Source organism: Neiella marina (genome assembly GCF_002165625.1).
In the GTDB taxonomy this organism is placed as follows: Bacteria; Pseudomonadota; Gammaproteobacteria; order Enterobacterales; family Neiellaceae; genus Neiella; species Neiella marina.
Genome location: NZ_NGNS01000007.1, coordinates 1 through 57671 on the forward strand (window position 1 = coordinate 1; position 57671 = coordinate 57671).

Annotated in this window: 46 protein-coding genes and 2 riboswitches (1 of these 48 running past the window's edge); of the genes, 31 read left to right on the forward strand and 15 right to left on the reverse strand. The window is 48.4% G+C overall.

The genetic code is table 11. The features are described from left to right. Positions 1 to 161: 161 nt before the first annotated feature. Entirely contained in the window at positions 162 to 602 is a 441-nt protein-coding gene (locus CBE68_RS07810; protein WP_087505524.1) for an Rrf2 family transcriptional regulator, read from the reverse strand. A gap of 212 nt (positions 603 to 814) precedes the next feature. On the opposite strand from CBE68_RS07810, the gene rnd reads away from it, so the two are divergent. The 5 genes from rnd to CBE68_RS07835 all read left to right on the forward strand — a co-directional run bounded on the left by rnd (position 815) and on the right by CBE68_RS07835 (position 4249). Beyond that, entirely contained in the window at positions 815 to 1942 is a 1128-nt protein-coding gene (gene rnd, locus CBE68_RS07815; protein WP_143824509.1) for a ribonuclease D, read from the forward strand. Positions 1943 to 2052: 110 nt separating this feature from the next. Continuing rightward, a complete protein-coding gene (locus CBE68_RS07820) occupies positions 2053 to 2331 on the forward strand; it encodes a YcgL domain-containing protein (protein ID WP_087505526.1) in 279 nt (92 codons plus the stop codon). Between the two features lie 11 nt (positions 2332 to 2342). Then, the gene (locus CBE68_RS07825; RefSeq protein WP_087505527.1) at positions 2343 to 3341 is read left to right on the forward strand and encodes a lytic murein transglycosylase; all 999 of its coding nucleotides are present in this window, start codon (positions 2343 to 2345) and stop codon (positions 3339 to 3341) included. Positions 3342 to 3366: 25 nt separating this feature from the next. Beyond that, positions 3367 to 3822: a YcgN family cysteine cluster protein gene (locus CBE68_RS07830; protein WP_087505528.1), complete on the forward strand. Its 456-nt coding sequence runs from the start codon at positions 3367 to 3369 to the stop codon at positions 3820 to 3822. A gap of 52 nt (positions 3823 to 3874) precedes the next feature. Then, positions 3875 to 4249 carry a hypothetical protein gene (locus CBE68_RS07835; protein ID WP_143824510.1) on the forward strand — a complete coding sequence of 125 codons (375 nt, stop codon included), beginning with the start codon at positions 3875 to 3877 and terminating at the stop codon, positions 4247 to 4249. 17 nt (positions 4250 to 4266) lie between these two features. Here the strand turns inward: CBE68_RS07835 and dsbB are convergent, their stop codons facing one another. Then, positions 4267 to 4788: a disulfide bond formation protein DsbB gene (gene dsbB, locus CBE68_RS07840; protein WP_087505530.1), complete on the reverse strand. Its 522-nt coding sequence runs from the start codon at positions 4786 to 4788 to the stop codon at positions 4267 to 4269. 207 nt (positions 4789 to 4995) lie between these two features. On the opposite strand from dsbB, the gene dusC reads away from it, so the two are divergent. Then, entirely contained in the window at positions 4996 to 5964 is a 969-nt protein-coding gene (gene dusC, locus CBE68_RS07845; protein WP_087505531.1) for a tRNA dihydrouridine(16) synthase DusC, read from the forward strand. Positions 5965 to 6078: 114 nt separating this feature from the next. Further along, entirely contained in the window at positions 6079 to 8037 is a 1959-nt protein-coding gene (locus tag CBE68_RS07850) for an OPT family oligopeptide transporter (RefSeq protein ID WP_087505532.1), read from the forward strand. 79 nt (positions 8038 to 8116) lie between these two features. Here CBE68_RS07850 and CBE68_RS07855 read toward each other — a convergent pair whose 3' ends face one another. From CBE68_RS07855 to CBE68_RS07880, 6 genes are all read right to left on the reverse strand, one after another. Next, positions 8117 to 8596 carry a CYTH domain-containing protein gene (locus CBE68_RS07855; protein WP_087505533.1) on the reverse strand — a complete coding sequence of 160 codons (480 nt, stop codon included), beginning with the start codon at positions 8594 to 8596 and terminating at the stop codon, positions 8117 to 8119. A gap of 13 nt (positions 8597 to 8609) precedes the next feature. Continuing rightward, entirely contained in the window at positions 8610 to 9353 is a 744-nt protein-coding gene (locus tag CBE68_RS07860; RefSeq protein WP_087505534.1) for a ParA family protein, read from the reverse strand. Positions 9354 to 9356: 3 nt separating this feature from the next. After that, positions 9357 to 10913: a CHAD domain-containing protein gene (locus tag CBE68_RS07865; RefSeq protein WP_087505535.1), complete on the reverse strand. Its 1557-nt coding sequence runs from the start codon at positions 10911 to 10913 to the stop codon at positions 9357 to 9359. Further along, positions 10910 to 11080 carry a ribbon-helix-helix protein, CopG family gene (locus tag CBE68_RS07870; protein WP_087505536.1) on the reverse strand — a complete coding sequence of 57 codons (171 nt, stop codon included), beginning with the start codon at positions 11078 to 11080 and terminating at the stop codon, positions 10910 to 10912. Before CBE68_RS07870 ends, CBE68_RS07865 begins: the two co-directional genes overlap by 4 nt. 108 nt (positions 11081 to 11188) lie before the next feature. Next, positions 11189 to 12169 carry an ABC transporter substrate-binding protein gene (locus CBE68_RS07875; RefSeq protein ID WP_143824511.1) on the reverse strand — a complete coding sequence of 327 codons (981 nt, stop codon included), beginning with the start codon at positions 12167 to 12169 and terminating at the stop codon, positions 11189 to 11191. Positions 12170 to 12312: 143 nt separating this feature from the next. After that, the gene (locus CBE68_RS07880) at positions 12313 to 12807 is read right to left on the reverse strand and encodes an FKBP-type peptidyl-prolyl cis-trans isomerase (protein ID WP_087505538.1); all 495 of its coding nucleotides are present in this window, start codon (positions 12805 to 12807) and stop codon (positions 12313 to 12315) included. Positions 12808 to 13258: 451 nt separating this feature from the next. Here CBE68_RS07880 and CBE68_RS07885 point away from each other — a divergent pair, with 451 nt between their 5' ends. Further along, entirely contained in the window at positions 13259 to 13804 is a 546-nt protein-coding gene (locus tag CBE68_RS07885; protein ID WP_087505539.1) for an HNH endonuclease, read from the forward strand. 77 nt (positions 13805 to 13881) lie between these two features. Here CBE68_RS07885 and CBE68_RS07890 read toward each other — a convergent pair whose 3' ends face one another. From CBE68_RS07890 to bioA, 4 genes are all read right to left on the reverse strand, one after another. Then, positions 13882 to 15369: a glutamate synthase subunit beta gene (locus tag CBE68_RS07890; protein ID WP_087505540.1), complete on the reverse strand. Its 1488-nt coding sequence runs from the start codon at positions 15367 to 15369 to the stop codon at positions 13882 to 13884. 13 nt (positions 15370 to 15382) lie between these two features. Next, positions 15383 to 19981, reverse strand: coding sequence for a glutamate synthase large subunit (gene gltB / locus CBE68_RS07895; protein WP_087505541.1), 4599 nt, complete (start codon positions 19979 to 19981; stop codon positions 15383 to 15385). A 540-nt stretch (positions 19982 to 20521) separates the two neighbouring features. Next, the gene (locus CBE68_RS07900; protein WP_087505542.1) at positions 20522 to 20962 is read right to left on the reverse strand and encodes a SusF/SusE family outer membrane protein; all 441 of its coding nucleotides are present in this window, start codon (positions 20960 to 20962) and stop codon (positions 20522 to 20524) included. Positions 20963 to 21108: 146 nt separating this feature from the next. Beyond that, on the reverse strand, positions 21109 to 22410 hold the full coding sequence (bioA, locus tag CBE68_RS07905; protein WP_087505653.1) for an adenosylmethionine--8-amino-7-oxononanoate transaminase: 1302 nt from the start codon (positions 22408 to 22410) through the stop codon (positions 21109 to 21111). Between the two features lie 107 nt (positions 22411 to 22517). Between bioA and bioB the strand changes: the two genes are divergently transcribed. The 5 genes from bioB (at position 22518) to CBE68_RS07930 (ending at position 30047) form a co-directional block, all read left to right on the forward strand. Then, positions 22518 to 23576 carry a biotin synthase BioB gene (bioB, locus tag CBE68_RS07910; RefSeq protein WP_087505543.1) on the forward strand — a complete coding sequence of 353 codons (1059 nt, stop codon included), beginning with the start codon at positions 22518 to 22520 and terminating at the stop codon, positions 23574 to 23576. Next, positions 23576 to 24748 (forward strand): aminotransferase class I/II-fold pyridoxal phosphate-dependent enzyme, encoded by a 1173-nt coding sequence (locus tag CBE68_RS07915; RefSeq protein ID WP_087505544.1) that lies wholly within the window; start codon positions 23576 to 23578, stop codon positions 24746 to 24748. The genes bioB and CBE68_RS07915 overlap by 1 nt, the downstream gene beginning before the upstream one ends. Further along, entirely contained in the window at positions 24745 to 25515 is a 771-nt protein-coding gene (gene bioC, locus CBE68_RS07920) for a malonyl-ACP O-methyltransferase BioC (RefSeq protein WP_087505545.1), read from the forward strand. The genes CBE68_RS07915 and bioC overlap by 4 nt, the downstream gene beginning before the upstream one ends. Then, the gene (bioD, locus tag CBE68_RS07925) at positions 25512 to 26198 is read left to right on the forward strand and encodes a dethiobiotin synthase (protein ID WP_087505546.1); all 687 of its coding nucleotides are present in this window, start codon (positions 25512 to 25514) and stop codon (positions 26196 to 26198) included. The genes bioC and bioD overlap by 4 nt, the downstream gene beginning before the upstream one ends. 816 nt (positions 26199 to 27014) lie before the next feature. Beyond that, the gene (locus tag CBE68_RS07930; RefSeq protein WP_087505547.1) at positions 27015 to 30047 is read left to right on the forward strand and encodes a TonB-dependent receptor; all 3033 of its coding nucleotides are present in this window, start codon (positions 27015 to 27017) and stop codon (positions 30045 to 30047) included. Positions 30048 to 30147: 100 nt separating this feature from the next. On the opposite strand, the gene pepE is transcribed toward CBE68_RS07930, so the two are convergent. Continuing rightward, the gene (pepE, locus tag CBE68_RS07935; RefSeq protein WP_087505548.1) at positions 30148 to 30858 is read right to left on the reverse strand and encodes a dipeptidase PepE; all 711 of its coding nucleotides are present in this window, start codon (positions 30856 to 30858) and stop codon (positions 30148 to 30150) included. 153 nt (positions 30859 to 31011) lie between these two features. Between pepE and htpX the strand changes: the two genes are divergently transcribed. The 7 genes from htpX (at position 31012) to CBE68_RS07965 (ending at position 36967) form a co-directional block, all read left to right on the forward strand. Then, on the forward strand, positions 31012 to 31890 hold the full coding sequence (gene htpX / locus CBE68_RS07940; RefSeq protein ID WP_087505549.1) for a protease HtpX: 879 nt from the start codon (positions 31012 to 31014) through the stop codon (positions 31888 to 31890). A gap of 74 nt (positions 31891 to 31964) precedes the next feature. Further along, positions 31965 to 32453 carry a low molecular weight protein-tyrosine-phosphatase gene (locus CBE68_RS07945; RefSeq protein ID WP_087505550.1) on the forward strand — a complete coding sequence of 163 codons (489 nt, stop codon included), beginning with the start codon at positions 31965 to 31967 and terminating at the stop codon, positions 32451 to 32453. A 40-nt stretch (positions 32454 to 32493) separates the two neighbouring features. Continuing rightward, positions 32494 to 32676: riboswitch (cobalamin riboswitch) on the forward strand. Continuing rightward, the gene (locus CBE68_RS18715) at positions 32634 to 32843 is read left to right on the forward strand and encodes a hypothetical protein (protein ID WP_158100534.1); all 210 of its coding nucleotides are present in this window, start codon (positions 32634 to 32636) and stop codon (positions 32841 to 32843) included. (Overlaps the previous riboswitch by 43 nt.) A gap of 29 nt (positions 32844 to 32872) precedes the next feature. Further along, positions 32873 to 33724, forward strand: coding sequence for a cobalamin-binding protein (locus CBE68_RS07950; RefSeq protein ID WP_158100535.1), 852 nt, complete (start codon positions 32873 to 32875; stop codon positions 33722 to 33724). Between the two features lie 15 nt (positions 33725 to 33739). Then, positions 33740 to 33912: riboswitch (cobalamin riboswitch) on the forward strand. A gap of 31 nt (positions 33913 to 33943) precedes the next feature. Beyond that, positions 33944 to 35788, forward strand: coding sequence for a TonB-dependent receptor domain-containing protein (locus CBE68_RS07955; RefSeq protein WP_158100536.1), 1845 nt, complete (start codon positions 33944 to 33946; stop codon positions 35786 to 35788). 217 nt (positions 35789 to 36005) lie between these two features. After that, entirely contained in the window at positions 36006 to 36419 is a 414-nt protein-coding gene (locus tag CBE68_RS07960; RefSeq protein WP_087505553.1) for a hypothetical protein, read from the forward strand. A 164-nt stretch (positions 36420 to 36583) separates the two neighbouring features. Next, a complete protein-coding gene (locus tag CBE68_RS07965; protein ID WP_087505554.1) occupies positions 36584 to 36967 on the forward strand; it encodes an STAS/SEC14 domain-containing protein in 384 nt (127 codons plus the stop codon). Here the strand turns inward: CBE68_RS07965 and CBE68_RS07970 are convergent. Further along, the gene (locus CBE68_RS07970; RefSeq protein WP_087505555.1) at positions 36964 to 38628 is read right to left on the reverse strand and encodes a SulP family inorganic anion transporter; all 1665 of its coding nucleotides are present in this window, start codon (positions 38626 to 38628) and stop codon (positions 36964 to 36966) included. The two genes, CBE68_RS07965 and CBE68_RS07970, sit on opposite strands and share 4 nt — an antisense overlap. Positions 38629 to 38800: 172 nt before the next feature. Then, positions 38801 to 41773 carry a ribonuclease E gene (gene rne, locus CBE68_RS07975; protein WP_087505556.1) on the reverse strand — a complete coding sequence of 991 codons (2973 nt, stop codon included), beginning with the start codon at positions 41771 to 41773 and terminating at the stop codon, positions 38801 to 38803. 465 nt (positions 41774 to 42238) lie between these two features. Between rne and rluC the strand changes: the two genes are divergently transcribed. From rluC to CBE68_RS08030, 11 genes are all read left to right on the forward strand, one after another. Beyond that, positions 42239 to 43189 (forward strand): 23S rRNA pseudouridine(955/2504/2580) synthase RluC, encoded by a 951-nt coding sequence (gene rluC, locus CBE68_RS07980; RefSeq protein WP_087505557.1) that lies wholly within the window; start codon positions 42239 to 42241, stop codon positions 43187 to 43189. 148 nt (positions 43190 to 43337) lie between these two features. Further along, positions 43338 to 43826, forward strand: a complete 489-nt coding sequence (locus tag CBE68_RS07985) for a GAF domain-containing protein (protein WP_087505654.1) — start codon at positions 43338 to 43340, stop codon at positions 43824 to 43826. Positions 43827 to 43841: 15 nt separating this feature from the next. After that, positions 43842 to 44486 (forward strand): RNA chaperone ProQ, encoded by a 645-nt coding sequence (gene proQ / locus CBE68_RS07990; RefSeq protein WP_087505558.1) that lies wholly within the window; start codon positions 43842 to 43844, stop codon positions 44484 to 44486. Positions 44487 to 44528: 42 nt separating this feature from the next. Continuing rightward, positions 44529 to 46586 (forward strand): carboxy terminal-processing peptidase, encoded by a 2058-nt coding sequence (gene prc, locus CBE68_RS07995; protein ID WP_087505559.1) that lies wholly within the window; start codon positions 44529 to 44531, stop codon positions 46584 to 46586. Positions 46587 to 46670: 84 nt separating this feature from the next. Then, positions 46671 to 49277: an aminopeptidase N gene (pepN, locus tag CBE68_RS08000; RefSeq protein WP_087505560.1), complete on the forward strand. Its 2607-nt coding sequence runs from the start codon at positions 46671 to 46673 to the stop codon at positions 49275 to 49277. Further along, positions 49267 to 49494 carry a DUF2835 family protein gene (locus CBE68_RS08005; RefSeq protein WP_229744707.1) on the forward strand — a complete coding sequence of 76 codons (228 nt, stop codon included), beginning with the start codon at positions 49267 to 49269 and terminating at the stop codon, positions 49492 to 49494. The genes pepN and CBE68_RS08005 overlap by 11 nt, the downstream gene beginning before the upstream one ends. Positions 49495 to 49820: 326 nt before the next feature. Then, the gene (locus CBE68_RS08010; RefSeq protein WP_087505561.1) at positions 49821 to 51917 is read left to right on the forward strand and encodes a DUF1302 domain-containing protein; all 2097 of its coding nucleotides are present in this window, start codon (positions 49821 to 49823) and stop codon (positions 51915 to 51917) included. A gap of 19 nt (positions 51918 to 51936) precedes the next feature. Then, entirely contained in the window at positions 51937 to 53301 is a 1365-nt protein-coding gene (locus tag CBE68_RS08015) for a DUF1329 domain-containing protein (protein WP_087505562.1), read from the forward strand. A 61-nt stretch (positions 53302 to 53362) separates the two neighbouring features. Further along, entirely contained in the window at positions 53363 to 54361 is a 999-nt protein-coding gene (locus tag CBE68_RS08020; protein WP_087505563.1) for a WD40/YVTN/BNR-like repeat-containing protein, read from the forward strand. A 15-nt stretch (positions 54362 to 54376) separates the two neighbouring features. Beyond that, entirely contained in the window at positions 54377 to 56713 is a 2337-nt protein-coding gene (locus CBE68_RS08025; protein ID WP_087505656.1) for an efflux RND transporter permease subunit, read from the forward strand. Between the two features lie 212 nt (positions 56714 to 56925). Further along, a protein-coding gene (locus CBE68_RS08030; RefSeq protein WP_087505564.1) for an NAD-glutamate dehydrogenase crosses the window boundary here: on the forward strand, positions 56926 to 57671 show its 5' portion. Its footprint extends 4087 nt past the window's final position; the window shows 746 of its 4833 coding nt (coding positions 1-746); it begins with the start codon at positions 56926 to 56928; the stop codon falls past the right edge of the window.

A 57671-nucleotide genomic window follows, 5' to 3' on the forward strand; every position in this document is an offset into this window, starting at 1 on the left:
GATACTCCCCAAAAAGTAGTGTGGAGATCAGATCGAAGTTAACGGAAAAAGTTCAAAAAAATCCCCGCCAATTGCTTAGCGGGGATTTGTGTATAAGAGACAGCCTAGTTAAGGTGGCTTTTTACTGTCAACTAGCTGTTTAGTAGCTAATTAAAATCGCATCAACTGGCGCTTGCAAGCTCAATGATAGAGTGTTTGTGGGCATCGGGCCGGCTCAGCACTTCGCTGACGAACACTTTGTCCAACTCTGCTAAGAACGCCCGCTGCGCCTTAGCTAACAGACATTGTAGTTTGCATTGACCAGCAGCCGGGCACTCGGTGCCGGTGCAATCGATAGGGTTCAATCGCTTCTCGAAGTCGCGAATCACTTTGCCAACGGTCACTTCAGCCAAGTTACAGTTCAGTCGGATGCCACCTTGGCGGCCACGTACTGAGGTAATGTAGTTTAACTGTGATAATTGCTGGGTAACTTTAATTACATGGTTGCGCGGCATATTGAATTGCTCGCAAACCTCGTTGACCGAAACCAAGTGGTTGTCCGGTTGTAGTCCCAAATACATCAAAGTGCGTAAGGCATAGTCGGTAAAACTGGTAAGTTGCATAAATACCTTGCGTATATTGGCCAAAAGGCAAGTATGAGGTCAGTTATACCGCTAAACCCTGATCGACAGCAAGGATAGGTTATTATTCGGCTGTTTATTTGTTTCAAATGGTTACAGGATAGTGTGGTAACCGCTTTATACTGATTTTTGCTGGTACAATCGCCAGCACATTTGTAAGATCCCGCCACTTCAGACTCGCTCGGAGCTTTTCTTTGACTTACCAGGTTGTTAACTCGCAACAGCAGATGCTTGATATGATCGAGCAATGCCAGCAATCGTCCGCCCGTTACCTCGACACTGAATTCGTCCGTGAGCGTTCGTTGTTCCCGCAGTTTGGTTTGTTGCAGGTTTCCGATGGTGCAACAACGTGGTTACTTGATCCATTAGCCGTGGAGGATTTATCGCCGTTGTGGGCTTGGTTGCAACAACCAGCGCCTTTGACCATCTTTCATGCCTTTGGCGAGGATCTCGAGTTGCTCTGGCATGAAGGGCAGATCCAATTTGGCAACATCCTTGATACTCAAGTGGCCGCCTCGATGCTGGGGTGGGGTGCCGGTATGGGATTCGCTGCATTAGTTGAACGGGTTTGCCAGGTTGAATTGGATAAGTCGCACTCTAGAACCAATTGGCTGAAACGGCCACTGTCGGATGAGCAATTACAATATGCTGCCGATGATGTGCGCTATTTGATACCAGTGGCTCAAGCATTAATAGCTGAGTTGAAAGACAAAGGTCTATACGACGCCTGTTTAAGTGAATGCGCTCGCTTAGCTTTGCGCAAAGAGCGTGATTTGGCCAAGCGCTATTTGGATGTTAAGAATGGCTGGCAATTGACGCCTCAGCAACTGGCAGTGTTGCGTGAATTAGCTGCTTGGCGTTATCAACGAGCAGAAGCGAAAGATATGGCGTTAAGTTTTGTCATTAAAGATCTGGCATTGGTTGCATTAGCCAAGTATCAGCCTGATTCGATGACTCGCCTAAAGCAGCTCAAAGAGTTGTCGCCGATTGAAGTGCGAATTCATGGCAGCAAGTTGCTAAAACTAATTGCTGACGCCAAGCAAATTGATCAATGCGATTGGCCCGATCGCATTTACCGGGTCGTTGATATCCCGAGCTATAAATCACGCAGCAAATCCTTAATGACGCTGTGTCAGCAACTTGCTGATGACGCTGGCGTGCCTGTTGCTAGTTATGCTTCTAAGCGCCAGATTAACGAAGTGTTGATGTGGCAGTGGCAGGGCTGCGAAGAAAGTAACTTGCCAGTGCTGTTGCAAAGCTGGCGAGCGACCGTCGGTGCCGACGCTATTCGGCAGTGGTTACAAGATAACACAGCCAGTTAACGAGGTATGCCAGCCTAGTCTGGCAACAAACAGCTAACTTTCATTGCCCTACTAATTTGGTATAGTCCAACTCGTTTTGTTCAACACAGTTTATTCAAGGCCATTGTTTTATGCTGACAGCAATCTACAAGAGTCCCAAAAAGCAACAAACTTATCTGTATCTCACCAAGCGTGATGATTTTTCCAAAGTACCAGAAGCTTTGTTGGAGACGTTTGGTAAACCACAGTTTGCCTTGATGGTAAATCTGGCTGCTCAGTCAAAGCTGGCGATTGCTGATATCGACAGAGTAAAGCAACAATTGCTCGACACCGGCTACTACTTGCAACTGCCGCCGCCAGAGCCGAATCTGCTGGAACAACACCGCCAGTCGCTGGGTTTGGAAGACTAAGGGCATAGCCAATGAAGACAATCAAACAACTGATTCGCTGTGTGCTGTTGAGTGCTTGCTCCGTTATCGCCACTGTTGCGGTTGCAGATGACAAACCAAGCTTCGAACAATACCTGCAACAGGTAAAACAACAAGCCTTAGCGCAAGGCGTTTCGCCAGCAACTATTGACCAGGCATTCGCTGACGCTACGTTTATTCAGCGCACAGTCAAGCTCGACCGGAACCAACCAGAAAAGCGCGTCACGCTTGACACTTATTTACCGAAACGCGTGCCACAGTGGAAGATTGATAAAGCCCGTAAGTTGTATAAACAACATTATTCGCTGCTCAAAGAGATTGGCGACCAATATGGCGTACAACCGCGATTTATTGTGGCGTTGTGGGGTAACGAAACCAATTTTGGCACCTACACTGGCAACTTTGACATAGTCTCGGCGCTTGCAACCTTGGCTTATGATGGCCGCCGAGAGGAATTTTTCCGCAAAGAGCTTATCGCTGCGCTAACCATTCTCGATCAAGGCCATATTGAGCTAGCACAGTTTCAAGGTTCATGGGCTGGGGCGATGGGACAAACTCAGTTCATGCCAAGTTCATTTTTAGCTTTCGCGGTTGATCATGATGGTGATGGTCGCAAAGATATTTGGGGTACCCAAGCTGACGTATTTGCTTCGATTGCCAACTATCTGGCCCAATCCGGTTGGAACGATGATTTAACCTGGGGCCGACAAGTCAAACTACCTGCCGACTTTGACCCTGAGTTAGCTGGTTTAAAGATCAAAAAGTCGTTAGCTGAGTGGCAACAGCTTGGTGTGCGCCGTTACGATATGAGCAATCTACCTACTCGCGATATCAAAGCATCATTGGTACTGCCGGACGATGCTCAAGGGCGCGCTTATTTGGCTTATGGCAACTATGATGTGTTAATGAAGTGGAATCGCTCGTACTACTTTGTTACCTCGGTTGGCTATTTGTCTGACCGAATTGCTTACCCATCGGTGTTTGCTAAATAGCATTGGATTCCTGCAGGCTAGCTTAATGACCAAAGATAAAGCGTTTTGGCGCACTACCGCTTTAGAAGACATGTCGGACAGTCAATGGGAATCCTTGTGTGATGGCTGTGCCAAGTGCTGTTTGTCAAAACTGATCGATGATGAAACGGAAGAGCTGTATTACACCAATCTAGCGTGCGATTTACTCGACACTAAAAAATGCCGCTGTACCGATTACGAGCATCGATTCGCTCGGGTAACGGATTGTGTCAAGGTTAGCTTAAAACATCGGGAGAGCTTTGGTTGGCTGCCGCCGACATGCGCCTATCGGCGCCTCTCTGAAGGCAAAGATCTGCCTCAATGGCACCCATTATTGACCGGATCGAAAGCGGCCATGCACAAAGCAGGGCAGTCGGTGCGGGGCAAAGTCATTCATGAATCACTCGGCGGCGACCCAGAAGATCATATCGTCATTTGGCCGCTTGCCGATTGTTCGGATTAACTAACAACGAATAGAACTTAAGGACAATATTAAGGACAATATGATGCTATGGATGGCATTACTGGTTTTTTACGGTGGCTACACCCTGTTTGGCTTCAGTTGGAAAGGGTATCGAATCTACACCGGTCAGGACAAATTCAGCTGGCCCGTGTTGTGCGAAGAGTTGGCCTCGTTGTTGTTTATTGGTTTCGGCTTTATTGCTATGTACGATTTAGCAGTTGGCCAGCAAACGTTTAAACCGCTGGTTTGGCAAATCTGGCTACCCGCGGCCTTAGCTGCAGCTTTTCTACCATTGTTTGTAAATACTCCTAAAACCGAGTTTTCCAAACAGTTGATAGGGCAGAAAGGGCTTGCCATTGGCATGGTTGTGGCGGCATTGCTGTTTTCACCGGTTTATGTTGCCGCTTGGTTGATGGCAGGCTTCTAAGCCTGCCGTATTGATGTTTATGGTCTGCGAACAGTTATCAAACGGCTAGCAACGACAGCCAACCAAATCGCGATGTAAACTGAGAAGCAGACCACCAGCCATTGCGGCATGGTATAGCCAAGAAATTCCCACTGCACCTCATCACACATGCCACGCGGCATAAAGATCTCAGGTAACCAGTAATCAAGTGGTGCCCAACTAGGGAATTCCGGGTCCATGCCACAGCTATCAATAAATGGGTTATCGCTCGGAAACTGCAATTTGACATGAGAGATGGCAATACGAAGGCCTTCGATAGCGCTATACAACCATAGGCCGTAGCCTGCAACTCTGAGGTATATGGATTTCGGATTTAGCATGCCAATGATCCCGGCAAACATAATGCCGAACATAGCGACACGCTCGTGGATACATTTGACGCAAGGCTCGAGCAACATCACGTGTTGAAAATACAAAGCGACCAAATCGAGAACTAACGCCGACACTGCCAGTAACAACCAGGACCAACGTGTCTCTGCGAATTGAGATAATGCGCGCATTTGAACTACTTGTGGATTAAGACTGGCGCTGATTGTAGCGACTCATGAAACATTCGGGTAGCGCTTGCTGCGGTAAATTTGTAACGGATCAATTCATTATCAAGGGTTCAGTAGCGCTCGTCCTAGGACCGAGTTAACTTGCCTTTCACTCGCGGCGACATACAATGCAGCGCCGATTACTAGTAAAAGCCAAACTGTGACAAAAGCATGAGCCAAACAACCACCAATTCACCATCGCCCAGTGAAGTCGGCCAACTTATCTTGGCGCCGATGGAAGGTGTGATGGACCACTTGATGCGCGATTTGTTGACCGCACTGGGTGGCTATGATTTGTGCGTCACTGAATTTATTCGGGTTGTTGATCATGGTTTTCCAGAGCGGGTGTTTTATCGCTTTGCGCCGGAGTTGTATCAAGGTGGTGTCACCAGTAGTGGCACGCCGGTACGCATTCAGCTGCTGGGGCAAGAACCTGATGCCATGGCAGCAAACGCAGTCACCGCCGTTGAACTCGGATCGGCTGGCGTTGATCTGAACTTTGGTTGTCCGGCCAAAGCGGTCAACAAAAGCCGCGGTGGCGCATCGTTGCTGAAACAGCCTGAGCTAATTTATCGAGTGATCAAGGCTGTGCGAACCGCGGTACCACAACCCCATGCGGTCAGTGCCAAGATGCGCTTAGGTTGGGATGATACCTCGCTGTTGGATGAAACCATCGACGCCATCAATCAAGCTGGCGCATCATCCTTGGTTGTTCATGCTCGCACTAAAGTACAAGGCTACAAACCGCCAGCCCAATGGCATGAACTGAAGCAGATTTGTCAGCGCGCGAACATGCCAGTCATCGCCAATGGTGACATTGTTGACCACAACAGTGCTCAGCGCTGCATGGCCGCAAGTGCTTGTCAGCATTTAATGCTTGGCCGCGGTGCGTTGGCGTTGCCCAATCTGGCACAAGTGGTGCGCGGCATTGAAGCACCGATGAGCTGGTCACAAGTTCAAGCGCTACTGGTTCGTTATTCGCACTATGAAGTGGAAGGTGACAAGGGCTTGTATTATCCAAATCGAATTAAACAATGGCTCAGTTACTTGCGACAGCGATACCAACAAGCCGATGAACTGTTCAAACACATCCGCCGCTTAAAGCGTAGCGACGAGATTGTTGCCCAGCTCTGTCGTTAGCTCAGTGAAGTGGCGCTGAGAATGTTTTCAGTCTCGCGCTGTTCCGGTAGTATCAGGCCAAACTCTAAGGTCAACAGACCGTAAAAACCATAACTACTACCGACAGGATACACAGTGACAGAGAAAAAAGGCCTCGATGCCAAAGCTTACCGACCTCTGGAGGAGGGGGAGCAATACCAAAGCTATGTGCCAGCGCAGGAAACTGTGGCTGAATTCACCTTTAAAGCCGTCGGCTTAGGGATTCTGTTTGGCATTATCTTTGGCGCTGCCAATGCATACCTTGGGTTGCGAGCCGGACTCACCATTAGCACGTCGATCCCCGTTGCGGTGATGGCCGTGGCGGTGTTTAAAATTCTTGCCAAAGGCGGCGTCAAAAGCACCATTCTAGAGACTAACATTGCCCAGACCACAGGCTCAGCATCGAGCTCGGTAGCGAGCGGCGTTATATTTACTTTGCCCGCTTTGTTCATGTGGGGAGTCGCACCCGGTTTGCTGCAAATGACAGTGCTTGCCATGTGCGGTGGCTTGCTGGGGATTCTGTTTATGATCCCTCTGCGCAAATACTTGATTGAAAAGGAGCACGGTAAGTTGCCCTACCCAGAAGGGACAGCCTGTGCTGAAGTACTTGTTGCCAATGAGTTGGGTGGCAACAAAGCCAAATATATCTTTTGGGGCATGGGCGTTGCAGCGCTATTTAAGGCCCTCACTTCGTGGCTCAAGGTGATCCCATCACACGCGTCGTTCAATGTGCCATTTATTAAAAAGGCGTCCATTGGCATTGATTTGTCAGCTGCGCTATTTGGTGTGGGTTATATCCTTGGGCCTCGTATTGCTGCCATTATGGTGGGCGGCGGGTTGCTATCTGCGCTCATCATTATTCCTGGTATTGCCTATTGGGGCGACTCCTTGACTGCGCCTTTGTTCCCGGAAACGCAAATGCTGATTAAAGACATGTCAGCATCGCAAATTTGGACCCGCTACGTGCGCTACATTGGTGCCGGCGCGGTTGCCACCGCTGGTATTATTACCCTGATTCGCAGCATTCCGCTGATGCTCGAATCGTTCAAAGCCGGCGCTAGCCATTTAGGCGATGGCTCAGCCGCCAATGCAGAAGTACCTCGTACCCAGCGCGACTTACCGCTCAAATTTGTCGGCGTAGCGATATTGGTGATTGTTGCAGTGCTGACACTGTTCCCTGATGCCTTTGGTCAAATCGGCGAGGTGGGTACCCGCCTAGTCGCAGCATTGTGCGTGACTGTGTTTGCCTTCTTCTTCGTCACTGTGGCTTCGCGTATTGTTGGTTTGGTTGGCGTGACATCCAATCCGACGAGCGGCATGACGATTGCCGCGTTATTAGGTACAGCAACCATTTTCCTCGCCATGGGTTGGACTGATACCGCCGGTAAGGCGGCAACCCTCATTGTTGGTTGCGTGGTAGCCATTGCTGCATCGATTTCTGGTGATACATCACAAGACTTGAAAAGCGGCTACTTGCTTGGCGCTACGCCGAAGAAACAGCAAATGGCCGAACTGTTAGGGGTGTTAACGTCGGCCACTTTTGTTTGTTTGGCAGTGTTGCTGTTAGCGGAAACCTTTGGTTTTGGTTCCAGCGAACTACCGGCGCCGCAGGCAACACTGATGAAGTTGGTAATTGACGGTGTGCTGGACCAAAACCTACCTTGGACATTGGTGTTCATTGGTGCGGGTATCGCTATTGTTTGCGAATTGTTTAAGATCCCATCATTGCCCTTTGCCGTTGGTGTCTATTTGCCGGTAGCAACCATGACCCCAATTTTCATCGGTGGTCTAATTCGTCATTACTTCGAAAAGCGCACCAAGAACAAAGAGCAACTTGAAGAACGTCGCGAACGTGGCGTGTTGTTAGGCTCTGGGTTTGTTGGTGGTGAAGGATTGCTTGGTGTTGGTATTGCTGCAGTTGCGTTTGCTCAAAGCCGCAAACCTGAGGGTATTGGTACCGACTGGCTAGGCGGCGAGGTTACCGCAATGATCGTTGGTGCATGTGCGTTTGCCTGCTTGATTTATTGGTTCTTCAATAACATTCGCAAAGCCTAATTAGCGACGCTGAATTAATGCCAAAGGCAATGAAAGAGACCCGGCCAATTGCGCCGGGTTTTTTATTGTTGAACAGCGGTTAAAGCAGCGATGGAATCCCTTGGGTTGCTAGGGCTTTGTTTTTGTAACCCTTGATCAGGGTAACGTCATCGCCAAACCAATCAGGGACCTGAAAACCTTCTGCTTGCGCAACACTGGAAAATTCAACTTCAACCAATTGAAGCGGTGCCAATGAACCTTCAAATACATCGAGTTCAAATTGCAGCTGTTCGCTGATTTGGCCTTTCCACCGAACTTTTTCAATGCGCTGACCCAATGTGTTGGGCCACAACTGGTCAAATTGTTGCGCGCTGATAGAGATTTCATTCTCGCTTCGCACCAAACCGTCGCCCGATTTAAGGGTGAGGAAATAATTGTCACCTTTTTGCCGCAGTCGCAACTCGACCGAATCATCGGTCTGAGTGATGTACCCCTGACGGATGCGGACTTTGGTCGCTTGCTCAAGATCGGGCAACTGCTGGACCAGAAATTTACGTTCAACTTCTTGTTTCTCGGTCATGATGCATATCTCTCTAAATGCGTTGCTGTAACTCATCCCACATTGCGCAGTAGGCTTTTGCTGCTGGCCGGTTGCGGGCGAAGTCGAGTACTGGTGCGCGGTGAATACCCATTTTTTCTACATCGGTAGAGAAGGGTACGGAGGCTTTCAAAAACGATTTTTTGTATTTTTTACGCATACGTTCCATGGTTTCGGTATGTAGGTTTTTCTGACGTTGCACCATGGAGAAAAACGGGATTAATTTTTTCTTACCCAGTTTATGTCGATCGAAAAACTGCAATAGCTGTTCGTAAGTTCGCTCGGTCAGAGTCGTCGGTATCACCGGGACGACAATATGATCGGCTGATTTGAACACGCTTTCTGATAACGTCGAAATGTTAGGTGGGCAGTCGAGCAATACCACATCATATTCATTTTTAACTGCTTTTAATGCCTTTTTCAGGCGTGAGCGACTGTTCTTCATTCGCGACAGAAAAATATCAAAATCACGATAGGTCATATTGGCAGGCAAAATATCCAATAGCTCAAAATCACTGCCTCGGATTGATTTGGTAAATTTATCGACGTCTTTGAAAAAGGCATCATGCTGAAGTTTTTTTGACGGCTTGACGCGATAATAGAATCCAGAGGCGCCTTGCGGATCGAGGTCGCATAGTAAGGTTCTTTTTCCGGCCAGCGCCAAGGCATGAGCCAGGTTGACCGACGTTGCGGTCTTACCAACACCGCCTTTGTTGCTGTAGCAGGCAATAATCTTCATTGGTTAATCCTTTTCCTTAAACAACTGACGGAATTCTTGGCGGGTCAAGTCACTGTCAAAGGCCGCGAAATTAGCCATCACTTTGGCACGTTCTTGATGTTGGCGTTGGTTTAATACCGAGGTCAAAGCGCCGACACTTTGCGCAATCATTAGATCTTGTTTGCGGCCTTTATTGGCATGATTGGCCAAGTAGGCTTGCAGGCTCTCTTGCTGGACGGAATAGTCGTTAAACAGTCCCAAATTGTCCTGCAATCCCTTGAGCGTTTTAATCAGCGCCTTGATTCGTTTTTGCGGGAACAGTGGCGTGAAAAATTCCATTAGATAACGCAGTTTCTTGCAGTGAATGCGCAGCTCATGGACGTCGTCATCTGGTGTGTTGGCGTCAATGCCTCGAGCAATGTTGCAAACCTTGCGATAACGCTTCCAAACTAATTGTTGGGCGTAAGCCTTAGCAGCTAAATGGGCGAGAGGGCCTTCTTGAGCATCAGGCTGCTCAATAAAGTGACTGGCAAGCGCTTCGAGCGATTGCTGATAGCTAGTGCTGGCAAAGCGTTTGCGTAGCATCAGTAATTGTTGTTGGCGTTCTTGCTCAAATTGGCCAAACATGATGTGAAGGCCTTCATGAAGGCTTTCGGGTATTAGTTGGAAGTAACTTTCTTTTTCAAGTAAATAGACATCCAAATCGCGCAATCGGCCGGTTGGCGCCATGTGTTCCGAGAAGGCTAGCTTGTATTCTTGGGTATGTTGCTCTGAATAGATGCCTTTGAACAAACTAATGACCGAACGGACCTTGCGAAGCGATACGCGGTAGTCATGTAAAAATTCTGAGTCATGATCGGCAACAATACCGGGTTCATTGACCCTCGCAATATCGATGTAAGTCCGAATGATTTGGTTGGCCACCGACAATGCGTCCTGCTCAGCACCAAAGCGCATGGTCGGCTTGCGATCATAACCGCTATCTTCGATACCAACAGCTTGGTAAATCTTAGCGGTGTCGATGGACTGTACCGCTTGAGTAAGCTTTGATTCAGTCAGTGCCCTCAGCAGCTCTAAGTGAGCTTTGTGGTAACCTCTGATCGGCTGTGTCGTAACGTAGGCCAACCAAAGCGGTTGTGGGTTTGATGCCGCGCCAAAGCCATCGATAACGATACGAGCAACGGTCTTGTCATTGTTATCCAACATCTTAATGACACCATGCATATGCAACGCTTTACCAACAGCCAATAAGCTACGCAGTGGAGAAACACAACTCAGTTGTGCTGTCACCGAACCACTATTCAAGTCGGCAACAAACCCGGGTCTGCTATCGACTGGTTGAGTTCGTTTGCCACAGTGTTCTCCAATAAGGTTCAGCTGCTTACCACTGACGTAAAGTAAACCGCGAGCCTGACGAACGGACTGATCAAAGCAATCAAACAGTTCAATCGGTTGTGATTGGTCGTCAATCATAGAGACCAACTGATACTTTTTCAGCTTCTTGCTCAGTGAATTAGTCAAGTCAGCAATTGCGCTGAGTTGCTCAACTTGGAATAACTGTGCGGAAGATTGATTCATCATTTCTTTTTCTTGTCGTCGTTGAGGTAGTTTTCAATCAGTTGCTCAACAATCTTTTGCACCGACGAATCCTCTTCGATGGCTTTTATCTTGAGCGCTTTGAGGGTTTTGCTGTCGAGCCTTAACGAGGTATTTTTTTTACCGTCTTTACTTTGCTTATCTTTCGCCATAAAAGTGACTTAATGAAATAATGACGTCATTACATCATGATGGATGGAGTGAATAAATTGATCAATATGTGAACAGTCGTTCTGTGAAACGGATCGGTTGTCGAACGATTAATTGAAGTTCGCTATCTCGGCTGTTTCTGCAGGCAAGGTAAGGCCAAAACGCTCGAGAGCAAGTTGATTGAAGTAGTACAAATCGGATTCGGTGATAATCAGTGGTTCGGTCGTTTTTTGCGCCAAGATGTCGAGCGCTGCTTGGCCAGCCATTTCGCCATGTTCGATACCACTGATAGTGATTGCGCCAACTGCACGCATTGGTGCTACTGCATAGCGAGCAGTACTAAATATCGGCAAGGTGCTGTTACGGCCGCTCCAATCTAATACCTCATCTTCTGGTACCACATTGCCACTGGCAACATCTCTTAGGGTGTACCAATTCTCCATGACAATTGCATCGTATTGCTTCGCAGCATTACGAATGGTGTATTGCCATTCTTGGTAGCTAGCGATGGGTTTGACTTCTGCTTGCAACGCTCCGAGACGCAATGTGGTGTTACCTCTTAGGGCGTTACCAATGTAGGCAGCGGTGGTCGTGCTGTCATCAAACATAACCAAAATACGCTGGTGTTTGAGCGGCACCATTTGGTGGATCAACCGAATCAGTGGGGTAAACAATCGTCGTTCTAACACCCCAACAACACCGGTGGGCAGCTGCACGTTATCAAAATACATGCGCGGGTTATCATTGACGCCATAAAGCACCAAAGGTGTGTTGGTCGCGACAACACGACGCGCGAGTAAACCAACGGCATTGTCATCGCCGAGCAGCACAATATCCGGCTTTTGGCTTACAAATGTCTGCCAGGCTTTGTCTGCCGCCGCCTGATGTTGCTCTTTGGGTAGTTGCTTGGTGTCGAGGTAAATAATTTCAACGCGGTGATTGTTGCCAAGCTTGGTCTTGATGCCAGTAATACACTCATTGCTCCATTCATTGTTGGCATCGTAACTGGCAATGACCAGCACATTTGCCGCCAACGTGGGGCTGGAGAGCACAACTAGTAATGTGGCGATGAACCAACGAATTTGATGCACAGTATTGCCTTTGTTAGTCCTTTTTAGGTCAATACGATTTAGATTAGTTGCTGGTTCAAGAATGCGACAAGGCATTGGCTTGAGGGCATTGTAAAAATGCCAAACCTGTTTGGTTTGGCATTATCTCAACTGCAGATATGAAGCTACTCGGTTGCTAAACACTCTGCGCCGAGTAACTCAACAGTAAAGGTCAACGCCATATTGGGGCCGATCACGCGCCCGCTACCTTTGGTGCCATAGGCAAGGTTTGGCGGAATATAAAATTCCCACTTTTCTCCCAATTTCATCATCGGCACGCCGATTTGCCAACCTTTGATCACGCCACCTAAAGAGAAGGTCGATGGCTCATCGCGAAGATAGCTGCTATCGAATACTTGATTATCAACCGATAAGCGGCCTTCATAGTGCACGGTCACTGGTTGTTGACTATCAATAGCACAACCGCCTGTTGATTCAATCACTTTGTATTGAAGGCCTTCAGGCGTTATCGCAACATCTGGCTGTTGTTGATTGTGCGACAACCATCGCTCAGACACTTTCAAGTTGCCTTGAATTTCTTCTTCAGATACGGGTTTGCTGCAGGCAGTAAGGGTGAGGGCTGCTGCTACTGGGACTATTTTAGCGATGACGTTTTTCATGATTTCTGATGGAGTGGTTTTGCTGTGTTTTGATGCCAGCAGGGTAGCTTATGTCGCATCACGGTGTCATTGGTTATCTTGGTATCCAGTTTGGCATTTTTAGCTCGAATTGGCTTTATCGACGTGCCGGTGCTGACCGGCGGCAGCTTAAGACCCTTTGCCGCCAAAAGGGCCTTAAGAACCCCAAACCATCCCGACGTTCTCGGCCTTCGGCCCTTCCTGTAAGGAATAAGTGCGTTGCTCGCGCTCGAAAGCGCCAGAGGTTGGAGGATTGGATGCCAATTTGGAGCACACTTTCTTTTGCTTAGCTTTTCTTTGTGTACGCAAAGAAAAGTAAGTCTCCGTCAGGGCGAAAAACTAAGTAATGATAGGCATAATGAAATTAATGTAGAAACAGTAGGTTATTATGCCTCATTATTTTTAACTTTATGCTTAGCAAGAGAAAGGATTCATGGCTGTCTACAACACCTCTTCAGACTCAGCAAATACTGCAGTAAGAGCATTTTTAACCAAAGTCGGTGAATACTATCTTGGTCATTCGTTCAACACAGGAAGCGGCAAAGGAAAAGCGATTTGGCTGAAGATTAGAGATGACGACTTTAATTCTTGCTGTGCATATTGCGGAGACAAATCTGAAAAACTGCAGATTGAACATGTGTTTATGTTTAATAGGGCTGAATACGGTTTACACCACCCTGGAAACATCGTTCCTTGCTGCAAAGCTTGCAACAAACGAGAAAGATTGCCGGATAAATCTTATGCCGATTGGCAACAGCACCTTCGGATAGTGTGTGAAGCAAGGGGAGAACAGGACAGGTTTGAAGAAAGGAAACAAAAAATACTGTGGAACTTTAAGCAGTATGACTATCCATCACTAAACCCCAACGAAAAGCACGCCATTAGGGTAATCGCGAATAGTTTATATGAAAACATCAAAACCGAATCTGACAAATCATTGATGCTATATAAACAATTAGACGAAGCCTTTGTGAAGTAGTAAGTCGCCAAAATCACACATAAAAAAGCCGCTCATCGAGCGGCTTTCCAATTCAGTTAACTGACAGTTAACTGTCATTAAGGCAAGTAGCTTTCACCCATCAAAAAGGCATCCACTTCACGTGCGGCGCGGCGGCCTTCATCGATGGCCCAAACAATCAGGCTTTGACCACGGCGGGCATCACCACAAGCGAATACACCTTCAACATTGGTGTTGAACTTGTCGTAGTCGGCTTTGGCATTGCTGCGGCCGTCTTGTTCAATGCTCAGTTGTTCTAGGATCTCTGCTTCAGGGCCAGTAAAGCCCATTGCCAGGAAGACTAAGTCAGCTTCCAGAACTTTTTCCGAGCCTGCCACTTCGTTTGGTACGAATTGGCCTGCATCGTTGGTGCCCCAAGTGATATCAACAGTGTGCACAGCTTTGACGTTGCCGTTTTCATCACCTTCAATCTTCTTGGTCATTACTTGGTAATGACGTGGGTCATCGCCTTGGATGGCAATGGCTTCTGATTGACCATAATCAACCAACAATGTCTTAGGCCACTCTGGCCAAGGGTTGCTGGCGGCGCGCTCATCAACAGGCTTCGGCATGATTTCAAGTTGAACGACATGCTTACACTTGTGGCGCAATGAGGTGCCAACACAGTCTGTACCGGTATCACCACCACCGATGATCACTACATTCTTGCCTTCGGCATTAATGAAGTCACCGTCTTTGTGCTGTGAATCCAGTAACGACTTGGTGTTTTTGCCGAGGAATTCCATGGCGAAGTGAACGCCGTTCAACTCGCGGCCTTCAACTGGCAAGTCACGTGGTTTAGTGGCGCCAGTAGCGAGAACAACTGCATCAAACTCGTCCTGCAACTGCTTGGCTGGAATGTCTTTGCCAATCTCAGTGTTGGTAACGAAGGTAATGCCTTCTTTTTTTAGAATATCGATGCGACGATCAATGATGTGCTTTTCCAACTTCATGTTTGGAATGCCGTACATCAACAAGCCACCAATGCGGTCTGCACGCTCATAGACAGTGACCAAGTGACCGGCTTTGTTGAGCTGAGCGGCAGCCGCCAAACCGGCAGGGCCAGAGCCGACAATCGCAATTTTCTTACCGGTGCGCGCTGCAGGAGGCTCGGCAACCACCCAGCCTTCTTCAAATGCACGCTCGATGATGGCGTATTCGTGATGCTTGATGGTTACCGGTGGCGCATTAATACCTAATACACAAGAGCCTTCACATGGAGCAGGGCAGACACGGCCGGTAAACTCTGGGAAGTTGTTGGTTTTGTGCAGGCGCTGGATCGCTTCTTTCCAACGGCCATGGTAAATCAAGTCGTTCCACTCGGGGATCAAGTTGTTCACCGGACAGCCAGCGACCTTAGGGGCAAAGCGGCTGTTACCGCTTTGACAGAAAGGCACACCACAGTCCATACAACGTGAGGCTTGCTGCTTGATGTCATCTTCGAGCATGTGCTCGTGAACTTCACACCAGTCAATCAAACGCTCAGCTGGATCGCGATCTGCAGGCAGAGCGCGGTCTACTTTCAAAAATCCAGTTGGATTACCCATTATTCGCTCCTCCTTACTTCGCTAAGTTAGCCATGTGCATATCAAATGCAGCAGCGGCGATGTCATTGTCAGTTTCATACTTGCCAGTTGCGCGAGCTTGTTTCATGTACTCTTGCATCTGCTTGTAATCGACCGGCATGACTTTAACGAATTTAGCGATAGCAGCATCCCAATCAGCCAATAGCTCGGCTGCGACTGCTGAACCAGTGTGCTGCTGGTGTTTTTCAATCAGCGCTTTGAGGCTAGCGATGTCATCAGCATCTTCGAGCTTTTCAAGTTGCACCATTTCCATGTTGCACTTGCTAGCGAAATCGCCGTTCACATCTAGAACATACGCTTCACCGCCACTCATACCCGCTGCGAAGTTACGGCCTGTTTCACCCAAGATAATGGCTTTACCGCCAGTCATGTATTCACAACCGTGGTCACCAACACCTTCAACAACAGCGGTTACGCCAGAGTTACGAACACAGAAACGCTCACCGGCGATACCGTTAATGAATGCTTCACCTGAGGTGCCGCCGAAGAAGGCAACGTTACCAATCAGGATGTTTTTGCGTGGCTCGAACGGAGAGACTTTTGGCGGGTATACCACCAACTCCGCGCCCGATAAGCCCTTACCGAAGTAGTCATTGGCATCGCCCTCAAGTTCAAAACGCACGCCGGCAGCGGCAAACGTACCAAAACTCTGACCGGCAGAGCCGTTGAATTTGACGCTAATGGTGTCGTATGGCAGACCTTCGGCGCCGTATTTCTTGCTGACTTCGTTAGAAATCATGGTACCCACAGAGCGGTCGGTGTTGATGATTGGCATTTCAATCTCAACACGTTCGCCATTCTCAAGTGCGGCTTGTGCTTGTTCGATGAGCTTGCGATCAACGATATCGTGGATCAGGTGTTTCTGCTCAGTGCTGTTGTATAGCGTTTCGCCTTCAGCGGCATCTTCTTTGTGCAGCAGAGGTTTTAGATCAACGTGCTTGAATTTCCAGTGATCAACATCTTGGCGGATATCCAGACACTGAGTCTGACCAACCATTTCGTCGATACTCTTGAAGCCAAGCTCGGCCATGATTTCACGCAGGCCTTGAACCATCATGGTGAAGAAGTTCACCACGTGTTCAACCTTACCGGCATAGCGCTCACGCAGCTCTTTATTCTGTGTGGCAATACCTACTGGGCAAGTGTTCAAGTGACACTTACGCATCATGGTACAACCTTCAACAATCAAGGCTGCGGTGGCAATACCCCATTCCTCGGCACCCAGGAGGGTAGCGACAGCAAGGTCACGTGGGGTCTTCATCTGACCATCGGCCTGAACTGTAATACGGCTACGCAGACGGTTCTTCACCAGTGTCTGATGAGTTTCTGCCAGACCCAGCTCCCATGGCAGACCTGCGTGCTTGATTGAGCTCAATGGCGATGCACCTGTACCACCGTCATAACCGGCAATCAGGACGACATCGGCATAACCTTTACAGACACCGGCTGCAATGGTGCCAACGCCAGCTTCAGATACCAACTTAACGTTGATACGAGCATCTCGGTTAGCGTTTTTCAAATCGTAGATCAGCTGAGCCAAATCTTCGATTGAGTAGATATCGTGGTGTGGCGGTGGTGAAATCAAACCAACGCCCGGAGTCGAACCACGGGTACGGCCAATCCAAGCATCAACCTTGTGACCTGGCAGCTGACCACCTTCACCAGGCTTGGCGCCCTGAGCCATCTTAATTTGGATTTCGTCAGCATTAGCCAAGTAGTGCGAGGTCACACCGAAGCGACCAGATGCAACCTGCTTAATGCGCGACTTCATGCTGTCGCCATTGTCCATTGGCTTAAAGCGAATTGGGTCTTCACCACCTTCACCTGAGTTGGACTTAGCGCCGATGCGGTTCATGGCGATTGCTAGGGTGGTGTGAGCTTCCCAAGAAATCGAACCAAATGACATGGCACCGGTAGCGAAACGCTTAAAAATGTTCTCTGCTGGCTCAACTTCGCTGATGTCGATTGCCGGACGATCCGACTTAATGTTCAGCAAGCCACGTAGCGTGAACGCTTCTGATGACTGATCATCAACTTCTTTGGCGTACTCTTTGAACTGCTCGTAGTTGTTATCAGCAGTTGAGTGTTGCAACAAGCGAATGGTCGTTGGGTTGAACAGGTGACGCTCACCATCGTGACGCCAAGCGTATTCACCGCCAGTTGCCAGTACATCGTCAATGGCGATGCGGTTTTTCGCTGGGTAGCCCTCGCGATGTGTTTTCAGTGCTTCAGCAGCAATTTCATCCAAGCCAATGCCTTCAATACGGCTGACAGTGCCGGTGAAGTATTGCTTGATGACCTTAGAGTTGACACCCAAGGCTTCGAAAATTTGTGCACCTTGGTATGATTGCAAGGTAGAAATACCCATCTTCGAGAAGATTTTCAGCAAGCCAGAACCAACCGCTTTGATGTACTTGGCAAGAACTTGAGAATCACTCAGTTCTGGATCAATCACACCTTCGCTGCGCATTTCATTCAAGGTTTCGATGGCTAAGTACGGGTTAACCGCAGAAGCACCGTAGCCAATCAAAGTGGCGAAGTGGTGCGTTTCACGTACGTCTGCAGCTTCAACAACAATATCCGCTTTAGCGCGCAGGCCATTCTTAATCAGGTAGTGGTGAACGGCAGCCGTAGCCAGCAGCGATGGGATCGCAGCGTGGTCTGTGTTGGCATTGCGGTCACTCAAAATCAAAATGCTGTAACCATCGTTGACTGCATCTTTGGCATAACGGCAAAGCTTATCGAGTGCTTTTTCCATTTCGCCCGCTTCACCAGAAGCGTTGAACAGCGCATCGAGAGTTTTCGCTTGCATGTGGTTGTGGTCAACATGCTTGAGCTTCATCAGCTGTTCGTTCGACAGAACAGGCTGTTTGATTTCAATCTTGTGGCAGTGCTCAGGTGTTTCAGACAGCAGGTTTTTGTTGGCACCTACGTAAGTGCGCAGTGACATTACCATCTCTTCACGAATCGGATCGATAGGTGGGTTGGTGACCTGTGCGAACAACTGCTTGAAGTAGTTTGATAGATGCTGTGGGCGATCAGACAGAACAGCCAATGGGTTATCGGCACCCATTGCACCCAAAGGTTCTTTGGCGGTGCTTACCATTTGCGCCAAGATCACGTTCAGATCTTCGTGGGTATAGCCCGCAGCTTTTTGGCGCATGCGCAGAGGCAACAGCGCAGGCTGCTGCTCAACAGTGCTTGGCGTTGGCAAATCGTCGAGAACAACTTTGTTGTCTTTGAGCCATTCGCCATAAGGCTGGCGAGAACAAATGTCGGCCTTTACTTCATCATCAGCAATGATGCGACCTTCTTTTAAGTCGGCAATGAAGATTTTACCTGGCTGGAGACGACCTTTTTTCACGACAGAGGCTGGGTCAACACATAAGGTGCCAGTTTCAGAACCCATCACGACCATGTCGTCTTTAGTGACTAAGTAACGCGATGGACGCAGGCCGTTACGGTCAAGAGTGGCGCCGATGACTTCACCGTCAGTGAAAGAAACCGAAGCAGGACCATCCCATGGCTCCATAATGCAGGCGTAGTACTCATAGAATGCGCGCTTAACTGCATCCATGTTTTCCTGAGTTTGCCAAGCTTCTGGTACCAGCATCATCATTACTTGTGCTAGCGGGCGGCCACTCATGACCAGCAGCTCAACTGTCATGTCGAGGTTAGCTGAGTCTGAGTTGTCTCGGTTACACACTGGATACAGCATCGCCAATTCTTCTTTTGAGAAGGCGACTGATTCAAACAACGCTTCGCGCGCTGCCATCCAGTTGACGTTACCTTTTACCGTGTTGATCTCACCGTTGTGTGACATAAAGCGGAACGGCTGAGCACGGCGCCAAGCAGGGAAGGTGTTGGTGGAGAAACGCGAATGGAACATTGCTAGGGCAGATGTTACTTCGTCGTTTTGCAAATCTAAGTAGTATTCGCGAACTTGCGCTGTGGTGAACTGACCTTTGTAGACAACAGTCTTGTTCGACAGCGACGCGATGTAGAACTCGTCTTTTTCACGAGCAATCGTCGAGTTAATCAAGTGAGCTGTGTATTTACGCAGAACAAACAGTTTACGTTGGAATTCTTTTTGGTTGAGCTCATTTGGCTTAATTAGGATAGCCTGCTCGATGCGAGGCTCTGTTTCTTTAGAAGCCTGACCCAAGCCAGAGTTGTCGCCTGGTACATGACGGTAACCGGCAACTTCAAGACCCAGTTTTTTGGCGCTGTCTTCAAACACGCTGCGGCATTGAGCGGCCATTTTTTGGTCTTGCGGGAAGAACATCATACCCACACCGTAGTCACCGAATGCTGGCAAGGTAATGCCTTGTTTGGCTACTTCTTTGACTAGGAAGTCGTGTGGAATTTGAATCAGAATACCGGCACCGTCACCAGAAGCAACGTCATAGCCAGTACCACCGCGGTGCTCCATGCAGGTCAGCATGGTCAACGCGTTTTCGATAATGTCGTGGGACTTTTGGCCCTTTAAGTTGGCAACAAAGCCGATGCCACAAGCATCGTGTTCAAAATCCGGGCGATAAAGGCCGTCAGATGAAACGTTATGTTGGGTCATATTGGTTCCCGTCTGTTATTTGCTCCAGCGCAATAGTGGAGCAGTTACTTTCCAAAATTCATCATGCTGGGCGCGCGCAAACGCTCTTGAGGTAGGCTCGGCCAGCAACATCAATGAATATTTATAAAATCCAATCTCAAATCACGGCTTATTTGTTTATTTCTAGCTGCCGTGTTCAATTCAGCCGCATATTATGCACATTTTTTACTTTAATGCTCGTGTTTAACGAACTAGATGTGAATATTTATGCGTTTTTTAGTGAGTAGCGTACAAGACCAGATTTTCACTGGGACGACAAGTAAAAAAACACCCTTAGTTGAGCTAGATCTAAGGTGCGGGCGAGATCACATTCGTTCAATCGCGCCAGATGTCGATTTACCTTGATGACACTGTGTTAACGTTTCAATGCATAAGATTGCAATTTAACCAGCTAAGCATTGATTTTGTGACGATTGCTGAAGTGGCTCGTTTAACGAGGTTTAGGTTGACGAAAAAGGCCGCCAAGTGGCGACCTTAGTAATTCAAACATGGGTTTTATTGCTATTTTGCTAGTTCGACCCAAACTTCACGCGGCTTTTTCGAGTCATCAATGTAGAAGTTGTAAGCACCGGTCTTCTCAACTTTGATAACGAAGTTTGAGTATGACGAATTGCAGTTTACTTGAACGGGCTTACCTAGCACGATCGTTTCGTCTTCACTCTTGTTGTAGCCGCAGTTTGAACCTGAAGACCAAAGATCATCGGCAAACTTAAAGCCGAGCGTGTCGCCTGCTGAAAGAGACACAGTTGCCATGTAGACGCTGTCTTTGTCCGTAGGCTGTACTTTATGCTTTGGATCGGCATTCCAGCCATTAAAATCACCGCGAACAAAGAAGTAGTCGCTGAGCGGTTTCGCTGCGCCACTGCCGCCGTCGCCAGTAGAAGAGCAACCAGAAATGAGTGCTGATGCAGCCAGAGCGGCCACCAGAATTTTTTTGTACATAGCCTTTTCCTTGTGGAATTGTTTGTTGTTTCAGACCGATACTTAGCCGTGTATCGGTACCTAGCCATGTGTTTTATAACAAAGGATTAGTTGCAGAAGGTTGACGGCCTGCGCATATTTGCAAGCCGATTGACCGTTGAATGCAATTAAACCGGTCCCACAGCCTGACAGATCGCCTTGGTCAGTGAATTGAGTTGTTGTTCATTGATAATGAACGGCGGCATGACATAAGCCAGTTTACCGAACGGTCGGATCCAGGCGCCATTTGCGATCACTCGCGACTGCAATGCGGCAACATCGATCGCTTGCTTCATTTCGATTACACCAATTGCGCCGAGCACCCTGACGTCGGCCACTTGGTCTGACTTGGCACACGGTGCTAAACCCCTTTTAAGCCCTTGCTCAATGTGCTTAACGCGCTGTTGCCAGGGGGATGCTAACAGTAGATCAATACTGGCGTTGGCAATGGCACAGGCCAGCGGATTCCCCATAAATGTCGGCCCGTGCATAAACACACCTGCGGCCGATTGGCACACTGTTTCGGCGACATCATCGGTGCAAAGTGTTGCCGCCAGTGACAAGGTGCCGCCGGTCAATGCTTTACCAAGGCACATAATATCTGGGCAAATCATGGCATGCTCGACGGCGAATAATTTACCGGTGCGACCGAAGCCAGTGGCAATTTCATCAGCAATCAGCAACACCTCGTGTTCATCACACAATTGGCGAATGAAGGTCAGATACTCAGGATTGTAAAAGCGCATGCCGCCAGCGCCTTGTACCACCGGCTCGATAATAAATGCCGCCAGGCTATCGGAATGCAGTTCAAAGGCCTGCGCCACTTCATGTTGCCAGCTGTTATCGAGCGGCATATCAAATCCTGCAGGCGGTGCCGGTAAGAACATTGCCTGCGGCAGTACGTCACGAAACAGGCTGTGCATGCCGTTGACTGGATCGCAGACTGACATGGCGCCAAAAGTGTCGCCATGGTAGCCATTGCGAACGGTGATAAACCGAGATTTTTGCGGTTTACGATTGCCGTGCCAATACTGTAACGCCATCTTCATCGCCACTTCGACACTGACAGAACCAGAGTCAGACAGAAAAACTCGCTGTAGCGGTTGCGACGTTAGCTCAATCAATTTACGACACAACTCAGTTGCGGGCTGGTGCGTGAGGCCACCGAACATGACATGGCTCATAGACTCGATTTGATTGCGAATTGCTTGGTTAATTTCTTTAACCTGATAACCGTGAATGGCGCTCCACCAGCTGGCCATGCCATCGATAAGACGCTTGCCGTTTGTCAATTCAATTTCGCAGCCCGCGGCGGATTTAACGGCATAGTTATCATTTATTGGATTTGCTGACGAATAGGGGTGCCAGACATGGTTTCGATCAAAGTTAGTATCGACCAACTTGTTATCTTGGTGTAATGATTTGCTCATAAATAAACCAGTAGTCAACATAATCAAATATGTTGTCGTTGACTGCGATAGGGTTGGCGCTAGACTAGCGGCCAGATAAGCGCTTTGCAAATAGAAAGGAAGGTTTCATGTCGTTTAATGATTCGCTCGGTTCTGTCCGCCACAACTGGACGCTGGATGAAGTTAACGCTTTGTTTCAAATGCCATTTAATGATTTGTTGTTTCAGGCTCAGGCTGTTCATCGACAACACTTCGATGCCAATGCTGTGCAAGTTAGTACCTTGTTATCAATTAAAACTGGCGCTTGCCCTGAAGATTGTAGCTATTGCCCACAAAGCGCCCGTTACAACACCGACCTCGAAACCCAAAAGCTCATGGAAGTGCAAGATGTGTTAGAAAAAGCTGCCGAGGCTAAACAGTCTGGTAGTGAGCGCTTTTGCATGGGAGCCGCTTGGCGCAACCCAAAAGATAGAGACATGCCTTACATCATTAAAATGATTGAGGGCGTTAAGGACATGGGTTTGGAAACCTGTATGACGTTAGGCATGCTGACTAAAGATCAAGCCCAAGCGTTGGCCGACGCAGGATTGGATTACTACAACCACAATCTCGATACCTCACCTGAATTTTACGGTGAAATCATTAGCACTCGTACCTATGAAGATCGCCTCAACACCTTAGACAATGTCCGTGCCGCTGGCATGAATGTTTGTTCAGGTGGCATCGTTGGATTGGGTGAAAATGCTAATGATCGCTCTGGCTTGTTGATGACATTGGCCAACCTCGACCAACACCCAGAGAGTGTGCCGATTAACATGTTGGTAAAAGTTGAGGGCACGCCGTTGGCAGATCAAGAAGACCTGGATCCATTTGAGTTTATTCGCACTATTGCGGTGGCGCGGATCATGATGCCCAAATCTTATGTCCGCTTGAGTGCCGGCCGAGAAGAGATGAACGACCAAATGCAAGCAATGTGTTTTCTTGCCGGCGCCAATAGTGTGTTTTATGGCTGTAAATTGCTAACCACAGACAACCCGGATGAAGATGCCGATCGGGCACTGTTCCGCCGCTTGGGTATCAATTCTGAAATGTCCAAAGGCTATAGCGATGAGGTAGAGCAGTACGCGATTGAGCAGGCGGTTAAAGACAAACAAACCCAAGGCATGTTCTACGACGCAACCACTTAATGAACAAATTAAGTCAACGTATCACTGCTGGTTTGCAGCACCAACGGCAACAAGGGCGTTGGCGTCAGCAAGTTGCTCGTACCTCAGGTCATGGCCGGCTGCTGAGTCATAGTAATGGCACGACACTGATTAATTTTGCCAGTAACGATTACCTGGGCCTAGCGAACGATGCGATTGTTCGGCAAGCCTTTGTGAAGGCAGCTGATCAGTATGGCGTCGGTAGCGGTGGTTCAGCCTTAATCACCGGCTATCATCAGTTGCATCAGCATTTATGCGAGCAACTTGCTGATATCACTGGCATGCAGCGAGTGATGTTGTTTGGCTCAGGATTTGCTGCCAACCAAGGTGTCATTACCGCTTTGATGAAGTCTGGCGACTTGTTGATTCAGGACAAACTGAATCATGCATCGCTGATTGATGCCGGACTTCATTGTCGGGCTGATAGTGTGCGGTATCGCCATAACGATTTGACCAGCGCTGAACAGCAACTTCAGCGCCAGGCTGAAGCCAAACTGCTGGTTACTGAATCAGTGTTTTCGATGGATGGTGATCAAGCACCATTGAATGAGTTGGCTCAACGAAGCCAGCGCCATGAAGCCATGTTTATGGTCGATGATGCCCACGGACTCGGTGTCATTGGTGATCAGGGCTTGGGGGCGACTAGCATTGAGCCAAATATTGATGTCTACATGGCGACCTTTGGCAAAGCCCTTGGCGTGGGTGGCGCGATGATAGCTGGCGATAAGGATATCATTGAGTATCTCACTCAGTTTTGTCGCCACTATGTTTACACCACGGCAATGCCACCAGCGATGGCTGCAGCTGCAAGTGCCGCATTAAACCGACTAACAAATGAACCTGAATTGGTGGCGACCCTAAAGCACCGGATCGGGCTGTTTAAAAAGCTCGCGCAGCAAGCTAATTTGCCGCTATTGCCATCAAATACGGCAATTCAACCGGTACTCTTGCCTGGCAATGACACTGTTGTGAGCACTGCCGAGTACATGCGCCAACGCGGCTTTGCTGTTGGCGCTATCCGCGCGCCAACAGTAAAAGCTGGGCAAGAACGGTTACGGCTGACTATTAGTGCGAGTCACACTGAACGCGATATTGAGAATTGTGTTGCGACCCTAAATGAAGAGATGGGGCGCATGCAGGAGCACATTGAATGACAGTAATTGAGGTTAAACCCTCCGTAGCACGACAGTTTTCTCGTGCCTCAAAACGCTACCATAAGGCCGCTACGGTGCAACAGCAAGTTGGTCGCAACTTGCTCGCTTACAACCCTGTACGCAAGGCTCAGGTTGCCATTGATCTCGGCTGTGGCCCGGGTAGTTTTGCGCCAGCATTGGCATCCGTTTCCGAGCAACTATTTGCCGTTGACCTGAGCCCTGCGATGTTGCAGCAGTGCCGTTTGGCGAGTGACAAAGTCGTTGCCGTGCAAGGTGATGCGCAGTACCTGCCATTTACCGACAGTTCGGTTGACTTGATTTTTAGCTCTCTGGCATTGCAGTGGGTTAGTGATTTGAATTCGGTGTTTGAAGAGGCGCAACGAGTACTTAAACCCGGCGGCAGCTTGGTATTCAGCTGTGTGATGGAGGGCTCTTTGTGGCAGTTGAAAAAGTCTTGGCTCAAAGTCGATGACTATGATCACGTCAATCGATTTGCCAGCGTTGCCAGCCTTGAGCAATCGGTTAGGCAAGCTAAGTTGCACAAAGCTATTGGCGTGGTTCGTCCCCACACCTTTTGGTATCCGGATATTAGAACCCTGTTTAGTTCCATTCGTGACGTTGGGGCCAACACCGTAATTGGCGCCAAGCGCAAGGGTTTGATTGGTCGCCACCTATGGCAGAAATTTCATGATGCTTATGAAAACTATCGGACCGATGAAGGGCTGCCACTGACCTATCAGATTTATTATGGGGTGGTTAGCAAATGACCACTATATTTGTCACGGCTACAGATACAGATGCTGGTAAAACAGCGATTACTAGTGCCATTCTCTATGGCCTTCAAGCGAATGGTAAGTCATGCCTTGGTTACAAACCTATTGCTGCCGGTGCGAACTATCATGATGGCGTATTGATTAACGATGATGCCGTCGCTTTGGCGACGAACAGTTCAGTCGAAGTTACCAGCAGCGACATCAATCCAGTATGCTTTGCGGCACCAATTGCCCCCCATATTGCCGCCCAACAAGATCAACAAAACATTGACTTGAAGGCGATAGACCAACACTTTTGCCAACTCAATGGCCAGCACCCTACTGACGTTCAATTGGTCGAAGGGGCAGGCGGTTGGCGGCTTCCGCTCAATCTCAGTGGCGATACCTTGGCTCAATGGCCATCGCAACGCGGTTGGCCTGTCATTTTAGTGGTCGGCCTTAAGTTGGGCTGCTTAAATCATGCGCTATTGACGGTTGAGGCGATCAGTCAAGACGACTGCCATATTGTTGGTTGGGTAGGTAACACCATTGATCCAACCATGTCGATGAGGGATGAAAACATCGCGTCGCTCAACACCTTGCTTCCTGCGCCTTGCTTAGGAATTGTTCCTTACCTCGACGAGCCATCGGCAAGTAACATTTGGCCATACATCGCTAAAGGCCTAATCAACCCCTAACCTGTAAGACCAATATAAGTGTTATAACTTGCCGCATAGCTTGTGCGTTAGATTGAATATTGGTCAGTCAGATGGGTAAGCACTTTGGAACTGGGGTTAATGTCACAAACTTACCATAAAATATATTTTGGTAAGTTGCGTTCGATTTTTTGTGAGCAATGCTGGATTTTTGCTTTCGTAAACCCTTCCCAAGCTACTTTGCAAAAGCCACTGTAAATTCATTTAAACCCAGTAAAAACAAAGATTAATGGTCACTCACTTTGTTCCGACTGATAGCTCGAACACGTCAAAATTCACCATGTATAAATTTGCTAACAACCAATGAAAAATATTAGCGATTGATAACAAAAATTTGCCAAACCAATGTGCAACTGTGTTTGGTCCTGCTGCTATTGAGGGGATTGATTGATGATGTTTGGTCATCCCAATTGGCTAGTTGTTGGCTTCTCGTTGTAAACGTTCGCTGCTTTCATTTTTCATTAAGCCCCTTGTTTTATCTGGGCATACGGGTTGTCAGGCCAAACCATTCTTAAACCCTACGTTAATTAATTAGAATTTCGAAGTATTTTTCGATTGTTTGTCCGTATTACCAATATTGGTAAGTCCAAATAGCTCTGTTATTATTTTGTTTTTCTGTTTGATTGGTTGTTTATGTGTTGTTACCGGTTGGTTGAACAGTTGATCGTGCTGTGAAACTATTTCCTCGATTTCTTCCAACAAGTTTTTTGGTTCGAAACAACACACTAACTTTTCAAAAAAGTGGCTTGGATGGATATCACACTACAAAACAAGAGCCACCTAACAAGGGGAAAAGGAATGCAATTTAAACTTTCAAAAATTGCAGCGTCGGTGATAACGGCATCGACAATTGGCTTTATGTCTACTGGCATTGCAGCAAACGCTGAAGAACAATCTGACGACGTCGAGATTATTCAGGTCCGTGGCATCTCTGGCAGTTTGGCCGAGTCTGCGCGCCAAAAGCGGTACTCTGATCAGATTGTTGACGCGGTTGTAGCCGAAGACATCGGTAAGCTTCCAGATAACAACATTGCTGAAGCGTTACAGCGTATTACCGGTGTATCAATTAAATCTGACTTTGGTGTCGGTGAGAACGTAACGATTCGTGGTATTGACGAAAACCGCGTTGAGTTAAATGGGCGCTCTACCTCGGGTAGTGGCCGTGGCGGTATCTCGCTTTCTGATTTTCCATCAAGCTTTTTGAAAACCGTATCGGTTGTTAAGTCGCCTACGGCTGACATGATTGAAGGTGCCTTAGGTGGTACGGTCAACATGCAAACGATTCGTCCTCTTGAACTGCAAGAGCCAATGGTAGCGATTACGGTCGATGCCGAGTATGCCGACAAAACTGAAAACTGGGCGCCTAAAGTTACCGCAGCTGCCGGTTCTAACTGGGACTTGGGTGACAATGGCCTGTTCGGTGCGAGTTTCGTTGTTTCATACCTCGACCGTGAAATTCGTCAGGACGAATTCCAAACCAAGATGAACTCCTACGACAGCATCGAAGGTTTTGATGAAGTCGGTAATGGTCCAAACGACACCTTTACTGTTCGCAGTGAAAACACGGTTCGGATGAAAGAAGAGTCTCGCGAGCGCACTGCATATGGTTTATCACTGCAATGGGCGCCACAATCTAACGAAGGCAACATCTACTTAGATTTGAGCTACTCAGAGCTTGAAGGTGGTCAGGAAGCGCACGACGTACTCGACGTGGTGACTAGCCCAGTTGCTAACGCAAATACATATCAAAGTGGCTCAGGTCAGTTGATGGAATACACGCTATTGAATGCGTTTGTTTTGAACAAGACCGAAAGCGACTTTGATGAAAACGAAAGCTACTCTCACGCGCTTGGCGGTGATTGGCAGCTGACTGATCAAATACGCATGTTCGGTGAAGTTGCGATTACAGGCTCAGAAGAGAACTCTGTTGATTCACAACTGAACTTGCGCCCTGTTGACCGCGAAGCCTATGAGGCTGCCTATGCAGATGACCCATTCGTTAGTCCTGGCAGCTACATGAATAGAATTGACGCGGACCTGAGCTTCAAGAGCGACAAACTGCCCGGTATCGTTTATAGCGACCCAACAGCAATGACTAGTGCTGACGGCCAAGCGATTCGTGAAATGTTCTACGACACGGCAAAAACGGAAAACGACGAGACAGCCGTTCGCTTTGACTTGGAATACGCTGAGCCGATGGGGGTAGATTGGATTTCTCAAGTGAAGACTGGTGTTCGAGTCACTAACCGTGAGTACGAATTCCAAACTGCTGAGCTTCAAAACGCCAATGGCAGTACTTTTAAGGATGCCTATAAGAAGGCCAAATATGTGGGTGGCGATAAAGATGGCCAATACGTAACACCTGCATTTATTGACGATCCAATTTTTGCTGATGCAATTCATGAAGTGACTTATAAAAATCAATTTGATCAAATTGATGGTTATGGTCCAAATTCTCTGACCGGTCCCTTCGCTGCTTACAAAGCAAACTTGCTGAGCAACGATCCAGAAGGTGCGTTCTCAAGAATGCAACAGTGGTTGGCAGGTACGACCTACGCGACGACAGGTTCCTTGGCTGACAACATGACTAACCTTGAAGATGAGTGGAAATTCATTGAAGAGGACACTCGCGCAGTTTACTTGCAGTTCCACTTGGACTTCGACGAAGTAACCGCCGTTCTTGGTGGTCGCTACGTGGAAACTGATCTGGATTCTACCATTATCCACGACTACTCAGATGAAGAGTTGGCCGTTCTCTTAGAACAAGACAAGAACCTTTCTGTTAAAGGTAACAAGCTTACTGGTACCAATGAGTACTCTGATTTCTTGCCTAGCTTGAACGTTAACTGGTCCATCGATGACGATACTATTGCTCGTTTTGCCGCAGCGAAAGTAATGCGCCGTGCTGATTTTGGTGACTTAAGCCCGGCGTTTGATATCGGTATGACTTTGATTGATGGCACTCAAGGCTCTTACGACCTCGATCCAAAACGTGTCACTCAATATGACTTGTCCGTTGAACACTATTTTGGTGAAGGTGGCATGGTTTCGGCTGCGGTGTTCTACAAAGACGTTGAATCGTTCACAGTACCCGTAAGTAATTGTGAAGCTAATTCTCGAACAATCAATGACCAATCTGTTGGTGAAGAGTGGCCGAACATCTGTATTCTCGATGAAGCAGGCCAAAGCCAAAGTGAAGTAAACACCCTACCTGGTGATACCGTTGGCGGCGAACAAATCGTTGAAGACCTGCGTAACCAAGGCTTGACTGGTATTACCATTAGCCGTGAAACCAACGGTGGTAGTGGTGAAGTTTATGGTGTCGAACTGGCCTATCAGCAAACCTTCGATTTCTTGCCTGGCCCTTGGGCTGGATTAGGTATTGTCACCAACTACACCTATGCAGACAGTGAACAGCCTAACAAGCTGCCATTGGAGAACATCTCTGAGCATGCGTTCAACTTCCAGTTGTACTGGGAGTGGGAAGGGTTCCAAACTCGTTTAGCTTATAACTGGCGTGACGAATTCATGGATGAAGAAGATTACGGCAAACGTACCTGGCAAGGTGGTAAGAAGGGTTATGGCTCAGACTTCAACAGAACTGACCCTGATGCTGACAACTATGACCCAACGGCTGGTAACGTCTACCGCGAAGCTCGTGGCCAGTGGGATTACTCTGCCAGCTACGACATTGACGAGACTTGGACTGTTGTCGGTAACGTCGTGAACTTGACTGGTGAGCCGCTGATCTACACCACGGCTCAGGGTCATGACTTCCGCAATACCGAAGCTGACCGCCGTTATACCCTTGGTGTCCGCGCCAAGTTCTAACTTGACGAGCACTTAGACTAGTAACAAGCGAGCCTTTATGGCTCGCTTTCTTGTTTGTCGTAACTTTACTTTTAGCGAAGGAATTTAGAGCACAACCTAACTAGGCAAGCGTAAAAGCACTGTTGGTTGCAATGGCAGTTTTTGCGCCGCCGACCGTTATCCAGTAACTTGTTGGCTCGCCAATGATTTGTGCCTGATTGCCGCTAACTAACAAACCGTTACCTTCTGGCATCGCCAGCACACGCTCAGTTGGATTCAGCGCCAAGTATTCTGTCAAGCGTTGCAAGCGGGTTTCACCGTTGTGTTCATCTGGTTTCCACTCGGTGTAGTGTGGATTGAGTTGGAATGGCACAAAATCGAGCGCTGCTAAACTTGGCGGTTCGATAATCGGCATGTCATTGGTGGTACGGATCGTGGGTCCGGCGATATTTGAACCAGCGCTCCAACCAACATACGGCATGCCCTCGTTAACGCGAATTTTCAAAGGCTCCATTAACTGCAATGCATACAAGCGCTCGAGTAAGCGAAAGGTATTGCCGCCGCCAACAAACACTGCATCGGCGTCAAAGATCGCTTGATCGGGTTTGTCATAGTCATCGATGTTGCGAATTTCGACAGCTAGCGGAGCCAGGGCTTGCTGTACCATGTCGGTGTAATCGCTATGTGTCACCGTCACGCCAGCATACGGGATAAAAACGATGCGCTTAATCGAGGCATCAATCAGTGGTTTGATCAGGGGCAGGGCGTGGGATAAGTATGGTGTATTGCCAGCGCGAGAGGCGCTCAATAGTAACAAATGTTTATTGTTCATATTAGATTCAGAAAACTCTGTCAGAGTAGTTAGGTTACCATAAGCAGGGAGTGGCTCCAGAAACAAAACCTGAATGACAAGCCTTGAAACTCTGCACTAGTTCCCCAATTATCTGTTTTATACCCATAAATAAAGTGACTGGATGAGGAAGCCATGAAGCGTATAGCTTTGTTTTTATTGACCAACATTGCAGTGATGGTGGTGTTTAGTATTGCACTCAACATTATTTTTGCTCTGTTTGGCATTCAAGATACTCGTAGCATTACCGGACTCGCTATTTTTGCTGGTTTGTTTGGTTTTGGTGGTGCGTTTGTCAGCCTTTACATGAGTAAATGGATGGCCAAACGTTCGACAGGTGCTCATGTTATCGAGCAACCGCGGAATGACGCCGAACGCTGGTTAGTCGAAACGGTAGAGCGTCAGGCGCGCACTGCCGGCATCGCCATGCCGGAAGTGGCAATTTACGATTCACCCGATATGAACGCATTCGCCACCGGCCCTAGCAAGAACAATTCGTTGGTGGCTGTTTCGACCGGCTTACTGACGTCAATGGACAAAGATGAAGTTGAAGCAGTACTGGGCCATGAAGTAAGCCACGTTGCCAATGGTGATATGGTGACCATGACGCTAATTCAGGGCATCGTAAACACCTTCGTTATCTTCTTAGCGCGCTTGATTGCCCAGGCAATTAGCTCTGCGGTCGCTCGCAATGATGAAGATGGCCAGGGCTTGGGATGGTTGGCGTACACAGGTGTGGTTATTGTGCTGGAAATTGTTTTCGGTTTGCTGGCTAGTATTATCGTGATGTGGTTCTCGCGGCGCCGAGAATACATAGCCGATGCTGGCGGAGCCTATCTCACCAGTAATCAAACCATGATTAAAGCGCTACGTCGCCTAAGTCGCAGCCACGAACCGCAAATGGAAGGACAGTTAGCGGCGTTTTGCATCAATGGTAAATCTAGCATGGCGGAACTGTTTATGAGCCACCCACCGATCGAAAAACGCATTGCTGCGTTAGAAGCTGCTCGCTAGAAGCACTTTATTGAAGCTAGAAACTAAGATATAAACTCCCGCTTGTCGGGAGTTTTTTTACAGGTGCTTTTCGGATGACAACCAACAAACGAATCGACTCAGTTCTTATGGTTTGCATGGGCAATATATGCCGCTCGCCCACTGCCGAGGCGGTATTCCGTCAACATGCGGCGCAACATCAAGTTACCGTTCATATCGATAGTGCCGGTACTATTGGCTACCACGTCGGTAAAAAGCCCGATCCAAGAAGCATGGAAGCAGGTCAAGCGCGCGGTTATGACTTTGAATCGATTCGTTCTCGCCGTGTTGTGGTTGAGGATTTTGAACATTTCGATTTATTGTTAGCGATGGATCAAGCCAACTATGAAGACTTAATCGCACTTTGCCCAGATGAGTCACTACGCGACAAAGTGGTGTTAATGCTCGATTTCTCTGAGCAACAAAAATACAGCGAAGTGCCGGATCCCTATTATGGTGGCCAACGTGGTTTTGAACTTGTACTGGATTTAATTGAAGATGCCAGTCAAGGCTTAGTACAGCACATCATTCAATCGCAACGTTAGGTTAAGCCCCTTAGTTTGTTGCAGTTTCGTTAGCGCTAGGGTATAAAACGGCGCAAATGGTACTCGCAAGAGTTTAATAGGGAATGCGGTGAAAGACCGCAGCTGTTCCCGCAACTGTATAACGGTCTGATAAGCACACGCCACTGACGGCAATAAACGTTGGGAAGGCGCTTATTGGTTGTGCCCGTTGAGCCAGGAGACCTGCCATCGACCTCTTTTTGGTATCACCAAGCGGGTAACTTGGCGCTGATCATCTCTGCTGAGCGATTGTTCGCTCAGCGGCGGATATGTGCCTTGTCGTTCGGCCCTTTGGTGACGTTAGTGTTATTCAGAGAAGGCTTATGGTGTTTGGGCATCGATCCGGCAACCGACATATTCAGCATTTACTAAGCACAGTCTTTGCCTTGGTTTGCATTCTAATGGCAGCTCCTGTTGCAGCCACCATATCCGACAGCAAGCTGACAGCACTCGCTAGTAACCAATCGCCGCCAGCGAGAATTATTGCTCTGGCACCGAATCTTGTGGAACTTATCTATGCGCTTGGTGGCGGCCAACAACTCGTTGGTGTTGTCGAGCATTCTAATTTCCCTGCCGAGGCACTGCTGCTACCAACAGTGGGTAACTATGCCCAAATCAATATGGAACAAGTTTTGGCATTAAAGCCAGATCTGGTGTTGGCTTGGCGTGGTGGTACGTCACCGCAAGCGGTGAAGCGGCTCGAAGCATTGGGTCTGGCGGTTCATTGGCAGGACATCAACAATTATGATGATGTCGCAACGGCATTGATTCAGCTAGGTCAGTTGTTAGGCCGAATGGACCAAGCCCATCAGCTAGCACAATCGTTCAACCAGCAACTGGCTAGAGTGCGGCAGCAATTCCAAAGCAAAGCCAAACTAACGGCTTTTTATGAATTATGGCCGCAACCACTAACCACTGTTGGTAAAGGCAGTTGGCCACAACAAAGCTTAGAGCTATGTGGTGTAACCAATGTTTTTCTCAATGCCATTGGTGAGTATCCCCACGTCAGCGTTGAACATGTGGTTGGTGCGCGACCACAGCTGATTATTCAACCGAAGGACTCAGCCCGAGGCATAGAGCTGACCAACTGGCAAAAGTGGCCGCAAATTCCAGCGGTTGCGAATCAAGCCATGCTTTATCCGGATTCCGATCAACTTCATCGAATGACACCCAGAGCACTTGATGAAGCAGAACGGTTATGTCAACGAGTCGATCACTTTCGCAATTTGTATCGCTCGGTGGCACAACAGTAGTAGCGACAATCAGTCGCTAGATTCTAGATTTTAGGTGCCCGTAAGGGTGAAACGGGAAGTTGGTGGGAGACCAACGCTGCCCCCGCAACGGTAACTGTGATGCGTTGTGAAGACCACTGGTTAAATAACTGGGAAGGTACAACGTGAATAGCAGCAGCCCGGAGACCGGCCTAAATATAACAACACAGGATGAAGTACGGAGGGTGCTTCAGAAAATATATGATAGTTATAGGGAAACACAAACGTTCACTCGCGTTAGCAATTACCACTGCATTGGCGACTGCTTCATTTGCCAGTGTCGCCGACGATGGCACTGAGCGACTCATTGTGACGGGCAGTCGTATGCCGGTTGATAGCGAGCAAATCATTGCTCAAGTGGCTGTTATCGATCGGTCTGATCTCGCTGCAATGCAAGCCAAGTCTATCGCCGATGCGCTCGCACCGATTGCCGGCGTTGATATCGCCCAACTCGGCGGTGCAGGGCAGCAGTCTAGTGTCTTCACTCGCGGTACTAACTCCAATCATACTTTGATTTTGGTCGATGGTGTTCGGGTCGGCTCGGCAACCTTGGGCTACAAGGAACTATCAACCATTCCGGTTCAGCAAATTGAGCGTATTGAGGTATTAAAGGGGCCGCGCGCAGCGTTGTGGGGCTCGGAAGCACTCGGCGGTGTGATTCACATTTACACCCGTCGTCTCGATGATGGTCAATATCAGTTGGCCGCCCAAGCTGGTTCTGATTCGTACAAGAGTCTGAATAGCGCTGTGGGCATTGGCTACCAAACGGGTAGTTCTACCATTGCCCTTAGCTATGAAGATAGCGATGGCTTTGATGTCCGTGACGATGGTGAAGATGATGACGATGGCTACGATAACTGGTCAGCGGCGTTACGCGGTGACTATGCAATTAATCAGGCGGTAACCTTAGATTGGGTCGCGCAACTTGATGATGGTAGCCTCGATTACGATAGTTTCGGTGTCGATAACCGACAGGACTACCGCAATCACTTGTTAATGTTGAACACCAGTTATGATAGTGGCGCCCTGCGAAGTGACTTTACTGTTGCACAAAGTCGCGACAGCCAGATTAGCTTCATTGATTACTTTGACTTCTTTAGCGGCGATCTAGTTGAGGACAAGTCCAGTTTTGAAACGCGCCGCAGCCAAGTCACCAGCGTTAACCGCTATGCATTGACATCTACATTAACCCTCACCGGTGGCGCAGATTGGTACCGCGATGAGGTTAAAGCGACCAGTGACTTTACTGTCGAAGAGCGCGATACATGGGCCGTGTTTGGTCATGCATCTTATGACACTGGCGATTGGCTTGCCGAAGCAGCGTTGCGTTACGATGACGTTGAAAAAGTCGACTCCGAAGTGACTTACAATGCCAGCTTTGGTTATCGGTTTAGCTCGCAGCTGACGATCGGGTTGACCGCCGGACATGCGTTCAAAGCGCCGACATTTAACGACCTGTATTATCCTGAATCCTTTGGTTTTGCCGGCAACCCAGATTTAAAACCTGAAACATCGGATAGCTACGAGTTGTTGTTGCGCTCTGACTTTGCCAGTATCGCAGTGGATGCAAGTCTGTACAGAACCGAGATTGATGACTTAATCGATGGTTATGTCTGTGATGAAAATTGGAACTGTTCACCACAGAATGTTGATAGCGCAACGATCAAAGGCGGCGAAGTGACCGCAATAACCAGTTTATTGGGTATCGATCATCAATTAGCGCTTTCCTACATGGACGCGACCGACGATGGCACTGGCAGTCAACTCAACCGACGGCCGCACAAAACCGCAGGTTATCAGGCCAGCGTTAGTTGGCAAAACGTCGATCTATTATTCGCTTACGACTACGTGGGCGAACGAAATGATGCTGGTGAAAGATTGAAGGCTTACCAAACTGTCGACCTCGCATTGAGTTACCACCTCAGCAAACAATGGGTACTCCGTGCCAAGGCCGACAATGTTTTCGACGAAAACTATGCTTCGGCAGTGGGTTACAATGTGCCCGGCGCGCAGTATTTCTTGACTGTAGAATTTGCCAATAACTAAACCGTGCTCAACCACTATTCTGAAAAAGCCGCTATTTCAAGCGGCTTTTTTTTAACCAATTGAGATCTTGTTCACAATTGCCTAATGAGATTTTAACAGGCTGTTTGAACCACGATCCGGGTCGCAGATTTTAACTGACTGCAATTATAAATTGGCGCTCGAAGTCACCGCTCAACGGTCCAGATAGACCGAGCTGAGCATTTTGAAGGACGCCATCATGAAGTTAGTTGCTGCTGTTATCGTCAGTTTGATTGCGCTGGTTAATACCCCAGTGGCATCTGCGCAACCGATCGACCCACAAAAACTAGTTGGTATCTGGGGTAGTTCAGATGACGGCGGCGAAACGTTTTGGGGTTTTGATCAATATTATTCTGATGGCAGTACGCGCTCTTGGGGCACCGTACCACAGACAGACATTCGCTACGAGATAGAGGCGTTTTACAACGTCAAACAGAAATTCGATGTCAGTAACTGCCTGACTGTTACCAATTCAAGTCACCCAGAATTAATGCCTATCGGTAGCTCATGGTGTGATGAAATCATCGAAGTGAACGATGATCTTCTGACCTATCGTAATAGCGATGGCTCGCTAGTGACCCTGTATCGTCAGCATCAGCTAGCGCAACGTTAAAACGTTAACCCATCGAATATTGAAACAGCCACCTCTAGCGGTGGCTTTTTTGTGTTTGTCAGTTGGCCAACAACTACTAATCGATTTATTTGTCAGTCAAACTGAACATTCTATGGCGTTTGGGCGAATAAATAGGAGTAGGTATAAATGTTAGGGAAGCGTGGATGAAACAACATGGTAGCTATCAACTAGAGCTTCGCGACCGAACAATCATTGTCCGTTTTACGGCTGCTTGGAATCGTGAAACGGCTGAAAGTATGTGTCGCGACTTTTTAGAGTTGGCTCAAACGTTGGCAGCAAAGCCTTGGGCTTGCCTGGTTGATTTGCGAGATTGGGGTTTAGGTGGCCCTGAAGTCATGGAGCCCATTTTCGAGGTCAACCACTGGTGCGCTGCCAACAACCAACAATTTGAAGCTGTGGTTTGTAGCAAGCAGCTACAACAGTTCTTTATTCAACAATTACACACTGCATTGCCGAACACTGAATCACGTTTTTTTGAAACCGAGGCAGAAGCGTTAGATTGGTTGAACGATAAGGGCTTTTGTTAGTGGTTTGTAGAACATGAACTTCGCATGGGTGATTGCTGAATACTTAACAGATACGATGCCGCCTGGTCGCGACTCTCGACTAACTGCTGTGGCACAATAAACTGCCACAAACCAAGTCTTTCCAGCTTTGACTTTGCCACGTCGTTCGGCGCTACGAGCAAAACTGATTTGCCATCACCTTGTTCGAACTCAATCAAGTCGATCAAGATGGTGGCCGTTGACAGGCCAACAATTTGAGCCTTACTAAGATCGATGACTAGCGCATCATGTTGACCACTAGCAGCAAAGCGCTGACGAAACTCTCGGCCAATTGCATAGCTAAGAGGCCCATTGATGTCCATTAACAAAACAGGTTTACCATCGGCCGAGTTGTGTTCGACTTGGCACTCGGAATCGTACAATTCTGCGATCGACATTGTTTTGAGTTGCACTTCGTTTAACTGAAATTTTGCCAGCTTTTTTATCGTTAGCATGTTGGCAATAAACACCCCAACAAGCACCGCAGTGATTAAATCAACGAACACGGTCATCAGTAAGACGGCGTAGAGTAGCAAGTTGCTCTCAAACGGAAAGTGCCAAGACCGCTTGAGGTAACGCCAGTCCACGATATCAATTCCGACTTTGATGAGAATTGCTGCAAGTACTGTCTGGGGGATCTTTTCGGCAAGAGAACCTGCGCCGAGTACTGCTGCAAGCAATACCATCGAATGAAACATCCCCGACCACTTGTTGCGGCCGCCGGCATTAATGTTGACTACGGTTCGCATCGTGGCGCCAGCACCAGGTAAAGCGCCAAACAATCCTGCAAATGTATTTCCGATGCCTTGTCCGATGAGCTCTCTATCGGCGTTGTGATAACTGCCGGTCATGTTATCTGCGACCAAGGATGTTAATAGCGAGTCGATACTACCTAAAGCGGCCAGCAGCAAAGCCGAAACAAGCATGTTTTGAATGAGTTCAGGACTCCATGTCGGAATATGCAACTGAGGCAAGCCTGAAGGTATTTCACCCACTCGGGGGATCTCCGGCAATGCTGGGATAATCAGTGACGCGATTGTCGCAATAATCAGACAGGCTAAAGGCGCGGGCAGCAGACGTTGCCAGCGCGACGGCCAGCAGAACAGCAGCAGTAAGCCCGCTGCCCCTAAGATGAGCGCAGGCACAGATCCTTGCTGCCAAGTATGAGGAAGATCAAGCAATGCAGCTGTGACGTTAGCACCCGCATCGCCGCCCATTAACGGACCTAACTGCAGGACTATAATGATAATGCCGATGCCGCTCATGAATGCCGAAACGACGGTGTAGGGCACCATGATGATGTAACGTCCAAATTTGAGTACGCCGAATGCGATTTGGAATAGGCCAGCGAGCATAACGACAGTAAAAGCAATTGCCGGACCGGTATTTGGGTCAACGTTGATGTAATGACTAATGACACCAGCCATAACAACGGTCATTGGTCCGGTCGGACCCGATACTTGGGTTTTGGTACCACCAAACAGCGAAGCAAAGAACCCAACAATGATGGCGCTGTATAAACCGGTGATCGCGCCTGCGCCTGATGACACCCCAAATGCGATACCCAAAGGCAGAGCAACGACTGCTGCGGTTAAGCCACCATAGATATCACCTTGTAAGGTTGAACGGGTTGTAGTTGACATGATTTGACCTGATCTTGAAGTCGGACTCAGCTAGCAACAAGTCATTAATGCGAATGTCACGGGCTCATATATAGGTAAAAACTTAGTATAGATATAACTATGCGCTGGTTCGTCGCGCCATTAAAAAAGCCACCCGAAGGTGGCTTTTGACATTGATTACGTCTGCAACAAGTTACTGAACAGGTCTAGTCATCGGTGCTGACGCATGGTTGGTCACATTGTGACTACCGCGATTAACGAGTTCACCGGTAGCTGGCTGGCCGAAGCGTTTGCTGAGCTGTGTGGTATCAAACGGTTCAGCATCGGCAAATGCCGGTTTAGCCATTGGCGCGCTTGTTGCGCGGTCAAAGTAATGTGAAACCTGACTCACAGTAATGGCCTCTGCTTGAGCCTCAACCTGCTCTGATGAGTTATCAGTTTCAATTGACGCTGTTGGCTCAGGTGCTTTAGTCGAAGCTGGCTTGTCAGCGACCTTCACAGGTTCAATAGCAACTTGTTCTGGCTCTTGGGCAGCTTCTGGTTGCTGGGCATCTGCTGTTACTTCAGCAGCGGGAGCTGCTGCTACAGGTTGAGCTTCAACTTTAGCTACTGCCTCGACCTCTGGCGCAATATCCAGTTCTTGTTGAACAGGCGTTGGTTGCGGCTCTTCAGTTACCACCTGTGGTTCTGAAGACGGCTGCTGAGCAGGTTCTGACTCTGCAGTTTCATCATTCTGCTTTGCCGCTAACGCTGCTTCAATTGCCTTGCGGGTCGCGTCTTTCGCCTGTGCATCAGCCTCGACCGTCGCTACCACGTTTTGCTCGTCTGTTACCGGTGAACTTGCGGCTTGTGTACTGTCAGCCTGAGCAGCTTGCTCATCTTCTGCCGGATAGCGAGCGTCGATTTCTGCCTCGACAGCAGGTTTTTGCTGGCCTTGTTGTGGCTTGCGACGACGTTGACGACGTTGACGTGTCGGTTTCGTTTGTGGTGCTGCGGCTTCTGTCGACTCTGTAGCAGTTTGCTCCTGTGGCTCGTTTTCAGCTGCTGGCGCTTTTGTTGCTGGTGAGTCGCCTTGCTGCAAACGCACTTTCTTTTGCAAGTCACGGCGTTGACGACGAGCTTTTACTTGTTTCTGTTTCGGCGATTCCTGAGTTTCACTCTGCGCCTCTTCAGTACCTGTTTGGCTGGCCTTGGAATCAGTAGCTTGCTCTTTGCGACGATTGCGGTTGCGCCCGCGGCCGCGTTTGTTTTCAGCTTTAGGCTGCTGAGACTGCTCTTTATCTTGCTCTTTTACTTCGCTGGCAGCGGCTTCTTTATTGCCTTGCTTGTTTTTCTGTGGCCGACGACGATTGCGGTTACGATCATCGCGGTTGTTGCGTTTGCCACGATTACGGTCATTGCCACCTTGGCGGTTGCCCTTTTTCTTTTTAGGTTGCTGTTCGTCGCTGCCAAAGATAGAGGCGATGAAAGCGAATAAACGAGCGATTAAGCCAACTTGCTGTTTCTGAGCTTGAGGCTTTTTCTTCGCTGGTTTGGCAGCTTTCAGTGGCGAAGGCGCCGCTTCAGCTGGTGCGACCATGCCCGACAGTGCAGGTTGCTCACGCTTTTCTACCGCTGACTCACCGCGTAACTGGCTGGCCATCTCGTCAAGTTCTGGCGCTTTTACCAAGCTGTAGCTTGCATCGGTAATCTCTTCGTTTTGACGTAGGCGTTGCACATCATAGTGCGGCGTGTCCATGTGTGGATTTGGAATAATCACCACTGACACTTTATTGCGCTTTTCAATTTGGCGAATTGCTGGCCGCTTTTCGTTTAACAAAAACGTGCCGACACTAACGGGAACTTGGGCCTGAATTTGCGAAGAATTGTCTTTCAGTGCTTCTTCTTCGATTAATCGAAGTACCGATAGCGCCAGTGACTCGTCACCGCGAATGTGACCACTACCAGAACAACGTGGGCAAACGTGATGAGTTTGCTCACCCAACGATGCGCGAAGTCTTTGTCGTGACATCTCCATTAAGCCAAAGCGGCTAATACGGCCGATTTGAACGCGGGCACGGTCAGCACGTACTGCTTCACGTAAGCGGTTTTCAACTTCGCGTTGATGGCGTGCTGGGGTCATATCGATGAAGTCGATGACAATCAAACCGCCAACGTCGCGCAGGCGAAGCTGACGGGCGATTTCATCAGCCGCTTCCAAATTGGTTTGGAACGCGGTTTCTTCGATATCAGTGCCTTTGGTTGCTCGCGCTGAGTTGATATCAATGGAGGTCAGTGCTTCTGTCGGGTCAATAACAATTGATCCGCCTGATGGTAGACTGACTTCGCGACGGAATGCAGACTCAATTTGGCTTTCAATTTGGTAGTGCGAGAATAACGGTACTTCGCCTTGATACTTCTTCACGCGGTTGGCAAAGTCTGGGCGTACCGTTTTTACATGTTCTAAGGCTTTGTTGAATAAGGCGTCGTTGTCGATCAGGATTTCACCGACGTCGCGGCGCAAGTAATCACGAATCGCGCGAACGATGACGTCGCTTTCTTGGTGAATCAATAATGGTGAAGGGCGCTCATCAGCTACTTGTTTGATTTGCCCCCAATGCGTCAACAAGGTCTGTAAGTCGTAAGCCAGTTCCTCGGCTGATTTGCCGACACCTGCAGTACGAACGATCAGGCCCATGCCTTTCGGCAGTTCCAGCTGACTCAACGCTTCTTTCAGCTCAGTGCGCTCGTCACCTTCAATGCGGCGAGAAATACCGCCAGCACGAGGGTTGTTTGGCATTAAGACTAAATAGCTACCCGCTAGGCTGATAAAGGTTGTCAATGCGGCACCTTTGTTACCGCGCTCTTCTTTATCTACCTGAATGATCAGCTCTTGGCCTTCTTTGACGACGTCCTTGATATTTGGACGGCCTTGAAAGGAATAGCCCTCAGGGAAGTATTCGCGAGCAATTTCTTTCATTGGCAGGAAGCCATGGCGCTCAGCACCATAGTCAACAAATGCGGCTTCGAGGCTAGGCTCAATACGGGTAATCTTACCCTTGTAAATGTTGGCTTTTTTCTGGTCTTGTCCAGCACCTTCGATATCTAGATCGTACAGGCGTTGGCCATCGACCAATGCAACCCGGATTTCTTCCTGCTGGGTTGCGTTAATTAGCATACGTTTCATAAATGACTAAATCTCTTAATTTAGCCACAGCAAAACGTGCACGTAAAAAACGTGTTCAGGGCCTAGCCCCGGGTCCAATCTCGACAACCTCACGGTTGGAACGATGCTTGGGGGCGTGCGAGAGGCAACCAAATTTTATTCTAATTGTGGTGTAGCAATTAATGGCTACACGGCAAATCAGCTGCTGTGCAGCTGCAAAAAATTTCTCAGAACTCGTCTATTACGCCATGTTCTGGTGGCGACTATTTCTTTATTAAATCGTTATTTTGTCGGGCGTTATGGTGTCATTGAGACGCTTTGGTAGAGTCCAGCATGACTCGGTCTCGTGTGTAAAAGTGCACCATCGGCCGACACAACTGCTTGTGTCAGAGGCAGTTTCAGCGGCACATTGTCGGTGATAAACCTGTGGATAGCAACCCAAAATCAATTCAGCAGATCACCATTCGGTGCTAAACTTGCGCGCCTATGACAGATACCAATACTACAAAAGTTGCTTTTGTGACGATCAGCGCAGATATGGCTGGCCAACGAATCGACAACTTTCTAATCACACAATTGAAGGGTGCGCCGAAAAGCTTGGTGTATCGAATTGTTCGTAAGGGCGAAGTACGAGTGAATAAAAAGCGTTGCAAGCCCGACTATAAATTGCAACCTGATGACGTCGTACGAATACCGCCGGTGCGCTTAGCAGACCGGCCCGATCCGGTGCCATCTTCGAAACTAAACAAAGTAAAAGATCTGGAAAAGCACATTATGTTTGAGGACGACCACTTAATTGTCCTCAATAAGCCTTCAGGTCTGGCCGTGCACGGTGGTAGTGGTCTTTCGTTTGGTGCCATTGAAGCGCTGCGAGCGTTGCGCCCAGATGCTCGTTTCCTGGAATTGGTTCATCGCCTCGATCGCGACACCTCCGGTTGCTTAGTCGTTGCCAAAAAGCGCAGTGCCTTGCGTGAACTGCACCGAATGCTACGCGACAAAGAGGTCGAAAAATACTACTGGTGCTTGGTGAAAGGGCACTGGCCGGCAAGGCGCAATAAGGTTAATGCGCCTTTAATGAAAAACACGCTTAAATCCGGCGAGCGTATGGTTCGTGTTGATGACCAGGGTAAGGCAGCATTGACCCGATACAAGGTCGAGCAGCGATATAATAAAGCAACGTTAGTTGAGGCCTTTCCGGTGACCGGTCGAACGCACCAAATTCGCGTTCATTGCCAGGCTGCTGGTCATCCTATTGCTGCCGACAGTAAATATGGCGACAGGGATTTTACCGCTCAAATGGCCGACATTGGCCTCAATAGACTATTTTTACATGCCATACGGTTGCGCTTTAAGCATCCAAATACTGGTAAGCCGATGGAAATCACCGCTCCACTCGATGTAACTCTCAAAGCGGTCTTGGCCGATTTGGCAACATAATCAATGGCAAAGGATTGACCTTGGATGATGGTAACAGGCGCAAAAATACGGCAAATAGAGTGTTGTTGTTGGTTTTTTCAGGTGCCTTACATTTTTCACTGCGGTATGATGCCGCCGGCTAACTAATTCAATGCAACAAAAGAAGTACATGTCTGAAACTCTTTCTGCTATTGATTGGCAACAATCGATCGCCCAAGCTCAAGCTCTAACAGATGGTGAACCCAACCTCATCGCTAATTTGGCGAACATCAGTGCGTTGCTCAACGAGCTAATGGACGATGTTAATTGGTGCGGATTCTACTTAGTTGATGACGACGAGCTTGTATTAGGACCATTTCAAGGTAAAACTGCCTGTATCCGTATTGCCAAAGGCAAAGGCGTATGCGGCACTGCGATGGCAACAAGTGAAACTCAACGGGTGGCCGATGTTCATCAGTTTGCCGGCCATATCGCTTGTGATGCCGCAAGCGAGTCGGAAATCGTCGTCCCTGTGCAGGTCGACGGCGAAGTAGTAGCGGTGTTGGACATTGATAGTCCAAGCCCAAATAGATTCAGTGAAGTGGAGCAAAGCGGTCTTGAGCAATTAGTGGCTCAAGTTGTGGCGCCATTTTTTAAACGCGCAATGGCGCAAAAGTAAAGGTTAAACGTATTAATGGAACAACAGCCCAAACTGACAGAAAATCGCGAAATCATTGCGTTTTTGGCTGAAACATATCCTCAGTGTTTTGTCACAGATGGTGACGCAAAACCGCTTAAAATTGGGATCTTTCAGGATTTGGTTGAGGCATTAGCTGACAATGACCGTATAAGTAACACGCGGTTGCGTCAGGCAATTCGCCACTATACTTCAAGCATGCGCTATTTGGCTTCGGTCAAGGCCGAAGCGCTGCGAGTCAATTTAGACGGTAGCACCGGCGATGCTGTTACCGAAGAGCATGAAACTTACGCTCAAGAGCGTTTGGTTGAAATTAAGGCTCGAATCGCCGAACGCAAAAAGAAGGCTGCAGAGGCCAGAAAAGCAAAGGACAAAGAGCAGGGCAGAAAAGCACGTCCAGCCAAAGCTAAACGTCCAAGCAAGCCTCGTAATGATAAGCCAAAGGCTCAACCGAAAGCTGCCGTTTCGACCAAACCGTTGGCCCAGAGTGAACTGAATGTTGGGAAGTCGGTCCAAATACTGGTAGGGTCGAACCCAGTTCAGGCCACTATTACTGAACTGCTTAAGGGCAGCGTTCGCGTCACTTTGGCTTCCGGTATGGCCATTGAAGTGGCAAACGACCGAGTGATTGCCGCCGAATAAGAGCGCTTGACCAAGCACTGACTGTTCAAAAGAGGGTATTGAATGAAGTTTTGGCAACAAATATGTGCTGCACTGGTGTTAGCGCCAGCTGTCGTTTTTTCTGCAGCCCAGGTTGAACTACAAACCTACACTGTTGAGGATTTACCTCAGCTGCAACAGGAAAAGCAGCACAAAAACGCTGCCATTCGAATCACTGACGTCTTCACCCAATCGCATTATCACCCGATTGAGCTGAATGACGCATTCTCGGTAAAGATCTATGATCGCTTCTTCGATACTCTCGATTACAACCGTCAAGTATTTATTCAATCCGACATCGATCAGTTTGCCTCATATAAAACTAAGTTCGATGATTATCTCAAACGAGGCCGTTTGGACGTACCGTATGAGATTTATCAGCTGAACCTCAAGCGTCGCTTTGAACGACTCAATTATGCATTGAGTCTACTCGACAAAGACTTCGACTTTAGCAAGGACGAGTCGTTAGCCTATGATCGCAACGAGCTGCCATGGCCAACCACCACCGCTGAACTCGATGCAATATGGCGCCTTCAGGTCAAAGCCGATGCGTTAAACTTAGTGTTATCTGGTAAGACTCAAGAAGAAGCCCGCGAACTTCTGACTAAGCGCTATACCTATGGCATTAAACGGTTGACGCAAACAAATAGCGAAGATGTATTTCAGCTATTAATGAACTCATTTGCCCGTTCCATTGAGCCTCATACCAGCTATCTGTCACCGCGAAATGCAGAGCGATTTAAGCAAGACATCAATTTGTCGCTCGAAGGCATTGGCGCCGTGTTGCAATCTGACTTCGACTACACCGTCATTCGCCGTCTCGTTGCTGGCGGGCCTGCGGCGTCGTCGGGTCAATTGAAGCCAGATGATAAAATCATTGGCGTCGGTCAAGAAGACGAAGACATTGTTAATATTGTCGGTTGGCGGCTGGATGAAGTGGTCGAGCTAATCAAGGGCCCCAAAGGCACCAAGGTATTTCTAGAAGTAGTGCCGGTTAAAGGTGGTGTTGATGGTGAAGCGAAAGTGGTTACCATCACTCGAGATAAAATTCGCCTAGAAGACCAAGCGGCTAAAACCGAAATCAAACGACCTGAAGACGGGCCTTATGCCGGTCGAGCGGTCGCAGTAATCGATATACCGAGTTTTTATAACGGTTTGAGCGATGATGTCCGCAAGCAGCTGCAAGAAATAGCGCTGGAAGATTTGGATGCTGTGATTGTTGATTTACGTGGCAATGGTGGCGGCTCACTCCCTGAAGCCATTTCGCTGACTGGTCTGTTCATTGAGCGTGGTCCGGTAGTGCAGCGTCGCAATATGATTGGCGAAGTCACGGTCGATTCAGATCGTGACCCGCGCACTCAATATTCTGGGCCAATGGTGGTGATGGTAGACCGCTACAGTGCCTCTGCCTCTGAGATTTTTGCTGCGGCATTACAAGATTATGGTCGCGCGCTGATTGTTGGTGAGCAGACTTTTGGTAAAGGTACGGTGCAAAACCACCGAAGCCTCAACCGTCGCTTTGATTTGTTCCAAAACCCGTTGGGTGACATTCAGTTCACTACTGCCAAGTTCTATCGTATTAATGGTGGCAGTACCCAGAATAAGGGCGTGATCCCGGATGTTAAATTCCCTCAAGAAATTGACCCAAGTGAATATGGCGAAAGCCAAGAAGACAACGCCTTACCATGGGACCGCATCGGCACTGCAAATTACCTGCGGATAGATGAGGTGAAGCCTTGGATTGAGGGAGTCAATAGTCGTCACGTGCAGCGCATCGAAACCAATCCTGAATTTGGTTACATCTTTGAAGACATTGCTCGGTACAAGCAAGAGAAAGAAGACAAACTGGTGTCCTTGAACAAAGAAAAACGCTTGAAAGACCGCGAAGAGCGCAAAGCTCGTCTGTTAGCTCGCGAAAACGAACGTCGAGCCCGAGAGGGTAAAGAGCCATTAGCGTCGACCGAGCAGTATGACGAACTTGAAGATGATGATCATGCGGGCCCAGAAGATGCGGTGTTAGATGAAACCATCGCCATTGCTTTTGATTTGGTTGATGCCCCCAATCTAGCGAGAAACAAATAATTCAAATATGGGCTGCTATCTAGGCAGCCCATTTTTCATTCATTTCAAAATACCAGTTGCGACAAGCAATATCGGACTTTTCTCATGACTGCCAAAGCGAAACTACTGAGCGATTACCAAGCGCCAGACTTCACTATCGATCAAATTGAACTGACTATTGAACTCGATGCTGAAAATACCAAAGTTACCAGTACATTGAGAGTACAGCGTCAGGGTAAACATGACAGGCCATTGATTCTCGATGGTGAGCAACTGCAGTTACAATCACTGCACATCGATGGCCAAGCCGTGCCCCAACAGCAGTATCACCAAACAGACAGCACGTTAACAATCTCAGATATTGGTGACGAGTTGACTGTTGATATTGTCGTGACCATTAATCCAGCGGCGAACACCTCACTCGAGGGCTTGTACTTATCGGATGGTGCGTTTTGTACCCAGTGCGAGGCAGAAGGATTCCGCAAGATCACTTATTACCTCGATCGCCCTGATGTGTTGGCACGCTTCACTACAAAAATCATCGGTGATGTTGAGCAATTTCCGTTCATGTTGAGTAACGGGAATCAGATCGCCAAGCAACAGCTTGCCGATGGTCGCACGGCGGTCACTTGGCAAGACCCATTTCCTAAACCGTGTTACCTATTTGCGCTTGTAGCCGGTGATTTCGATTTGCTCGAAGACAGTTTCACGACCATGAGTGGGCGTGATGTGTGTCTGCAACTGTTTGTCGATAAAGGTAATCTAGACCGAGCCGACTACGCCATGGAATCACTTAAGAATTCAATGGCATGGGATGAGAAAGTATATGGCCTGGAATACGACCTCGATATCTACATGGTCGTTGCTGTTGATTTCTTCAACATGGGGGCCATGGAAAACAAAGGCCTCAATGTATTCAATAGCAAATACGTTCTCGCTAATCCAAGCTCGGCCACAGACCAGGACTTCAATGGTATTGAATCTGTTATTGGCCATGAGTATTTCCACAACTGGACTGGAAACCGGGTAACGTGCCGCGATTGGTTCCAATTGTCTCTTAAAGAAGGCTTAACGGTATTTCGCGATCAGTGTTTCAGCGAAGATATGACCGGCTCGGCGGTCAACCGAATTGATGACGTGGCAATCATTCGTAGCCACCAGTTTGCTGAAGATGCTGGGCCAATGGCGCACCCAATTCGTCCTCAATCAGTTATTGAGATGAATAACTTCTACACAGTCACTGTTTACAACAAGGGCGCAGAGGTTATTCGAATGATGCATACCTTATTGGGGGCTGATGGGTTCCGTCGCGGCATGGACTTATACTTTGAGCGTCATGATGGCCAAGCGGTCACTTGCGATGACTTTGTCGCGGCAATGGAAGATGCCAATTCGTTTGACCTCTCGCATTTTAAGACTTGGTATCAGCAAGCTGGTACACCTGAGGTTACGGTGACCGATCATTATGATGCTGATAGCCAAACCTACACCCTTGAATTCAGTCAGCAGACCCCCGCGACGGCAGATCAGGCTGACAAAAAAGCGACTCACGTGCCATTGCGACTTGGGTTGTACGACAGTGATGGTGCCGCATTGCCACTTAACACCGATTCGCCACTAACGGATGGTAATGTTTATAGCTTGATTACTGACACCGATACCTTAGTGTTTAACGGTGTAGCCAGTCACCCGACACCTGCGCTGTTAAAAGGGTTTTCGGCGCCAATTAAGCTGAGTTACGACTACTCCGATGAACAATTACTGACGTTATCGCAGCATTGTGATGATGGCTTTACTCGTTGGGACGCGATGCAAACATTGCTTGCTCGTTATATATGGGGCATTGCCGATGGTGTCATCAATGAGGTGCCAACACAGGTTATCGCCGGGTTGGTCGCTATTAGCCAAAATCAACACATTGATGATGCCTTAAAAGCTCGATTGCTGCAGCTGCCAACGGTAAATGGGCTGCTCAACCAACGCGAACAGATCGATATTCACGCGCTGCTCGATGCTTTAGAGACCATTCGTCAGCAAGTTGCGCCGGCACTTCATCAAACTTGCACGAGTTTATACAGCGAATTGCAGCAATCTCAATACTCATTAGATGCCGCATCAATCGCTAAGCGCTCGTTATCAGCTAGTTGTTTGAGCTGGATTGCCGAGGCTAATGGCCAGCAGGCAGACCAGCTTTGTCAATCACTCTATGATTCCAGTGACAATATGACCGAGCAACTCAATGCATTGACCATTGCAAATCGATTTGATTTGCCTTGTCGCAGCAGCCTAATGGATCAGTTTGAGCAGCGCTGGCAAGATGACGGTTTGGTCATGGACAAGTGGCTCAACCTGCAAGGTTGTTGGAACAGTGAGCAATGTTTTGACAATTTAAAGACCGTCGAAGCAAAACCTTTCTTCAAGCTAACTAACCCCAATCGAGCGCGCTCTTTGATCGCTGGATTCGCTGCCATGAACTATCGCTATTTCCATGCCGAAGACGGTTCAGGTTACCAATGGTTGTCTCAGAAGATTCAAAATTTAAACAGCATAAATCCACAAATCGCTGCACGTTTGATCAACCCGCTGACGCAGTGGCGAAAATTTACGGCGCCGCAATCGATACAAATGAAGGCTTGCTTGGAGCAAATATATCAACTGAAAGATTTATCTAAGGACCTACATGAAATCGTAGGGAAAAGTCTTGAGTATTGATTATCAAGTTTATGTCGATGTTTCCTACCATGAGTTGCAGGCCCTGTATAACGGGGCCGCGCAACGAGTTGTGGTCCGCGAAAAAGGCGGCAAAACGATATCACTGCCCGCGGTTCACTTTAAGCCATTTTTAACTCATGCAGGCATTCGCGGCTGGTTCATCCTAAAAACTGGCACCGATGGCAAATTTATTTCGTTGCGTCGCCATCAGGATTAGAGCAATTACTTCAAACGTTTAGTTTAAACTAACGATTCGAACAAGGCTTGGCTCAAAACGTTAAAGCAACGTTAAAACATAGAGTTAGCTACGATCTCCCCCCCAACAAACATTAGAGTTAAAACTTAAAGTTGCCTTAGGTGCTTAATATTTGTGCGCTGAATCTCAAAATTATTAAAGTAAAACAGCAGGTTGCGAGATCTGGGTCACTTGCGGAATGACGTCTTTACTGCAATGATTTAGCTCAATTGCAGCACTCCATGAGTGACGTATTTACGTCAACAATCAAAATAAATCGCTGCAAACAACTGGGGAGAAACCAAACCATGGCGTCCAGTCGTCGATTTCGCATACACCCTCTGGCCATTGCAGTGACATCTGCATGCTTAGTATCAATTAGCGCGCCGGTATCGGCTGTTTCATTTAACTGGGGGGATATTGAAGGTACCTTTGATTCCACTTGGTCATATGGTCAAAGCTGGCGTTTAGAAGATCGTAATATGGATTTAATCGGCAAGTCGAATCAACCAGCATTCGATTGGACCGGCTACAATCCTGCACTTAACCGTAAGTACACTTCATCAGACATCTTTGCCTACCCTGAAGGTGGTTATTCCACCAATGGCGATAACGGTAATTTGTCGTTCGATTCTGGCGAGTCATTCTCGAAGGTCTTTAAAGGCTTGCATGAATTGGAACTGCGCTACGAGGACATGGGTATTTTTGTCCGCGGTATGTACTTTTACGACTTTGCGTTAAATGATGATGATTCCGCATGGACCAATCCAACCAGTGGAACTCGCTTTGATCCGTGCGAGGATAGCAAGGCTTCTGACTATTCCTGTAAAGACATTCGTCTATTAGATTACTTTTTCTACGCCGATTTTGATATAGCCGATGGCGAAATTCCGGTGTCCTTTAAAATTGGTGATCAAGTCATCTCTTGGGGTGAAAGTACCTTCATTCCCCATGGCATAAACGTGGTTAACGCCATTGACGTCGCCCGATTGCTTACCCCAGGTGCGGAGTTAAAAGAAGCACTTATCCCGCAAGGCATGGCTTGGGTTTCGGTCGGCCTGACCGAAAACTTGTCTCTTGAGGCTTACTATCAGTACGAGTGGGAGTCGTTCCGCTTACCAACGGCAGGCACCTATTTCGCCACTAATGATTTCACCGGTAAAGGTGGCTACCTCAATACCGTGCAGCTTGGCTTTACGGCCAACCCTGACCAAGATCTTGAGTTCTTGCTGGGTCGTTTGAACAACATTGATGACGAGTACATGGCAGTTGCCGGTGCTGATTTGGGTACTTTGTTACAAGCGCTGGCTCAACTAGAGCCGGGCTCTCCGGCTTGGACTGAGTTATACACGTCGCTTGCTAGTATTTATATTGCGTCGCCAGGAACCCAAGCGCTTGTGTTACCAGAAAATGAGCCAGATGATGGCGGTCAGTACGGTATTAAGTTGAGTTACTACTCACCAGAACTCGGTGATACCGAATTCGGCTTTTACTATATGAACTATCATAGCCGTCGACCATTGATCAGCGGCTATGCTTCAGACTTTACGCCAACAGCGATCATTAGTGATTTAACCAAAATCGCCAGTAGCGAAATCGATCGTCACAGCGTCAACGAACTTGACGCATTTACCGCTGGCTTCCTCGATTATCCGGAAGATTTGAAACTCTATGGCGTAGCGTTCAACACACCCGTAGGTGACACTACTATTTCCGGTGAAATTGCCTACCGCCCAGATGAGCCGTTGCAGATTGATGACGTTGAGATATTGTTTGCTACCATGCCAGAGCAATTGGCTGCTGCAGGCTTCCGTCCTGAGCTTGAAGGCATTTCGCAACTTGAACCGCTAGCGCCGGGGCAATTCCAACGCGGCTATATTGAGCGCGATACAACACAGCTACAATTCACCGCGGTACATTTGTTTGGCCCTCAGTTGGGTTCTGACAATCTAACAGTACTTGGTGAAGTCGGTGGTATTTGGATCGACGATATGCCTGGATTTAATGAGCTTCGCCTGAATGGTCCTGGTACTAACCGCAGCGGCGGAATCCCCGGCAAAGAGGGGATTGAAATCGCCTTGCATAATGGTCCGGAGACCAATCCATTTCCCGATGATTTCTCTTGGGGCTATCGACTGCTCGCTAAGCTTGATTACAACAACGCATTTTGGGGCGTGAATGTCTCGCCGCGTGTGGTATTTGCTCACGATGTGAATGGTATCACACCGGATCCTATCTCCTTGTTCGTAGAAGATCGTAAGTCAGTGGGGGCAGGGATCACCTTCGATTACCTCCAACGTTGGTCTGCCGGTATCAACTACAACGCATACTGGGGTGGCCAAGGCACCACTAACTTATTAGAAGATCGTGACTTTATCAGCTTTAACGTTAAGTACTCTATTTAAACCGAGGCACAGCATCACTATGAACGTAAAATACTTAATTTCATCTGTGGCACTTGCCTTGTCAGTTTCCAGTGCAAGTTACGCTGCAGTTTCTGAGCAACAGGCGGCAGAGCTTGGCAAGTCGTTAACGCCACTTGGCGCCGAAATGGGCGCCAATGCTGACGGCTCAATCCCGGCTTGGAACGGCGGTATAACCACGCCTCCAGCAGGCTATTCGGTAGGCGATCATCACCCTGATCCGTTTGCCAATGATCAAGTGTTATATACAGTAACGGCGGCTAATGTCGCCGATTACGCGGATATGTTGACCGATGGTCAAAAAGCATTGTTTGCCACTTATCCAGATACATTCAAAATGAATGTTTATCCCACGCAACGCTCGGCGTCAGTGCCGCAGTACATTTATGACGGCACCTTGGCAAACGCCACTCGCGCTGAGTTGATCGATGGTGGTAATGGTATTGTCGGCGCTGGGGCAGGGATTCCGTTTCCGATTCCAAGTAACGGCTTGGAAGCGATCTGGAACCATATCTTTAGATTCCGCGGTGTTGATGTGACGCGATTTGCTGGTCAAGCTGCGCCTATGCCATCAGGTAGTTATACCTATATCCGCTTCCGTGAGGCTATTAAGTTTCTATCGTCGGGCAAAGAAATCACCCCAGAGAAACTTACTGAGACCAACATGGTATTCATGTTTAAACAAGCGGTAACGCAACCGGCGAGTTTGGCGGGTACGGCACTGTTGGTGCATGAGACTATGGATCAGGTCAAGCAGCCGCGCAATGCTTGGACATTCAACGCCAGTACTCGACGCCCACGCCGCGCTCCGACCGTGGCTTATGACCACCCGGGTACCGCAGCTGACGGTTTGCGCACGACCGATGATTACGACATGTATAACGGTTCGCCTAACCGCTACGAGTGGACGCTGGTTGGCAAACAAGAATTGTTAATTCCATACAACACCTACAAGCTCCATAGCGATAAGCTGACTAACGATGACATCCTCCAACCGGGCCACATTAACCCCGATTTGGTTCGTTATGAGAAGCACCGTGTTTGGGTAGTGGAAGCAAATCTGAAATCTGGTATTAGCCATATCTACAAGAAACGACGCTTCTATATTGACGAAGATTCATGGCAGATTGCTGTGGCCGATTTGTACGATAGCCGCGACCAACTCTATCGGGTTGCTATGTCTCACGCATTAAATTACTACGAAGTCCCTACACTGTGGTCTACGCTTGAAGTGTTCCATGATCTTCAAGCTCGTCGCTACATTGCGATTGGCTTAGACAATCAGGAAAAAATGTACGACTTCCAAACGCCGCTTAGTGAAAAAGACTTCACTTCACGAGCTTTGGTAAAAGAAGCCAAACGTTAATAAAACTTCTGCCAAAGGCCTCCGTTTGGGGGCTTTTGGCATTTCAACTTTAAGAGTTTTCATGAAGCATCTTGTTTGTAGAGCTGTCTTTCTGGCTGCTTGCATTTTCTCTTTTCCTACCCATGCTGAAACGCATTCCGCCGCTGCAGCTAAATCCGCACTTGTTCTCGATATAACCGACACCGATACCGGTCTTGCTGCAGTGGGCGAGCGCGGCCACGTGTTGTTGTTCGATAATGATCAATGGTCGCTTGAACAAAGCCCTGTTTCAGCAACTCTGACACGCGTTATTCAACACGACGGCCAATTATGGGCCGTTGGTCACGACGGTGTGATCGTCCGCAACAGTGCGTCTGGCTGGCAGTTATTACGCCAGGACATTGCAGGCGAACAACCTCTCATGGACTTGCTGTTCGTTAAACAAAATGAAGCCATCGCGGTTGGCGCCTATGGTGAGTTTTTGCGCTCTGTCGATGGCGGCAAGACTTGGCTTGAAGAAATGCACGAAGGGCTGCTTTACGAAGAAGACCGCGAATACTTGGCCGAACTTAAACTCGAAGCCAGTCAAGAAGATTATGACTACGAGTTGTCCACCATGCTGCCGCACCTTAATCGGGTCCTTACTTTAAGTGGCAACAAACTGCTGATGGTCGGTGAGCTTGGTTTAGTCGCCTTGAGTGATGACAACGGCAACCATTGGCGGCGATTAGACGTCGGCTACGAAGGGTCTTTTTTTGCCGCCACTCAAATCACCGTGGACAAGGTCAACAGGCTCATTATCGGTGGTCTGCGCGGTAATGTTTATTATTCCGACAACGCTGGCTTGGATTGGCACCGAGCCACTACTGAAAGTACCGCGACAGTGAATGGTTTTGTTGCTAACGATAACAATGAGCTGATCGCGCTTGCCAGTAACGGCCAAGCATTAATAAGTAATGATGGTGGGGTAACGTTCACCAGCCGACCGTTGCATCAAGGTGAAACTGCAGTAGCAGGGGCAAACCTCAATGGCATCATCTATATTGCTGGCGACCGCGGTATTCGCCAGCTCGATTGGTAGGGACGCAGTACTATGATGATCACCCCATTTATTGATGCCCTCGAGCGCATTGTCTTTCGTAATCGAGGCGCGGTCATCGCGCTGTTCGTGCTATTAACAATCGGTCTGTTGTTCAGCGCCACGCAGTTGCGAATGGATGCTGCGTTTACCAAAAACATCCCGCTCGCTCACCCTTACATGAAGACCTACGTCAAGCACCAAAAAGACTTTGCCGGTGCCAACTCAGTGATGGTCACCGTGTCGGCCAAAAGTGGCGACATGTTTAGTGAGGAGTTTTTTACCGTTCTGCGCCAAGTGCATGACCAATTGTTTTTTATTCCTGGTGTCAGCAGGGCCTCCGTTCAATCCTTATTTAGCCCAGGTACCCGCTACACTGAAGTGGTGGAAGACGGCTTTTCAGGCGGCCCCGTGGTGCCGGCCGATTTCCAGCCCAACGCGAGAGGATTGTCACAGGTTCGGGACAACATAGGTAAAGCTGGCATCGTCGGCCGCCTAGTTGCCAATAACTACAATTCTGCAATGGTACGCGCCAACTTGCAGGAGTTTAACCCAGACACCGGCGAGAAGCTTGATACCCTAGCGCTTGCCAAACAGCTTGAGCAGGACATTCGTCAGCAGTTTGAAACCGATGATATTTCAATTGAGATTATTGGTTTTTCAAAGATGATTGGCGATGTTGCTGAAGGCGCCAAGTCAGTCGTTTTGTTCTTCGCCATCGCCTTAGTGATCACTGCCGTGATGGTGTATTTCTTTAGTCATTCGGTATTGCTTACGTTGCTGCCTTTGGCATGCTCAATAATGGCAGTGATTTGGCAGCTCGGCGCGCTACCGCTGTTAGGTTTTGGTATCGATCCAATGTCGGTACTGGTGCCATTCTTGGTGTTTGCTATTGGCGTGTCGCACGGCGTGCAAATGATTAATGCCATGGGCGCATCAGTTGCCCGAGGGATGAATAGTAAGACCGCAGCACAGCTAAGTTTTCGTCGCTTGTTGCTACCGGGCGGCATCGCTTTGTTATCAGACACGATTGGTTTTTTAACCATTCTCAGTATCGATATCGGCATTATTCGTGAATTAGCTATCACAGCCAGTATCGGTGTGGCGGTCATTATCCTGACTAATTTGTTTTTGCTGCCGGTACTGCTTAGCTATGTGCGCTTCGGCGAGCGAACCGTCACTAAGTTGTCGACTCCGTCACCGATCGCGTTGAAACTTTGGGATGCGATTGCGGTTTGTAGTTGTTTGAAAAAACGTGTGCCGTTGGTGGTACTGGCAGTATCAGCAGGTTTGTTTGTGTTGGGTTACTGGCAAGCTGGCAACATGCGAATAGGCTCGTTTAAACCAGGCGCGCCGGCGCTGCATGCTGACTCTCGTTATAACCTTGATACTGCCTTTATCACCGATAACTACGCCATCACCACTGATGTGATGACGATTATTGTTGAGACCGATGACCAAGCTTGCGCCAATTACCAAGTGATGTCAGCTATTGATGATTTCCAATGGCAACTGCAGCAAGTGCAGGGCGTTCAGTCGGCCATTTCATTGGCGTCAGTCGCTAAGCTTTATAACGCAGCGTTCAATGAAGGGAATCCGAAATGGCGGATCCTGCCGCGTAGTGATGCCGGCCTCGTTCAGGCCATTTCGCAAATCTCTACCAGCACGGGTCTTTTGAATGCAGGTTGTAGCGTGATGCCGGTTTATTTGTTTCTCACTGACCATACTGCGGAAACTATCGAACGTGTTGTTGCTGCGGTTAAAACAGCAGAAGCGACTTATAGTGCAGACAATATTGCATTTAAATTAGCCAGTGGCCCGGTTGGCGTCATGGCCGCAACCAATGAAGCTGTGGCTGATGCGCAATTGCCTATGATGCTTTACGTCTATGGCGCAGTGATCTTGTTATGCTTACTGAGTTTCCGTTCAGTCAAAGCCACTGCCGCGGTGGTATTACCCTTGTACTTAGTGTCGACGCTTGCGCAGGGCTTAATGACGCAGCTAGGTATTGGTTTAACCGTATCAACACTGCCAGTGATTGCGTTAGGTGTTGGCATCGGCGTTGACTATGGCATTTACATCTTATCGACCATGAGTGAGCAAATCCGTCAGGGCGTAGCCATTGATAAGGCCTATCGGTTTGCGTTAGCAGAACGCGGTAGTGCGGTATTGTTCACCGGCATCACCCTGGCCGTTGGGGTGTCAACTTGGTTCTTTTCACCGCTCAAGTATCAGGTCGACATGGGCGTATTGTTAACCTTTATGTTCCTCGTCAACATGCTTGCAGCTATTGTTGTATTGCCAGCGTTAGCGGCAATTTTCTGGCGCAATAATGAGCAACGAGAGACGCCTTAAGGTCAACCTTTCACCAGTTAACGAAATATTTGCTGGCAGCGTCACATAAGCTGTCAGCAAAAGCTGACAAATCGGCCATTTCGTTCCTGAATTCAATCTGTTAATTCTTTTGTTGTGACTCGCTAATTATTCATTCGCTGCATAAACTGAGGGCGAAACTGGCGATCAACAAAGAGCGAACGATAACGCTCGTGACAACAGGTTATTCAATTATGTCCAAACCTAGCCCTGACTCTTCTACTGTGCTGCTACAGCGCGTTCATCAGCTAATCGAGTCAAATCTGGCACAAAATTCTGACACCGTCTCGCAATTAGCCCGAGTGATGTACGGCCACATTGGTATGGCTGATCTCGTCAATCGTAGTGACGGTGATCTATACGGCGCGATTTTAAGTCTCTGGCAATTCACCAATGAATACGATGGTGGTGATGCCAAGATCCATATCTACAACCCCAAGCTTGAGCAACACGGTTGGTTATCAAACCATACGGTGATTGAAATCGTTGTCCGCGATATGCCGTTTTTGGTCGACTCGGTGCGGATGGCTTTGCTGCGGCTTGGGATTACCTCGCATTTAACCCTGCATTCGCCAGTTTCCATTAGTCGCGATGACAAAGGTCAGCTATTGGCTATCGATGCGTCTGAACAGACTGGTGACTTCGAGACTTTGTTTCATATCGAAATCGATCGTCAAGCAACAGCAAAGGCAAGAACCGCGCTGGAGCGAGAGTTGCGCGAGTCGCTCAACGAAGTCGCCGCAGCGGTGGATGATTGGAGCACCATGAAACAACGCCTGGCAGAGGCAATTACTGAAGTTGAGGCACGTAATTACCCAGACGCTACGATGCCGCGTGAAGAGGTGGTTGATTACTTAAACTGGGTGCAAAATGATAACTTCACCTTGCTGGGCTATCACCAAACCGACATTGTCGCAGTTGAGGGCGATTATGATGTGCG

What these genes read in the sequence shown, in the direction of transcription:
- bioB (WP_087505543.1), top strand. Translation starts at nt 22,518, where the DNA reads ATGTCGTTTAATGATTCGCTCGGTTCTGTCCGCCACAACTGGACGCTG.
- CBE68_RS07970 (WP_087505555.1), bottom strand. Translation starts at nt 38,628, where the DNA reads ATGTCAACTACAACCCGTTCAACCTTACAAGGTGATATCTATGGTGGC.
- CBE68_RS07960 (WP_087505553.1), top strand. Translation starts at nt 36,006, where the DNA reads ATGAAGTTAGTTGCTGCTGTTATCGTCAGTTTGATTGCGCTGGTTAAT.
- CBE68_RS07860 (WP_087505534.1), bottom strand. Translation starts at nt 9,353, where the DNA reads ATGAAGATTATTGCCTGCTACAGCAACAAAGGCGGTGTTGGTAAGACC.
- CBE68_RS07900 (WP_087505542.1), bottom strand. Translation starts at nt 20,962, where the DNA reads ATGTACAAAAAAATTCTGGTGGCCGCTCTGGCTGCATCAGCACTCATT.
- bioD (WP_087505546.1), top strand. Translation starts at nt 25,512, where the DNA reads ATGACCACTATATTTGTCACGGCTACAGATACAGATGCTGGTAAAACA.
- CBE68_RS07915 (WP_087505544.1), top strand. Translation starts at nt 23,576, where the DNA reads ATGAACAAATTAAGTCAACGTATCACTGCTGGTTTGCAGCACCAACGG.
- CBE68_RS07820 (WP_087505526.1), top strand. Translation starts at nt 2,053, where the DNA reads ATGCTGACAGCAATCTACAAGAGTCCCAAAAAGCAACAAACTTATCTG.
- CBE68_RS07810 (WP_087505524.1), bottom strand. Translation starts at nt 602, where the DNA reads ATGCAACTTACCAGTTTTACCGACTATGCCTTACGCACTTTGATGTAT.
- CBE68_RS07880 (WP_087505538.1), bottom strand. Translation starts at nt 12,807, where the DNA reads ATGAAAAACGTCATCGCTAAAATAGTCCCAGTAGCAGCAGCCCTCACC.
- CBE68_RS07830 (WP_087505528.1), top strand. Translation starts at nt 3,367, where the DNA reads ATGACCAAAGATAAAGCGTTTTGGCGCACTACCGCTTTAGAAGACATG.
- CBE68_RS07890 (WP_087505540.1), bottom strand. Translation starts at nt 15,369, where the DNA reads ATGGGTAATCCAACTGGATTTTTGAAAGTAGACCGCGCTCTGCCTGCA.
- CBE68_RS07885 (WP_087505539.1), top strand. Translation starts at nt 13,259, where the DNA reads ATGGCTGTCTACAACACCTCTTCAGACTCAGCAAATACTGCAGTAAGA.
- pepE (WP_087505548.1), bottom strand. Translation starts at nt 30,858, where the DNA reads ATGAACAATAAACATTTGTTACTATTGAGCGCCTCTCGCGCTGGCAAT.
- CBE68_RS07985 (WP_087505654.1), top strand. Translation starts at nt 43,338, where the DNA reads ATGTCTGAAACTCTTTCTGCTATTGATTGGCAACAATCGATCGCCCAA.
- CBE68_RS08025 (WP_087505656.1), top strand. Translation starts at nt 54,377, where the DNA reads ATGATCACCCCATTTATTGATGCCCTCGAGCGCATTGTCTTTCGTAAT.
- rluC (WP_087505557.1), top strand. Translation starts at nt 42,239, where the DNA reads ATGACAGATACCAATACTACAAAAGTTGCTTTTGTGACGATCAGCGCA.
- CBE68_RS08020 (WP_087505563.1), top strand. Translation starts at nt 53,363, where the DNA reads ATGAAGCATCTTGTTTGTAGAGCTGTCTTTCTGGCTGCTTGCATTTTC.
- CBE68_RS07870 (WP_087505536.1), bottom strand. Translation starts at nt 11,080, where the DNA reads ATGGCGAAAGATAAGCAAAGTAAAGACGGTAAAAAAAATACCTCGTTA.
- CBE68_RS08015 (WP_087505562.1), top strand. Translation starts at nt 51,937, where the DNA reads ATGAACGTAAAATACTTAATTTCATCTGTGGCACTTGCCTTGTCAGTT.
- bioC (WP_087505545.1), top strand. Translation starts at nt 24,745, where the DNA reads ATGACAGTAATTGAGGTTAAACCCTCCGTAGCACGACAGTTTTCTCGT.
- gltB (WP_087505541.1), bottom strand. Translation starts at nt 19,981, where the DNA reads ATGACCCAACATAACGTTTCATCTGACGGCCTTTATCGCCCGGATTTT.
- htpX (WP_087505549.1), top strand. Translation starts at nt 31,012, where the DNA reads ATGAAGCGTATAGCTTTGTTTTTATTGACCAACATTGCAGTGATGGTG.
- CBE68_RS07930 (WP_087505547.1), top strand. Translation starts at nt 27,015, where the DNA reads ATGCAATTTAAACTTTCAAAAATTGCAGCGTCGGTGATAACGGCATCG.
- CBE68_RS07825 (WP_087505527.1), top strand. Translation starts at nt 2,343, where the DNA reads ATGAAGACAATCAAACAACTGATTCGCTGTGTGCTGTTGAGTGCTTGC.
- CBE68_RS07965 (WP_087505554.1), top strand. Translation starts at nt 36,584, where the DNA reads ATGAAACAACATGGTAGCTATCAACTAGAGCTTCGCGACCGAACAATC.
- CBE68_RS08010 (WP_087505561.1), top strand. Translation starts at nt 49,821, where the DNA reads ATGGCGTCCAGTCGTCGATTTCGCATACACCCTCTGGCCATTGCAGTG.
- prc (WP_087505559.1), top strand. Translation starts at nt 44,529, where the DNA reads ATGAAGTTTTGGCAACAAATATGTGCTGCACTGGTGTTAGCGCCAGCT.
- dusC (WP_087505531.1), top strand. Translation starts at nt 4,996, where the DNA reads ATGAGCCAAACAACCACCAATTCACCATCGCCCAGTGAAGTCGGCCAA.
- pepN (WP_087505560.1), top strand. Translation starts at nt 46,671, where the DNA reads ATGACTGCCAAAGCGAAACTACTGAGCGATTACCAAGCGCCAGACTTC.
- proQ (WP_087505558.1), top strand. Translation starts at nt 43,842, where the DNA reads ATGGAACAACAGCCCAAACTGACAGAAAATCGCGAAATCATTGCGTTT.
- bioA (WP_087505653.1), bottom strand. Translation starts at nt 22,410, where the DNA reads ATGAGCAAATCATTACACCAAGATAACAAGTTGGTCGATACTAACTTT.
- CBE68_RS07855 (WP_087505533.1), bottom strand. Translation starts at nt 8,596, where the DNA reads ATGACCGAGAAACAAGAAGTTGAACGTAAATTTCTGGTCCAGCAGTTG.
- dsbB (WP_087505530.1), bottom strand. Translation starts at nt 4,788, where the DNA reads ATGCGCGCATTATCTCAATTCGCAGAGACACGTTGGTCCTGGTTGTTA.
- CBE68_RS07945 (WP_087505550.1), top strand. Translation starts at nt 31,965, where the DNA reads ATGACAACCAACAAACGAATCGACTCAGTTCTTATGGTTTGCATGGGC.
- CBE68_RS07950 (WP_158100535.1), top strand. Translation starts at nt 32,873, where the DNA reads ATGGCAGCTCCTGTTGCAGCCACCATATCCGACAGCAAGCTGACAGCA.
- CBE68_RS07835 (WP_143824510.1), top strand. Translation starts at nt 3,875, where the DNA reads ATGGCATTACTGGTTTTTTACGGTGGCTACACCCTGTTTGGCTTCAGT.
- CBE68_RS07955 (WP_158100536.1), top strand. Translation starts at nt 33,944, where the DNA reads ATGATAGTTATAGGGAAACACAAACGTTCACTCGCGTTAGCAATTACC.
- CBE68_RS07865 (WP_087505535.1), bottom strand. Translation starts at nt 10,913, where the DNA reads ATGATGAATCAATCTTCCGCACAGTTATTCCAAGTTGAGCAACTCAGC.
- rne (WP_087505556.1), bottom strand. Translation starts at nt 41,773, where the DNA reads ATGAAACGTATGCTAATTAACGCAACCCAGCAGGAAGAAATCCGGGTT.